The sequence below is a fragment of the Variovorax sp. J2P1-31 genome, from assembly GCF_030317215.1.
Taxonomy (GTDB): domain Bacteria; phylum Pseudomonadota; class Gammaproteobacteria; order Burkholderiales; family Burkholderiaceae_C; genus Variovorax.
Genome location: NZ_JASZYA010000005.1, coordinates 1 through 53,792 on the forward strand (window position 1 = coordinate 1; position 53,792 = coordinate 53,792).

General features: G+C 67.5%; 63 protein-coding genes. 54 read left to right on the plus strand and 9 right to left on the minus strand.

What is annotated here, in order from left to right; all coding sequences use genetic code 11:
* The 13 genes from QTI20_RS28530 to QTI20_RS28590 form a co-directional block, all read left to right on the plus strand.
* Positions 1-121, plus strand: a 121-nt coding sequence (locus QTI20_RS28530; protein ID WP_503011458.1) for an EF-Tu C-terminal domain-related protein, incomplete at its 5' end; no start/stop codon positions are given.
* Between the two features lie 24 nt (positions 122-145).
* Entirely contained in the window at positions 146-460 is a 315-nt protein-coding gene (rpsJ, locus tag QTI20_RS28535; protein ID WP_028250951.1) for a 30S ribosomal protein S10, read from the plus strand.
* A gap of 274 nt (positions 461-734) precedes the next feature.
* A complete protein-coding gene (gene rplC, locus QTI20_RS28540; RefSeq protein WP_183024150.1) occupies positions 735-1,415 on the plus strand; it encodes a 50S ribosomal protein L3 in 681 nt (226 codons plus the stop codon).
* Entirely contained in the window at positions 1,415-2,035 is a 621-nt protein-coding gene (rplD, locus tag QTI20_RS28545; RefSeq protein ID WP_183024151.1) for a 50S ribosomal protein L4, read from the plus strand. Before rplC ends, rplD begins: the two co-directional genes overlap by 1 nt.
* Positions 2,032-2,370, plus strand: coding sequence for a 50S ribosomal protein L23 (gene rplW / locus QTI20_RS28550; RefSeq protein ID WP_183024152.1), 339 nt, complete (start codon positions 2,032-2,034; stop codon positions 2,368-2,370). Before rplD ends, rplW begins: the two co-directional genes overlap by 4 nt.
* 2 nt (positions 2,371-2,372) lie before the next feature.
* Complete coding sequence (rplB, locus tag QTI20_RS28555; RefSeq protein ID WP_183024153.1) at positions 2,373-3,197, plus strand: 50S ribosomal protein L2; 825 nt, start codon at positions 2,373-2,375, stop codon at positions 3,195-3,197.
* Positions 3,198-3,208: 11 nt separating this feature from the next.
* Positions 3,209-3,487, plus strand: a complete 279-nt coding sequence (gene rpsS / locus QTI20_RS28560; RefSeq protein ID WP_007838132.1) for a 30S ribosomal protein S19 — start codon at positions 3,209-3,211, stop codon at positions 3,485-3,487.
* A 9-nt stretch (positions 3,488-3,496) separates the two neighbouring features.
* Positions 3,497-3,829 carry a 50S ribosomal protein L22 gene (gene rplV / locus QTI20_RS28565; RefSeq protein WP_007838134.1) on the plus strand — a complete coding sequence of 111 codons (333 nt, stop codon included), beginning with the start codon at positions 3,497-3,499 and terminating at the stop codon, positions 3,827-3,829.
* Positions 3,830-3,843: 14 nt separating this feature from the next.
* On the plus strand, positions 3,844-4,770 hold the full coding sequence (rpsC, locus tag QTI20_RS28570) for a 30S ribosomal protein S3 (RefSeq protein WP_183024154.1): 927 nt from the start codon (positions 3,844-3,846) through the stop codon (positions 4,768-4,770).
* A gap of 54 nt (positions 4,771-4,824) precedes the next feature.
* Positions 4,825-5,241, plus strand: coding sequence for a 50S ribosomal protein L16 (gene rplP, locus QTI20_RS28575; RefSeq protein WP_183024155.1), 417 nt, complete (start codon positions 4,825-4,827; stop codon positions 5,239-5,241).
* A gap of 62 nt (positions 5,242-5,303) precedes the next feature.
* Positions 5,304-5,510, plus strand: coding sequence for a 50S ribosomal protein L29 (gene rpmC, locus QTI20_RS28580; protein WP_183024449.1), 207 nt, complete (start codon positions 5,304-5,306; stop codon positions 5,508-5,510).
* Positions 5,511-5,519: 9 nt separating this feature from the next.
* Positions 5,520-5,789 (plus strand): 30S ribosomal protein S17, encoded by a 270-nt coding sequence (gene rpsQ / locus QTI20_RS28585; RefSeq protein ID WP_140844734.1) that lies wholly within the window; start codon positions 5,520-5,522, stop codon positions 5,787-5,789.
* Positions 5,790-5,862: 73 nt separating this feature from the next.
* Positions 5,863-6,369 carry a peroxiredoxin gene (locus tag QTI20_RS28590; protein ID WP_183024156.1) on the plus strand — a complete coding sequence of 169 codons (507 nt, stop codon included), beginning with the start codon at positions 5,863-5,865 and terminating at the stop codon, positions 6,367-6,369.
* 214 nt (positions 6,370-6,583) lie between these two features.
* On the opposite strand, the gene QTI20_RS28595 is transcribed toward QTI20_RS28590, so the two are convergent.
* Positions 6,584-7,114 (minus strand): GNAT family N-acetyltransferase, encoded by a 531-nt coding sequence (locus QTI20_RS28595; protein WP_503011457.1) that lies wholly within the window; start codon positions 7,112-7,114, stop codon positions 6,584-6,586.
* A 56-nt stretch (positions 7,115-7,170) separates the two neighbouring features.
* Entirely contained in the window at positions 7,171-7,875 is a 705-nt protein-coding gene (locus QTI20_RS28600) for a cytochrome b/b6 domain-containing protein (RefSeq protein WP_286555904.1), read from the minus strand.
* A 161-nt stretch (positions 7,876-8,036) separates the two neighbouring features.
* Here QTI20_RS28600 and QTI20_RS28605 point away from each other — a divergent pair, with 161 nt between their 5' ends.
* Positions 8,037-8,495 (plus strand): c-type cytochrome, encoded by a 459-nt coding sequence (locus tag QTI20_RS28605; protein ID WP_183024159.1) that lies wholly within the window; start codon positions 8,037-8,039, stop codon positions 8,493-8,495.
* A gap of 162 nt (positions 8,496-8,657) precedes the next feature.
* Here the strand turns inward: QTI20_RS28605 and QTI20_RS28610 are convergent, their stop codons facing one another.
* The gene (locus tag QTI20_RS28610; protein ID WP_286555902.1) at positions 8,658-9,155 is read right to left on the minus strand and encodes a TlpA disulfide reductase family protein; all 498 of its coding nucleotides are present in this window, start codon (positions 9,153-9,155) and stop codon (positions 8,658-8,660) included.
* A 13-nt stretch (positions 9,156-9,168) separates the two neighbouring features.
* Here QTI20_RS28610 and QTI20_RS28615 point away from each other — a divergent pair, with 13 nt between their 5' ends.
* The 16 genes from QTI20_RS28615 (at position 9,169) to QTI20_RS28690 (ending at position 25,574) form a co-directional block, all read left to right on the plus strand.
* Entirely contained in the window at positions 9,169-9,873 is a 705-nt protein-coding gene (locus tag QTI20_RS28615; RefSeq protein WP_183024161.1) for a DUF4197 domain-containing protein, read from the plus strand.
* Positions 9,874-9,913: 40 nt separating this feature from the next.
* A complete protein-coding gene (locus QTI20_RS28620; protein ID WP_286555900.1) occupies positions 9,914-10,453 on the plus strand; it encodes a hypothetical protein in 540 nt (179 codons plus the stop codon).
* A 19-nt stretch (positions 10,454-10,472) separates the two neighbouring features.
* The gene (locus tag QTI20_RS28625) at positions 10,473-11,744 is read left to right on the plus strand and encodes an MFS transporter (protein ID WP_503011455.1); all 1,272 of its coding nucleotides are present in this window, start codon (positions 10,473-10,475) and stop codon (positions 11,742-11,744) included.
* Positions 11,741-12,196: a PTS sugar transporter subunit IIA gene (locus QTI20_RS28630; RefSeq protein WP_183024164.1), complete on the plus strand. Its 456-nt coding sequence runs from the start codon at positions 11,741-11,743 to the stop codon at positions 12,194-12,196. The genes QTI20_RS28625 and QTI20_RS28630 overlap by 4 nt, the downstream gene beginning before the upstream one ends.
* Positions 12,165-12,434: an HPr family phosphocarrier protein gene (locus QTI20_RS28635; RefSeq protein WP_183024165.1), complete on the plus strand. Its 270-nt coding sequence runs from the start codon at positions 12,165-12,167 to the stop codon at positions 12,432-12,434. The genes QTI20_RS28630 and QTI20_RS28635 overlap by 32 nt, the downstream gene beginning before the upstream one ends.
* A 58-nt stretch (positions 12,435-12,492) precedes the next feature.
* Entirely contained in the window at positions 12,493-14,298 is a 1,806-nt protein-coding gene (gene ptsP, locus QTI20_RS28640; protein WP_286555897.1) for a phosphoenolpyruvate--protein phosphotransferase, read from the plus strand.
* Positions 14,299-14,429: 131 nt separating this feature from the next.
* Positions 14,430-14,807, plus strand: a complete 378-nt coding sequence (locus QTI20_RS28645) for a DUF4148 domain-containing protein (RefSeq protein ID WP_286555895.1) — start codon at positions 14,430-14,432, stop codon at positions 14,805-14,807.
* Positions 14,808-14,844: 37 nt separating this feature from the next.
* Complete coding sequence (locus QTI20_RS28650; RefSeq protein ID WP_286555894.1) at positions 14,845-15,297, plus strand: Spy/CpxP family protein refolding chaperone; 453 nt, start codon at positions 14,845-14,847, stop codon at positions 15,295-15,297.
* A gap of 147 nt (positions 15,298-15,444) precedes the next feature.
* On the plus strand, positions 15,445-16,125 hold the full coding sequence (locus QTI20_RS28655) for a response regulator transcription factor (protein ID WP_286555892.1): 681 nt from the start codon (positions 15,445-15,447) through the stop codon (positions 16,123-16,125).
* Entirely contained in the window at positions 16,122-17,444 is a 1,323-nt protein-coding gene (locus QTI20_RS28660; protein WP_286555890.1) for a sensor histidine kinase, read from the plus strand. The genes QTI20_RS28655 and QTI20_RS28660 overlap by 4 nt, the downstream gene beginning before the upstream one ends.
* A 108-nt stretch (positions 17,445-17,552) precedes the next feature.
* The gene (locus QTI20_RS28665; RefSeq protein WP_286555889.1) at positions 17,553-18,593 is read left to right on the plus strand and encodes an NADP-dependent oxidoreductase; all 1,041 of its coding nucleotides are present in this window, start codon (positions 17,553-17,555) and stop codon (positions 18,591-18,593) included.
* 638 nt (positions 18,594-19,231) lie between these two features.
* Positions 19,232-19,789: a fimbrial protein gene (locus tag QTI20_RS28670; RefSeq protein ID WP_286555888.1), complete on the plus strand. Its 558-nt coding sequence runs from the start codon at positions 19,232-19,234 to the stop codon at positions 19,787-19,789.
* A 214-nt stretch (positions 19,790-20,003) separates the two neighbouring features.
* Positions 20,004-20,780, plus strand: coding sequence for a fimbrial biogenesis chaperone (locus QTI20_RS28675; protein ID WP_286555887.1), 777 nt, complete (start codon positions 20,004-20,006; stop codon positions 20,778-20,780).
* Between the two features lie 19 nt (positions 20,781-20,799).
* Positions 20,800-23,439: a fimbria/pilus outer membrane usher protein gene (locus QTI20_RS28680; RefSeq protein WP_286555886.1), complete on the plus strand. Its 2,640-nt coding sequence runs from the start codon at positions 20,800-20,802 to the stop codon at positions 23,437-23,439.
* On the plus strand, positions 23,436-24,449 hold the full coding sequence (locus QTI20_RS28685) for a fimbrial protein (RefSeq protein ID WP_286555885.1): 1,014 nt from the start codon (positions 23,436-23,438) through the stop codon (positions 24,447-24,449). Before QTI20_RS28680 ends, QTI20_RS28685 begins: the two co-directional genes overlap by 4 nt.
* 90 nt (positions 24,450-24,539) lie before the next feature.
* Positions 24,540-25,574, plus strand: coding sequence for a fimbrial protein (locus QTI20_RS28690; RefSeq protein WP_286555884.1), 1,035 nt, complete (start codon positions 24,540-24,542; stop codon positions 25,572-25,574).
* 7 nt (positions 25,575-25,581) lie between these two features.
* Here QTI20_RS28690 and QTI20_RS28695 read toward each other — a convergent pair whose 3' ends face one another.
* Positions 25,582-27,114, minus strand: coding sequence for a class I adenylate-forming enzyme family protein (locus tag QTI20_RS28695; protein WP_286555923.1), 1,533 nt, complete (start codon positions 27,112-27,114; stop codon positions 25,582-25,584).
* A gap of 223 nt (positions 27,115-27,337) precedes the next feature.
* Between QTI20_RS28695 and QTI20_RS28700 the strand changes: the two genes are divergently transcribed.
* The gene (locus tag QTI20_RS28700) at positions 27,338-27,580 is read left to right on the plus strand and encodes a GlsB/YeaQ/YmgE family stress response membrane protein (protein WP_286555882.1); all 243 of its coding nucleotides are present in this window, start codon (positions 27,338-27,340) and stop codon (positions 27,578-27,580) included.
* A 36-nt stretch (positions 27,581-27,616) separates the two neighbouring features.
* Positions 27,617-28,108, plus strand: a complete 492-nt coding sequence (locus QTI20_RS28705; protein ID WP_183024177.1) for a hypothetical protein — start codon at positions 27,617-27,619, stop codon at positions 28,106-28,108.
* Between the two features lie 67 nt (positions 28,109-28,175).
* On the opposite strand, the gene QTI20_RS28710 is transcribed toward QTI20_RS28705, so the two are convergent.
* Positions 28,176-29,120: a LysR substrate-binding domain-containing protein gene (locus tag QTI20_RS28710; RefSeq protein WP_286555881.1), complete on the minus strand. Its 945-nt coding sequence runs from the start codon at positions 29,118-29,120 to the stop codon at positions 28,176-28,178.
* A gap of 35 nt (positions 29,121-29,155) precedes the next feature.
* Between QTI20_RS28710 and QTI20_RS28715 the strand changes: the two genes are divergently transcribed.
* The 8 genes from QTI20_RS28715 to QTI20_RS28750 all read left to right on the plus strand — a co-directional run bounded on the left by QTI20_RS28715 (position 29,156) and on the right by QTI20_RS28750 (position 35,853).
* A complete protein-coding gene (locus QTI20_RS28715; protein WP_286574311.1) occupies positions 29,156-29,668 on the plus strand; it encodes a RidA family protein in 513 nt (170 codons plus the stop codon).
* A 30-nt stretch (positions 29,669-29,698) separates the two neighbouring features.
* Complete coding sequence (locus QTI20_RS28720) at positions 29,699-30,565, plus strand: fumarylacetoacetate hydrolase family protein (RefSeq protein ID WP_286555878.1); 867 nt, start codon at positions 29,699-29,701, stop codon at positions 30,563-30,565.
* A gap of 35 nt (positions 30,566-30,600) precedes the next feature.
* Positions 30,601-31,026, plus strand: a complete 426-nt coding sequence (locus QTI20_RS28725) for a cupin domain-containing protein (RefSeq protein ID WP_286555877.1) — start codon at positions 30,601-30,603, stop codon at positions 31,024-31,026.
* A gap of 7 nt (positions 31,027-31,033) precedes the next feature.
* Complete coding sequence (locus QTI20_RS28730) at positions 31,034-32,125, plus strand: ABC transporter ATP-binding protein (protein WP_286555875.1); 1,092 nt, start codon at positions 31,034-31,036, stop codon at positions 32,123-32,125.
* Positions 32,122-32,985, plus strand: a complete 864-nt coding sequence (locus tag QTI20_RS28735; protein WP_286555873.1) for an ABC transporter permease — start codon at positions 32,122-32,124, stop codon at positions 32,983-32,985. The genes QTI20_RS28730 and QTI20_RS28735 overlap by 4 nt, the downstream gene beginning before the upstream one ends.
* Positions 32,985-33,800 carry an ABC transporter permease gene (locus tag QTI20_RS28740; protein WP_286555872.1) on the plus strand — a complete coding sequence of 272 codons (816 nt, stop codon included), beginning with the start codon at positions 32,985-32,987 and terminating at the stop codon, positions 33,798-33,800. The genes QTI20_RS28735 and QTI20_RS28740 overlap by 1 nt, the downstream gene beginning before the upstream one ends.
* A gap of 80 nt (positions 33,801-33,880) precedes the next feature.
* The gene (locus tag QTI20_RS28745) at positions 33,881-34,888 is read left to right on the plus strand and encodes an ABC transporter substrate-binding protein (protein ID WP_286555870.1); all 1,008 of its coding nucleotides are present in this window, start codon (positions 33,881-33,883) and stop codon (positions 34,886-34,888) included.
* Positions 34,885-35,853 carry a tripartite tricarboxylate transporter substrate binding protein gene (locus QTI20_RS28750; RefSeq protein WP_286555868.1) on the plus strand — a complete coding sequence of 323 codons (969 nt, stop codon included), beginning with the start codon at positions 34,885-34,887 and terminating at the stop codon, positions 35,851-35,853. Before QTI20_RS28745 ends, QTI20_RS28750 begins: the two co-directional genes overlap by 4 nt.
* A gap of 30 nt (positions 35,854-35,883) precedes the next feature.
* Here QTI20_RS28750 and lipA read toward each other — a convergent pair whose 3' ends face one another.
* The 3 genes from lipA to QTI20_RS28765 are packed head-to-tail and all read right to left on the minus strand — an operon-like array spanning position 35,884 to position 37,881.
* The gene (lipA, locus tag QTI20_RS28755) at positions 35,884-36,864 is read right to left on the minus strand and encodes a lipoyl synthase (RefSeq protein WP_219209320.1); all 981 of its coding nucleotides are present in this window, start codon (positions 36,862-36,864) and stop codon (positions 35,884-35,886) included.
* 7 nt (positions 36,865-36,871) lie between these two features.
* Positions 36,872-37,570 (minus strand): lipoyl(octanoyl) transferase LipB, encoded by a 699-nt coding sequence (gene lipB, locus QTI20_RS28760; RefSeq protein ID WP_503011454.1) that lies wholly within the window; start codon positions 37,568-37,570, stop codon positions 36,872-36,874.
* Positions 37,567-37,881 (minus strand): YbeD family protein, encoded by a 315-nt coding sequence (locus QTI20_RS28765; RefSeq protein ID WP_286555866.1) that lies wholly within the window; start codon positions 37,879-37,881, stop codon positions 37,567-37,569. The genes lipB and QTI20_RS28765 overlap by 4 nt, the downstream gene beginning before the upstream one ends.
* A 165-nt stretch (positions 37,882-38,046) precedes the next feature.
* Here QTI20_RS28765 and QTI20_RS28770 point away from each other — a divergent pair, with 165 nt between their 5' ends.
* The 14 genes from QTI20_RS28770 (at position 38,047) to QTI20_RS28835 (ending at position 51,604) form a co-directional block, all read left to right on the plus strand.
* A complete protein-coding gene (locus QTI20_RS28770) occupies positions 38,047-38,526 on the plus strand; it encodes an ATP synthase subunit I (protein WP_286555865.1) in 480 nt (159 codons plus the stop codon).
* Between the two features lie 3 nt (positions 38,527-38,529).
* A complete protein-coding gene (atpB, locus tag QTI20_RS28775) occupies positions 38,530-39,408 on the plus strand; it encodes a F0F1 ATP synthase subunit A (RefSeq protein WP_183024190.1) in 879 nt (292 codons plus the stop codon).
* Between the two features lie 64 nt (positions 39,409-39,472).
* A complete protein-coding gene (atpE, locus tag QTI20_RS28780; RefSeq protein WP_140844704.1) occupies positions 39,473-39,742 on the plus strand; it encodes a F0F1 ATP synthase subunit C in 270 nt (89 codons plus the stop codon).
* A 34-nt stretch (positions 39,743-39,776) separates the two neighbouring features.
* Positions 39,777-40,247 (plus strand): F0F1 ATP synthase subunit B, encoded by a 471-nt coding sequence (locus tag QTI20_RS28785; RefSeq protein WP_219209324.1) that lies wholly within the window; start codon positions 39,777-39,779, stop codon positions 40,245-40,247.
* 7 nt (positions 40,248-40,254) lie between these two features.
* Positions 40,255-40,785, plus strand: coding sequence for a F0F1 ATP synthase subunit delta (locus QTI20_RS28790; RefSeq protein ID WP_286555861.1), 531 nt, complete (start codon positions 40,255-40,257; stop codon positions 40,783-40,785).
* A 45-nt stretch (positions 40,786-40,830) separates the two neighbouring features.
* Positions 40,831-42,384, plus strand: coding sequence for a F0F1 ATP synthase subunit alpha (gene atpA, locus QTI20_RS28795; protein ID WP_183024193.1), 1,554 nt, complete (start codon positions 40,831-40,833; stop codon positions 42,382-42,384).
* A 32-nt stretch (positions 42,385-42,416) separates the two neighbouring features.
* Complete coding sequence (atpG, locus tag QTI20_RS28800) at positions 42,417-43,292, plus strand: F0F1 ATP synthase subunit gamma (RefSeq protein ID WP_183024194.1); 876 nt, start codon at positions 42,417-42,419, stop codon at positions 43,290-43,292.
* A gap of 46 nt (positions 43,293-43,338) precedes the next feature.
* Complete coding sequence (gene atpD / locus QTI20_RS28805) at positions 43,339-44,754, plus strand: F0F1 ATP synthase subunit beta (RefSeq protein ID WP_183024195.1); 1,416 nt, start codon at positions 43,339-43,341, stop codon at positions 44,752-44,754.
* Between the two features lie 124 nt (positions 44,755-44,878).
* The gene (locus QTI20_RS28810) at positions 44,879-45,298 is read left to right on the plus strand and encodes a F0F1 ATP synthase subunit epsilon (protein WP_183024196.1); all 420 of its coding nucleotides are present in this window, start codon (positions 44,879-44,881) and stop codon (positions 45,296-45,298) included.
* Between the two features lie 206 nt (positions 45,299-45,504).
* Positions 45,505-46,674: an ROK family protein gene (locus tag QTI20_RS28815; RefSeq protein ID WP_286555921.1), complete on the plus strand. Its 1,170-nt coding sequence runs from the start codon at positions 45,505-45,507 to the stop codon at positions 46,672-46,674.
* Complete coding sequence (locus QTI20_RS28820; RefSeq protein WP_286555857.1) at positions 46,671-48,284, plus strand: sugar ABC transporter ATP-binding protein; 1,614 nt, start codon at positions 46,671-46,673, stop codon at positions 48,282-48,284. Before QTI20_RS28815 ends, QTI20_RS28820 begins: the two co-directional genes overlap by 4 nt.
* Positions 48,241-49,272 carry an ABC transporter permease gene (locus QTI20_RS28825; RefSeq protein WP_503011453.1) on the plus strand — a complete coding sequence of 344 codons (1,032 nt, stop codon included), beginning with the start codon at positions 48,241-48,243 and terminating at the stop codon, positions 49,270-49,272. The genes QTI20_RS28820 and QTI20_RS28825 overlap by 44 nt, the downstream gene beginning before the upstream one ends.
* Before the next feature lie 118 nt (positions 49,273-49,390).
* Entirely contained in the window at positions 49,391-50,293 is a 903-nt protein-coding gene (locus QTI20_RS28830) for a substrate-binding domain-containing protein (protein WP_286555920.1), read from the plus strand.
* 144 nt (positions 50,294-50,437) lie between these two features.
* Positions 50,438-51,604 carry a Gfo/Idh/MocA family protein gene (locus tag QTI20_RS28835; RefSeq protein ID WP_286555854.1) on the plus strand — a complete coding sequence of 389 codons (1,167 nt, stop codon included), beginning with the start codon at positions 50,438-50,440 and terminating at the stop codon, positions 51,602-51,604.
* 9 nt (positions 51,605-51,613) lie between these two features.
* On the opposite strand, the gene QTI20_RS28840 is transcribed toward QTI20_RS28835, so the two are convergent.
* A complete protein-coding gene (locus QTI20_RS28840; protein ID WP_286555852.1) occupies positions 51,614-53,605 on the minus strand; it encodes a sensor domain-containing diguanylate cyclase in 1,992 nt (663 codons plus the stop codon).
* Between the last annotated feature and the right edge of the window lie 187 nt (positions 53,606-53,792).

The following is a 53,792-nucleotide window of genomic DNA, read 5'->3' on the forward strand; positions in this document are numbered from 1 at the left end:
CAACGTCAGCATCACCGTGAAGCTGATCAACCCGATCGCCATGGAAGAAGGTCTGCGTTTCGCCATCCGCGAAGGCGGCCGCACCGTGGGCTCGGGCGTCGTGGCCAAGGTCATCGCTTAATCCGCAGGCACAAGGACACACACCATGGCAACCAAGCAAAAGATCCGCATCCGCCTGAAGGCGTTCGACTACAAGCTCATCGACCAGTCGGCCGCTGAGATCGTGGACACCGCCAAGCGCACCGGCGCCATCGTCAAGGGTCCCGTGCCCCTGCCGACGCGCATGAAGCGTTTCGACATCCTGCGCTCGCCGCACGTCAACAAGACGTCGCGCGACCAGTTCGAGATCCGCACGCACCAGCGCCTGATGGACATCGTCGACCCGACCGACAAGACCGTGGACGCGCTGATGAAGCTCGACCTGCCGGCTGGCGTCGACGTCGAGATCAAGCTGCAGTAACTCCGGTTCTGCACTTCACCAAGGTCCGCCGGCAGCGATGCCGGCGGACCTTGTCCGTTGATTCGGACTGCGGCATGCCCCTCGCCGGGCAGGCGGGTTGCATGAAAAGGGTAGCGCGGGCTATAATCGCCGGCTCTGCCCGTTTTGCGCCTTCGCCGGTGCTTGCAGGCCGAGATTTATCAACCTTTTTTCGCAGGTCTTCAACGGGACCAAACGCTGTCGCCAATTGAAGTGGCAGCGGCGGAGAAAGACTTCCATTTTTTGGAGAAAACAAATGAGTCTGAGCAACTCCCTCGGGTTGCTGGGCCGCAAGGTGGGGATGATGCGTCTCTTCACCGATGACGGGGACGCAGTTCCTGTCACGGTGGTGGATGTGTCCAACAACCGTGTGACCCAGATCAAGTCCCAAGAGACCGACGGCTACGTCGCGCTTCAAGTGACTTTCGGTTCGCGCAAGGCATCGCGCGTGACCAAGCCGCAAGCCGGACATCTCGCCAAGGCGGGTGTCGAAGCTGGCGAAATCATCCAGGAATTCCGCGTGACCGCCGATACGGCCGGTCAGCACAAGGCTGGTGGCGTCATTGCCGCAGGCAGCGTGTTCGCGGTCGGCCAGAAGGTGGACGTGCAGGGCACTTCCATCGGCAAGGGCTACGCTGGCACCATCAAGCGTCACAACATGAGCTCGCAGCGCGCGTCGCACGGTAACAGCCGTTCGCACAACGTGCCGGGTTCCATCGGTATGGCGCAGGATCCGGGCCGCGTGTTCCCGGGCAAGCGCATGACGGGTCACCTCGGTGACGTCACCGTCACGACGCAGAACCTCGACGTGTTCCGTATCGACGAAGCGCGTCAGCTGCTGTTGATCAAGGGCGCGATCCCCGGTTCGAAGGGTGGCTTCGTCACCGTGCGTCCGGCCATCAAGGCCAAGCCCCAAGCTGCTGAAGGAGCGAAGTAATGCAACTCGAACTCCTGAACGAGCAAGGCCAGGCCGCGTCGAAGTACGACGCCCCCGAGACCGTGTTCGGCCGTGACTACAACGAAGACCTGGTCCACCAGATCGTCGTCGCATTCCAGGCCAACGCCCGTCAAGGGACGCGCGCCCAGAAGGACCGCGAACAGGTCCATCACTCGACCAAGAAGCCTTTCAAGCAAAAGGGAACGGGCCGCGCCCGCGCCGGTATGACGTCTTCGCCCCTGTGGCGTGGCGGCGGCCGCATCTTCCCGAACATGCCTGACGAAAACTTCACGCAGAAGATCAACAAGAAGATGTACCGCGCCGGCATGGCGTCGATCTTCTCGCAGCTCGCTCGTGAAGGCCGTCTGGCCGTGGTGGATTCGCTGACCGTGGATTCGCCCAAGACCAAGCCGCTCGCCGCCAAGTTCAAGGCCATGAATCTCGAGTCCGTGCTCGTGATCGCCGAAGAAGTCGACGAGAACCTCTACCTCGCCTCGCGCAACCTGGTGAACGTGCTCGTCGTCGAGCCGCGTTACGCCGATCCGGTGTCGCTGGTGCACTACAAGAAGGTGCTGGTCACCAAGGGTGCCGTCGACAAGCTCAAGGAGATGTTCGCATGAGCCGCATGAATCCTACGCCCGCTTTCCGGAATTCGTTCCAGGAAGGCCGTCTGATGGCCGTGCTGGTCGCCCCGATCGTGTCCGAAAAGGCCACGATGGTCGGCGAAAAGTCGAATACCGTCACTTTCAAGGTGCTGCAGGACGCCACCAAGCCCGAGATCAAGGCCGCTGTTGAACTGATGTTCAAGGTCGAAGTCCAGGGCGTGTCGGTGCTCAACACCAAGGGCAAGACCAAGCGCTTTGGCAAGTCCATCGGCCGCCGCGACAACGTTCGCAAGGCCTATGTGACGCTGAAGGCAGGTCAAGAGCTCAACCTCGTCGGGGAAGGCGCTTAATCATGGCCGTCATCAAGATGAAACCCACTTCGCCGGGCCAACGCGGCGCGGTGAAGATCTCGCGGGACCACCTGTTCAAGGGTGCTCCTCACGCGCCGCTGCTGGAACCCCAGTTCCAGAAGGCCGGCCGTAACAACAACGGTCACATCACGACCCGTCACAAGGGTGGTGGCCACAAGCACCACTACCGCGTGGTGGACTTCGTGCGCAACAAGGACGGCATCCCGGCCAAGGTCGAACGCATCGAGTACGACCCGAACCGCACCGCCCACATCGCCCTGGTGTGCTACGCCGACGGCGAGCGCCGCTACATCATCGCCCCGCGCGGTCTGGAAGCCGGTGCAACGCTGCTGAGCGGTTCGGAAGCCCCGATCCGCGCCGGCAACACGCTGCCGATCCGCAACATCCCGGTCGGTTCGACGATCCACTGCATCGAGCTGCAACCCGGCAAGGGCGCGCAGATCGCGCGTTCGGCCGGTACGTCGGCCACGCTGCTGGCGCGCGAAGGCGTCTACGCTCAAGTGCGCATGCGCTCGGGTGAAGTCCGCCGCGTGCACGTCGAGTGCCGCGCCACCATCGGCGAAGTCGCCAACGAAGAGCACAGCCTGCGCCGTCTGGGCAAGGCCGGTGTGAAGCGTCACATGGGTATCCGCCCGACCGTTCGCGGCGTGGTGATGAACCCGGTGGACCACCCGCACGGTGGTGGTGAAGGCAAGACCGGTGAAGGTCGCCATCCAGTCGATCCATGGGGCAACCTCACCAAGGGCTATCGCACCCGTAACAACAAGCGCACGCAGGTCTTCATCGTGTCGCGTCGCAAGAAATAAGGGGATAGCAAATGACACGCTCTCTCAAGAAGGGTCCTTTCGTCGACCACCATCTGGTGGCCAAGGCCGACAAGGCTGTGACGACCAAGGACAAGAAGCCGATCAAGACCTGGTCGCGTCGCTCGATGGTCCTGCCCGAATTCATCGGCCTGACCATTGCCGTGCACAACGGCAAGCAGCACGTGCCTGTGTACATCACCGATCAGATGGTCGGCCACAAGCTCGGCGAATTTGCGCTCACCCGCACGTTCAAGGGGCACCCCGCGGACAAAAAAGTCCAGAAGAAGTAAGGAACGACCATGTCTGAAACACGTGCAGTCCTCCGCGGTGTCCGCCTGTCGGTCGACAAGGGCCGTCTGGTCGCGGACCTCATCCGCGGCAAGAAGGTCGATCAAGCGCTCAACGTTCTGCAATTCACGCAGAAGAAGGCCGCTGTGATCATCAAGAAGGTGCTCGAGTCGGCCATCGCCAACGCCGAGCACAACGACGGTGCCGACATCGACGAACTGAAGGTCAAGACCATCTACGTCGAACAAGGCGCCACGCTCAAGCGCTTCACCGCGCGCGCCAAGGGCCGCGGCAACCGCATCAGCAAGCCCACGTGCCATGTGTACGTGACGGTTGGCAACTAAGAGGCCGGAAGACTATGGGACAAAAAATCCACCCTACCGGCTTCCGCCTTGCGGTCAGCCGCAACTGGTCGAGCCGCTGGTACGCCAGCAACAAAGACTTCGCCGGCATGCTGGCCGAAGACATCAAGGTGCGCGAGTACCTGAAGAAGAAGCTCAAGAACGCGTCGGTTTCGCGCGTGCTGATCGAGCGTCCCGCCAAGAACGCACGCATCACGATCTACTCGGCACGTCCGGGCGTCGTGATCGGCAAGAAGGGCGAAGACATCGAGAACCTCAAGCGCGAACTCGGCAAGCAGCTGGGTGTGCCGGTCGCAGTGAACATCGAAGAAGTGCGCAAGCCTGAAATCGATGCTCAACTGATCGCCGACAGCATCACGCAGCAGCTCGAAAAGCGGATCATGTTCCGCCGCGCCATGAAGCGTGCGATGCAGAACGCCATGCGTCTGGGTGCCCTGGGCATCAAGATCATGTCGTCGGGCCGTCTCAACGGTATCGAAATCGCACGTTGCGAGTGGTACCGCGAAGGCCGCGTGCCGCTTCACACCCTGCGCGCCGACATCGACTACGGCACCTCGGAAGCCAAGACCACCTACGGCGTCATCGGCGTCAAGGTCTGGGTCTACAAGGGCGACACGCTGGGTCGTAACGACCTGCCGGCCGTCGAAACGCCGCGTCCGGACGACGAGCGTCGCCCGCGTGGTCCCCGCCGCGATGGCCGCCCTGGTGGCGACCGTCCGGGTGGCGACCGTCGCGGTCCCGGCCCCCGTGCCGGTGGCCGTGGCCCGATCGGTGGCAACACCGCGCCGGCCGATGGCAGCGACAAGCCCGCAGAAGCGACCGGTGGTGCGCCCGCAGCACCGGGTGCAGACCCGAAACCCGCCGTTAAGCGCGTCCGCAAAGCCGCGCCAGCTGCAGCAGCTGACGGTGCCAAGACCGAGTAATCGGTCTTTCCCGGGCGCGAAAGCGCTCGGGTCAGTCTCACGGAGTAATAAAACATGCTGCAACCTGCACGCAGAAAGTTCCGCAAGGAACAAAAGGGCCGCAACACTGGCATCGCTACCCGGGGCAACTCGGTGGCATTCGGTGATTTCGGTCTGAAATGCACCGACCGCGGCCGTCTGACCGCGCGCCAACTTGAAGCCGCACGTCGCGCGATCTCGCGTCACGTGAAGCGCGGTGGCCGCATCTGGATCCGCGTGTTCCCGGACAAGCCCATCTCTACCAAGCCCGCTGAAGTGCGGATGGGTAACGGTAAGGGCAACCCCGAGTACTACGTCGCGGAAATCCAACCCGGCAAGATCGTGTTCGAGATCGTCGGCGTGCCCGAAGAACTCGCTCGCGAAGCGTTCCGCCTGGCGGCCGCCAAGCTGCCGCTGCGTACCACCTTCGTCGCGCGCCAGCTCGGCACCTGATCGAGGAGAGAACACTCATGGCAACACGTAAGAAGAAGGACGCCGCGGCCAAGCCGGTCAAGGTGTCGAAGGCTGCAGCACTGCGCGACAAGGACGTCGCCGGCCTGCAAACCGAAATCAAGGATCTGCAGAAGGCCCATTTCGGTCTGCGCATGCAGAAGGCCACGCAACAGCTGTCGAACACCTCGACGCTGCGCGTGACACGTCGCGACATCGCTCGCGCCAAGACCATTCTTGCTCAGAAGCAAGAAGCACCCGCCGCCAAGTAAGGAGCAAACATGACGGAAGCTAAAAAATCCCTCAAGCGCACCTTGATCGGCAAGGTCGTGAGCGACAAGCGTGAGAAGACCGTGACCGTGCTGGTCGAGCGCCGTGTGAAGCACGAGCTCTACGGCAAGATCGTGGCCAAGACGAGCAAGTACCACGCCCATGACGAAAAGGGCGAGTACCACCTGGGCGACACCATCGAGATCACGGAAAGCCGTCCGATCTCGAAGACCAAGAACTGGGTCGTGACCCGTCTGGTCGAGAAGGCCGTCCTGGTCTGACCCTGGGCACGCAGCCCCTCCCGAAACGGCCCACAATGTGGGCCGTTTCTTTTTTGTCTGGAGCATTCACATCATGATCAAAGTCGGCGACACCCTTCCCCCCGTCACCCTGCAGGAATACTCGGAAGTCGAGGGCGAAGGCTGCAGCATCGGCCCGAACGCCGTGGACGTCGCCAAGGCTTCGGCCGGCAAGACGATCGCGGTCTTCGCGCTGCCCGGCGCCTTCACGCCCACCTGCTCGGCCAAGCATGTGCCGGGCTATGTGCAGCACTTCGACGAGTTCAAGGCGGCCGGCGTCGACGAGATCTGGTGCCTGAGCGTCAACGACGCCTTCGTGATGGGCGCCTGGGCGCGCGACCAGAAGACCGGCACCAAGGTCCGCATGCTGGCTGACGGCAGCGCCGACTTCGCCAAGGCCACCGGCCTCACGCTCGACCTGACCGGCCGCGGCATGGGCCTGCGCAGCAACCGCTACTCGATGCTGGTGAAGGACGGCAAGGTCGCGACGCTCAACGTCGAGGCCCCGGGCAAGTTCGAGGTCAGCAACGCCGAGACGCTGCTGGCGCAAGCCAAGGGCTGAGCGCGTCCGCGCACCCCGACAAAGGCGCCGCAAGGCGCCTTTGTCTTTTCAATGCCAGTGACACCGCGGAACCGGCTTCGCCGGGCCGCAGGTGTCGCCCCCTTGAGGGGGAGGGCGAAGCGACACGCAGTGCGCGAGTCTTCGGGGGTGGGCCAGGGACTGCCCCCTTGAGGGGGAGGGTGAAGCGACACGCAGTGCGCGAGCCTTCGGGGGGTCAGAGCTCTACTTTGAGGTAGTGCGAGCCCGGAATCGGGTTGTGATAGTAGGGCGGCACCTCGATGAAGCCCAGGTCCTCGTAGAGCGTGCGCGCCGACTCCATGTCGTCGAGCGTGTCCAGCAGCACGCAGGCGTAGCCCGCGGTGCGCGCCGCGTCGAGGATGGCTTCGGCCAGCCGCCGGCCCAGCCCCAGGCCGCGGAAGCCGGGGCGCACGTAGAGCCGCTTCATCTCGGCCGCGTTGGGGTCGTCGGCGCTGTCGAGCGGCCGCAGCGCGCAGCAGCCGGCCACCACCGCCTGCCGGCCATCGGCCAGGCGCAGCATGGTTTGCCGGTGCTCGGGGGCCGCGGGAATGTCGGTGGCAGCTACCAGCGCCAGCAGCAGCGCACCGCGCGGTTCGGCGTAGTCGCCGGGCAGGGCCGCGAGTTCCTCGGCGAAATTCTGGAAGCTCAGGTCGATGCCCAGGGCGCCGGCGTACTCGGTGAACACGGCGCGCAGGGCCTCGAGTTCGTCCGGCGCGTGCGGCGTCATCAGCACGATGTCGGGCGTGCCGATCAGCGGCAGCGTGCGCGAGGCGGGAAAGGTGCTCATGGCCGCAGCGACCCGATCCAGAGCGCGAAGCCCACGCAGGCCGCGAACAGCACCAGGGCCAGCAGGCGCGAGGCGGCGTCGTCCCGGCTGGGGCGCGCCGCCGCCGTGGGGGCCGGCAGGGTCTTGTCGCCCGAGATCATCGGGCCGACCAGGCGATGCCGGCGCACCAGCACGTGATAGAGCACCGCCAGCAGGTGCAGCACCAGCAGCGCGATCACCAGCCACTTGCCGCGTTCGGCGTGCCAGCCCGTCGCCAGGCTGGCGAGGGCGCCCGACACCGTGTGCGACAACGGGCCGGCGTTGGCGATCTCGTCGTCGGCCAGCAGGCCGGTGCCGACCTGCAGCACCAGCAGCCCCAGCATCGCGAAGACCGACAGCGCGCCCAGCGGGTTGTGGCCGATCAGGTGGTCGGGATGGGCGTCGCCGCGCAGGTAGGCCACGATCGAGCGGGGCCGGTAGACGAAGGCGGCGAAACGCGACCAGCGCCCGCCCACGAAGCCCCAGCCCAGCCGGAACAGCAGCAGCGCCAGCACCAGGTAGCCCAGCCGGAAATGCCATTCCATGGCGCCGAGGAAGCCGGTCGCGAGCACGCCGCCGACGGCCAGGGCCAGCAGCCAGTGGAAGACCCGCGTCGGCAGGTCCCAGATGCGTGTGCGCGTCGGGCGGACCTCGTCGATGGTCGGGGGCGGAGAAGCAGTCATCGGGCGGGCCAGAAGGGCCGAAAAGGGAGCGGAAGGCGCAGATTAGCAAATCTCGGCGCCTCCGGCCGGAAGCCCCATGTCGCCCCTGTGCCTTCGCCGCCCTCTAAACTGTTCGCCGATGCCGCAGGCGCGGCGTCGATCCCCACGAAATAAGGAAGCCCATGATTCGTCTTGCCAGCCTTGCGCTGGCTGCGGCAGTTGTTGTCGCAGCCGTGCTGCCCGTCCATGCCCAGCCCCAGAAGTTCGACAAGCCCGAGGACGCCATCAAGTTCCGCCAGGCCACGCTCAAGGAGATGCAGCAGAACTTCAAGCGGGTCGCCGACATGGCCTCGGGCCGCGACGACTTCAATGCCAAGGTGGCCGACGAGAGCGCGCAGCGCGTGGCCGAGCTGATCAAGCAGCCCTGGGTGGCCTTCGGTCCCGGGACCGAAGGCGGCAAGGCCAAGCCGGAGGTCTGGACCGAGCAGGCGAAGTTCAAGGACCTGGCCGGCAAGGCCGAGGGCGAGATGGTCAAGCTGGCGGCCGCGGCCAAGACCGGCAACCTCGATGCCATCAAGGCCTCGATCGGCGCGGCGGGCGCCACCTGCAAGGCGTGCCACGACAGCTTCAGAGCACGCTGACCCACCCCCGAAGGCTGCGCGGCACTTCGTGTCCGCTTGCCTTCCCCCTCGAGGGGGCGACACCGGCGGCCCGGCAGAGCCGGTTCCGCGGTGTCCTTGGAACAGAAATGAAAAAGGCACCTTGCGGTGCCTTTTTCATTGCCTGGGGCCGGATTGTTTCGCTCAGGCCTCGGCCAGCAGCTTCTCGATCAGCTTGTGCAGTTCGGCGAAGTCGGGTTCGCCCACGTAGCGCTTCACGATCTCGCCGCGCTTGTTGACGATGTAGGTGGTGGGGGTGAGCGCCACGTCGCCCCAGGCCTTGGCCACGGCACCGGTGTTGTCGATCGCGACCTTGAAGGGAAGCTTGCGGGTTTCCGTGAAGTTCACCACGTAGCTGGGCGGGTCGTAGCTCATGGCGACGGCCAAGGTGTCGTAGCCTTGCGCCTTGTACTTGTCGTAGGTGGCGATCACCTTGGGCATTTCGGCCACGCAGGTCACGCAGCTGGTGGCCCAGAAGTTGACCAGCGTCACCTTGCCCTTCAAGTCTTCCGTGGTCTTCTGGCTGCCGTCGAGCAGCACGAAGGTCGATGCCGGGGCGGTCGAGACGCCGGTCTTCAGGTAGACGCCGGCGCCGGCGGCGAGGGCGATCACGAGCGCAGCGACAGGGAGGATTTTTTTCATGGAGACCGATGGAATGGACCGCCGCAATTTTAGTTCCGCCTGCCTGGCCTTGCCTGCCTCATTGGCATTGCTGGCCATGCAACAGGCGCATGCACTGTCCTTGAGCGATCTCAGCAGCGCCGACGCCTCCAGCGGCGTCAAGGCCGCGCTCGAGAAGGGCGCCACCGTGGCCGTGAGCCTGCTGGGCCGGCCCGACGGCTTCCTGGGCAATCCCAAGGTGCGCATCCCGCTGCCCGGCTACCTCGAAGACGGCTCGAAGGTGCTGCGCATGATGGGGCAGGGCGGCCGCATCGACGAACTGGTCACGGCGATGAACCGCGCGGCCGAGCAGGCCGTGCCGGCGGCCAAGGACCTGCTGGTCAACGCGGTGCGCACCATGAGCGTGACCGACGCCAAGGGCATCCTCACGGGCGGCGACAACTCGGTCACGCAGTTCTTTGCCGGCCGCACGCGCGCGCCGCTGACCGAGCGCTTCCTGCCGATCGTGAGCGCGGCCACGGTCAAGGTGAAGCTGGCCGACAAGTACAACCAGCTCGCGGGCAAGGCCGCCGGCTTCGGGCTGGTGAAGAAGGAGGACGCCAACCTCCAGGGCTACGTCACCGGCAAGTCGCTCGACGGCCTCTACCTGATGATCGGCGAGGAAGAGCGCAAGATCCGCCAGGACCCCGTGGGCAGCGGCAGCGCGATCCTGCAGAAGGTGTTCGGCGCCATCCGCTGAGCCGCGTCGGACCGGGGCGCACGCCCATAATCGCGACCCGATGCCTTCTTCGTCCCGCGCCGGTCCGGCCGCCCTCCTTTTTCTTGCCGTGGCCGCGCTGGCCGCCTGCAGCCTCACCTTCAATTGGCGCGAGGTGCCGATCGGCGACGGCGGCCTGATCGCGCTGCTGCCCTGCAAGCCCGACCGTGCGAGCCGCGCGCTGCCCCTGGGCGCCGAGTCCGTGAACGTCGAGATGGCGGGTTGCGAAGCCGGCGGCGCCACCTTCGCGGTGGCCCATGCGCGCGCCGCCGATGCGGCCCAGGCCGAGGCTTGGCTGGGCGCCTGGCGCGCGGCCACGCGCACCCAACTGGCGGGCGCCGCGGCAAAGGAGTCCGCGGGCGTGGTGCCGCGCGCCGCGCTGCAGCCGGCGCCGGTCCGGCTCGATGCCGGCGAGCGCAACGGGCCCGGCCCGGCCGCGCGGGTGCTGTGGTTCGCGCAATGGCGCGCGGGCGGCGTCTCGATCTACCAGGCCACGGTGCTGGGCACGCCGGCCAACGCCGAAGCCGTCACCACCTTCTTCGAAGGCCTGAGGCTGCCATGAACACGACGCGGTCCGCAACATGAGCGCCCTTCCCCTGGCACCGGCCCGCGGCGACATGCTGCGCAGCACGGCCCGCGCGATCGCGGTCTTTGTCGCCTTCGCCTTCGCCTACTTCCTGTCGACGCTGGTGCGCGCCATCACCGCCACGCTGTCGCCGGTGCTGACCGAGGAGTTCGACCTGCAGTCGCGCGACCTGGGCCTGCTCGCCGGCGGCTATTTCTTCGGCTTCGCGCTCACGCAGCTGCCCATGGGCGCCTGGCTCGACCGCCATGGACCCAAGCGCGTGGTGCTGTGCTTCCTGACGGCGGCCGTCGCCGGTTGCCTGCTGTTCTCGCAGGTCACCGAGTTCCCGATGCTGCTGGCCGCGCGCGTGCTCACCGGCGTGGGCGTGAGCGCCTGCCTGATGGCGCCGCTGACCGGCTACCGGCGCTGGTTCGATCCCTCGCTGCAGCTGCGCGGCAACGCCTGGATGCTGATGGTCGGCTCGCTGGGGCTGGTGGCCGCGACCCTGCCGGTGCACTGGCTGGTGCCGCTGTTCGGCTGGCGCCCGCTGTTCTGGCTGCTGGCCGCGGGCGTGCTGCTCTCGATGGTGCTGATCGCCTGCGTCGCGCCCGCTTGGCGACCACTGGCGCCGGCGCAGGGCGGCAGCGACGTGGCGCCGGGCTACGGCGCCGTGTTCCGCGACCCCTTCTTCCGCAAGCTCACGCCGATCGGCTTCTTCAACTACGGCGGCTTCGTCGCGCTGCAGACGCTGTGGGTCGTGCCCTGGCTCACGCGCGTGGCGGGCCACTCGCCGTTCGACGCCGCGAGCGCGCTGTTCCGCATCAGCATCGCGCTGCTGGCCGCCTACTGGCTCTGGGGCGCGATCAATCCCTGGCTGGTGCGGCGCAGCCTCGGCGCCACGCGCCTGCTCACCTGGGGCCTGCCGCTCAACATGGGCCTGCTGGCGCTGATGATCGTGGCCGGGCCGGCGGCCGGCAGCGCGGCCTGGATGCTGCTGTTGTGCGTCTCCACCGTCGTCACGCTGGCACAGCCGGCGGTGGCGATGGCGCTGCCCGCGGCGCTGGCCGGCCGCGCGCTGTCGGCGTACAACCTGGTGGTGTTCCTCGGCATCTTCACCGTGCAGTGGGGCCTCGGCCTGCTGATCGACCTGTTCCTCGGCCTGGGCCTGGACACGGTGGACGCCTTCCGCGCCGCCTTCGCGGTGTTTCTGGGCTGCTGCGTGCTGTCGTACCTCTACTTCCTCTGGGCGCCCCCGCATAATCGACATCCGTCCCCTCGCGTCGCATGAACAGCATCCTCCTCATCGCCCACGCTCCGCTCGCACAGGCGCTGCGGCAGTGCGCGCTGCATGTGTTTCCCGACTGCGAGCAGAACATCGCGGCACTCGACGTGCTGCCCAACGTGTCGCCCGAGGAAACGCTGGCCGCCGCGCGCATCACGCTCGAGCTGCAGCTGCGCGCGCCGCGCTCCCAGGTGCTGGTGCTGGCCGACGTGTTCGGCGCCACGCCCTGCAACGTGGCGCAGAAGCTGGTCGACGGCGCGCGCTCGCGGCTCGTGGCCGGCGTCAACCTGCCGATGCTGCTGCGCGCGGTGAGCTACCGCAACGAACCGCTCGATGCGCTGGTGCAGCGCGCGATCGCGGGCGGCACGGCGGGCGTGATGCAGGTGGCGGTGGCCGCTCCCCAGAACCAGGCGAGAAGAAAACACAGTGATCAAGACATCCGTGACCATCAGCAATAAGCTGGGCCTGCACGCCCGCGCCTCGGCCAAGCTCACCAAGCTGGCCGGCAGCTTTCCGTGCGAAGTCTGGCTCTCGCGCGGCGAGCGCCGCGTCAACGCCAAGAGCATCATGGGCGTGATGATGCTGGCCGCCGGGCTCGGCTCGACGGTGGTGCTGGAAACCATCGGCGAGCAGGAGCAGCAGGCCAGCGACGCGCTCATCGCGCTCATGAACGACAAGTTCGGCGAAGGGGAGTGACCGTGGCGCGCTTCCAGGCCTTCCCGCCGCGCTTGCGCCGCATGCCTCGGATGGCGCCATGACTTTCGCGGTCCACGGTCTTCCCGTCGCCCGCGGCATCGCCATCGGCCGTGCGGTGCTGGTGGTGTCGAGCCGCATCGACGTCGCGCATTACTTCATCCAGCCCGAGCAGATCGCCACCGAGATCGACCGCGTGCGCAGCGCGCGCAACGCGGTCGCCGACGAGCTGACCAAGCTGCAGGCCAGCGTCGCGCTGATGGGGCCCAGCGAGGCGCCGCACGAGCTCGCGGCGCTGCTCGAGGTGCACCAGATGCTGCTGCAGGACGAGGCACTGAGCGGCGGCGTCAAGCACTGGATCACCGAGCGCCTCTACAACGCCGAGTGGGCGCTGACCACGCAGCTGGAAGTGATCGCGCGCCAGTTCGACGAGATGGAGGACGCCTACCTGCGCGAGCGCAAGGCCGACCTCGAGCAGGTGGTCGAGCGCATGCTGCATCGCATGAAGGGCACGGCCGCGGTGCTCGCGCCCACGCCGCCGCGGCGCAAGCGCGCGGCCCACAGCGACGACGACGACGGGCACGACCCGACCTCGGGCGAGGGCGCCGATGCGCCGCTGGTGCTGATCGCGCACGACCTGTCGCCGGCCGACATGCTGCAGTTCAAGAAGAGCGTGTTCGCCGGCTTCGTGACCGACGTGGGCGGCCGCACCTCGCACACCGCCATCGTCGCGCGCAGCATGGACATCCCGGCGGTGGTCGGCGCGCGCACCATGAGCCAGCTGGTGCGCCAGGACGACTGGGTCATCATCGACGGCGATGCCGGCGTGGTGATCGTCGACCCCTCGCCGATCATCCTGGCCGAGTACGGCTTCAAGCAGCGCCAGGGCGAGCTCGAGCGCGGTCGCCTCACGCGGCTGCGCCACAAGCCGGCCGTGACGCTCGACGGCGAACGCGTCGAACTGCTGGCCAACATCGAGATGCCCGAGGACACGGTGGGCGCGGTCAAGGCCGGCGCCGTCGGCGTGGGCCTGTTCCGCAGCGAGTTCCTGTTCATGGGCCGCGAGGCGCAGCGCCTCACGCGCCTGCCCGACGAAGAAGAGCAGTACCTCGCCTACCGCCGCGCGGTCGAGGGCATGCAGGGCATGCCGGTCACCATCCGCACCATCGACGTCGGGGCCGACAAGCCGCTCGACGGCAAGGCGGTGCGCGACGACTACCTGAACCCGGCGCTGGGCCTGCGCGCGATCCGCTGGAGCCTGGCCGACCCGGCGATGTTCCTCACGCAGCTGCGCGCCATCCTGCGCGCCGCCTCGCACGGCGAGATCCACCTGCTGATCCCCATGCTCGCGCACGCCAGCGAGATCCGCCAGACGCTGGCGCTGATCGAGGAGGCGCGCGCGCAGCTCGACCGGCGCGGCGCGGTGCACGGCCGCGTCAAGCTGGGCGCGATGATCGAGATCCCGGCCGCGGCGCTCACGCTCAAGACCTTCCTCAAGCACTTCGATTTCCTCTCGATCGGCACCAACGACCTGATCCAGTACACGCTGGCCATCGACCGTGCCGACGAGGCCGTGGCCCACCTCTACGACCCCGCCCATCCGGCCGTGCTGCGCCTGGTGGCCGAGACCATCGCCGAGTGCCGGCGCCAGGGCAAGGGCGTGAGCGTGTGCGGCGAGATGGCGGGCGACGTGCACTTCACGCGCCTGCTGCTGGGCCTGGGCCTGCGCAGCTTCTCGATGCACCCGTCGCAGATCCTCGCGGTCAAGCAGGAGGTGCTGCGCGCCGACACCGGCAAGCTGGCGCCGTGGGCGCAGGACGTGCTCGCCTCCGACGACCCCGCGGCCGAACTCAGCGCGCCGCGCTGAGGCCCGCACACCGGCGCGGCCCCGCGGCGCCGCAATAAAACGAAACACGCCGATACGGCGGCGAGAAGACTTCAGCGCGCGCGGATCGCACCATCGAGGCTCCTTCATTCCTTCACCGAAAGGACCTCGCCATGAACATCCGCCGCACCTTCCTCGCCGTCTCCGCCATCGCCCTGCTGGGCACCGTCGCCGCGGCCCAGGCCGAGGACTATCTCGGCGTCCAGACCTCGCCCGGCTCCGCCGTGAAGCGCGCCGACGTGATGGCCGACGCGGTGCGTGCCGCCGGCGCACCCGACCAGAACGTGGCGCGCGGTTCGCGTGGCGCCGAACGGGTGGTGGTGTCGCAGGACCGCGCCATCGCGCGCGCCGAGGCCGTGCGCGCGGCCGCCGCGCCCGACCAGAACGTGAGCGCGGGCTCGCGCGTCAACAGCCGTCTGGTCTCGACGCAGCCGCATCCACTCGATGCGGCCCGCGCCGGCGCGCCCAAGCCGGCGACCAGTCGCCTCTGAGCCCCTTGGGCCCTTCATTCCATCGGAAAGCATCGTCATGAAACCCTGGTTCAAACGCAGTCTGTTCGGCCTCTTCGGCGGCGCGCTCGTGCTCGGCAGCCTCGTGGGCTGTGCCGGCCATCGCCACGGCGGCGACAGCGACTCGGTCGAGTTCCGCGCGCGCATGGTCGAGCGCGTCGGCAGCAAGCTCGACCTCGATCCCGCGCAGCAGCAGAAGCTGTCCGCGCTGGCCAACGCACTGCAGGCGCAGCGCGAAGCCCTGCGCGGCGGTGCCGATCCGCGCGCCCAGTTCAAGGCGCTGTTCGCCGGCGACAAGCTGGACCAGGCGGGCGCGGCCCGGCTGGTCGAGGAGAAGACCGCGGCCTTGCGCGCCGGCAGCCCGGAGGTCATCGCCGCCGCCGCCGACTTCTTCGACCACCTGCGGCCCGCGCAGCAGCAGAAGGTGCGCGAGTTCATGGACCGCGGCCGCCGCTGGGGCCGGCATGGTTGAGCCCCGCCACCGCGCCGCCGCCTTCACCGCACCGGCGGCTGCGATGCGACCGCCACCGGAGTGCCCGCGATGCGCCGCATCTTCCCGATGCCTTCGAGCCTGATCGTGAGTCTTCTGTGGGGCGCCGCCAGTAGGCACAATCCGACCATGTCACGCATCCTGCTGATCGATGACGACGAGCATCTCGCGGCGCCGCTGGCCACCTACTTCGCGCGCTTCGACTGCGTGCTCGACAGTGCCACGCGGCCCAGCGAGGGCCTGGCCAAGCTGCGTGCCGAACACTACGACGCGGCCATCCTCGACGTGATGCTGCCCGAGATGGACGGCTTCGCGCTGTGCCGCGCGATCCGCGCCGAGAGCGACATCCCGATCGTGATGCTCACCGCGCGCGGCGAGGTGATGGACCGCGTGGTCGGGCTCGAGCTGGGCGCCGACGACTACGTGCCCAAGCCCTTCGAGCCGCGCGAGCTGGTGGCGCGCGTGCAGACCATCCTGCGGCGCCAGCGCCAGTCGACGCCGCCGGCCGTGACGACGCAGCGCCGGGAGTTCGACGGGCTGTCGATCGACCTCGACCGGCGCGAGGTGCTGCGCCACGGCGAGCGCGTCGAGCTCACGGGCACCGAATTCGAACTGCTGGCGCTGCTGGCGCGGCAGCCGGGCAAGGTCTGGAGCCGCGACGACATCCTCAACCAACTGCGCGGCCAGGAAGCCGACTTCTACACGCGCGCGGTCGACATCGTGGTCAGCCGGCTGCGCAAGAAGCTCGAGCCGCTCGACTGCATCAAGACGCTGCGCAACGCGGGCTACGCGCTGGCCGTGGGCAAATGAGGCGGCCGCGCGCGAACGACGAGCGGCGCTGGCGGCACCGCTGGAAGCACTCGCTGCGGCTGCGGCTGATCACGGTGTTCGTGCTGCTCGCGCTGGCCATGACCACCGTCTTCCTGGGCGGCATGCAGCACGCCTTCAAGACCGGCTGGCGCGAGGCGGCCCAGCCGCTGCTGATCGACTACATCGACCGGCTGGTGCTGGAGATCGGCAGCCCGCCGGACGTGGAGCGCGCCCGGGCGCTGGTCGCGCGCCTGCCGATCTCGATCCGCATCGAGGGGCCGCAGGTCCAGTGGGACTCGCATCCCGCCAAGGACCGGCGTGGCTGGTGGGACGAGCGCCGCGAGGGCGCCGACGCGCGCGACGAGTGGTTCCGGCGCAGCACCGCCGACGGCCATGTGCTGACCTTCGGCCTGGGCGATTCGCCGGTGCGCGACCGGCCGCACGGCATCGGCTGGGTCATCCTCGCGCTGCTGCTGGGCCTGATCATGGCCGCGTATGCCTACGTGCGGAAGCTGCTGCGCCCGCTCGACGACATCCGCGTGGGCGCCGAGCGCTTCGGCCGCGGCGCCTTCGACCAGCCGATCCCGCTGCGGCGCCACGACGAACTGGGCGAGCTGGCGCAGCGCATCAACACCATGGCGCAGGACATCCGCGGCATGCTCGACGCCAAGCGCTCGCTGCTGCTGGCGCTGAGCCACGAGCTGCGTTCGCCGCTCACGCGCGCGCGGCTCAACGCCGAGCTGCTGCCCGCCACGCCCGAGGGCGAGGTCGAGCGCGAGGCGCTGCTGCGCGACCTCAACGAGATGCGCGACCTGATCAGCGACCTGCTCGAGAGCGAGCGCCTGGCCAGTCCGCACACCGGCCTGCAGCGCGAGCCCGTCGACCTGGCGGTGCTGATCCGCGAGACCGTGGCCGAGATGCCGGGCGCGCAGAACGTGCACCTGGACCTGGTGCAGGGCCTGCCGCCGCATGCCGTCGACCGCATGCGCATCCGGCTGCTGGTGCGCAACCTGCTGGACAACGCCTTGCGCTACAGCACGGGTGCGCCCCGGCCGCCCTGCGTGTCCTTGCGCGCGGTGCTGGACGGCCCGAAGCAGGGCGTGGAGATCGAGGTGCGCGACCACGGGCCCGGCGTCGACGAGGCGCAGCTCGACCGGCTGACCGAGCCCTTCTACCGCACCGACGGCGCGCGTGCGCGGGCCACCGGCGGCGTCGGGCTGGGCATGCACCTGTGCCGGCTGATCGCCGAGGCGCATGGCGGCGAGGTGGTGGTGCGCAATGCGCATCCGGGGCTGCAGATCACGATCCGGCTGCCTTAGTCCGAGGTCGCGCAGGCCGCCCGTGGCCTGTCGCCTGCGCTACCAGCGCGGCCGAAACCCAGGGCTACGATGCGCCTCCTCATCCACACCAGACAGGGAGAACGCACCATGACCAGCCCCCGCATCAACCACCAGGTCCGCCTTGCCAAGCGCCCCGAGGGCCAGGCCACGCGCGAGCATTGGCACTTCACCACCGAGCCCATCGCCGAGCCCGAGGAGGGCGGCGTGCTGGTCCAGGTGCTGTCGCTGTCGCTCGACCCGGCCATGCGCGGCTGGCTCAACGATGCCAAAAGCTACATCCCGCCCGTGGCCATCGGCGAGGTGATGCGCGCCGGCGGCGTCGGCCGCGTGATCGCGTCGAAGAACCCTGCCTTTGCGGTCGGCGACACGGTCTACGGCACGCTGGGCGTGCAGGAGTACATCCTCATCGCGCAGGACCAGGTCAAGCGCAACGGGCTGGTGAAGATCGACCTCGGCGTCGGCACCATCGGCCAGTGGCTCAACGTGCTCGGCATGCCGGGCATGACCGGCTATTTCGGCCTGATGGACGTGGGCCAGCCCCAGCCGGGCGAAACGGTGGTGGTGTCGGGCGCGGCCGGCGCGGTCGGCCAGACCGTGGGCCAGCTCGCCAAGCTCAAGGGCTGCCGCGTGATCGGCATCGCGGGCGGCGCGGCCAAGTGCGAATGGGTGGTCAAGGAGCTGGGCTTCGACGCCTGCATCGACTACAAGGCCGGCGAAGGCGCGGTGCGCGCGGGCTTGAAGGAGCACTGCCCCAAGGGCGTGGACATCTATTTCGACAACGTCGGCGGCGAGATCCTCGACCACGTGCTTGCCAAGCTGGCGCGCAAGGCCCGGATCATCATCTGCGGCGCGATCAGCCAGTACAACAACGCCAACAGCGTGCCGGCCGCAGGACCGCGCAACTACCTGAGCCTGCTGGTCAACCGGGCGCGCATGGAAGGCATCGTGGTCTTCGACTACGCCGACCGCTATCCCGTGGCCATCGCCGAACTCGCGGGCTACCTGAAGGACGGGCGCATGAAGAGCAAGGAAGACACGGTGGCGGGGCTCGACACCTTCCCGGAAGCGCTGAATCGGCTGTTCAGTGGCGAGAATTTCGGCAAGCTGGTGCTGCAGGTCGCGACCTGAGGCATCGGCCCGCGTGATCTGGCACCCTGTTGCTGACGATGGCTCAGTGGGTGCCAACATGCTTCTTCCGCCTGTGAGCGGTCATTGAACTGTGCGGGCCCAGCGGGCCCTGACACGCTGGGCCTGGGCGGCAACTCGCTCCAGTTCCAGGCGGTCTACCGTGACTCCGGGTCCGGCCAACGCAGCGGCGCATTTCACGGTCATCTATCAATAGACGGCAAGCCCACCGGACGCTGTGCTCGCAGCCGGCCGGCGTCTGCTGCCGGGCCGCGTTCATCACGCGCCCTTGGCCCACCCTCGCGGCAGAGTTGAGACAGGCGCGGGCTGCAGCGTGCGCGTCGGGCTCAACCGGCACCAGCAGCGGCCAAGGGCTGGCATGCGCGCTTCGCGTTCGGCTTCACCGACAGTGCGGAACAGGCGCACAAAATCCGTTGCGCTCAGACCACTGATTGAAAACTAAAGTTTCCTGTGATCGTTTGAAGCGGGCAAATCACACATCTGACGCGAAACATTGCTAACTACTGTTAAATAGACAGCAATGTACTTCTTCTCTCGTACTTGAGTCGCTAAACTCCGATCGCCTCGCGTCAGCGGGCAGTCAGTTATTGAGTTCAGTACATCCAATTCAGGGAATGAAAATGCAAAAGAATCGTTTGATCCAGATCGCCGCCTTGGCCGCAGTCGCCGCGCTCTCGCAGGGCGCCTCCGCCGCAGACGGCACCATCAATTTCACGGGCGACATCGTCGACGCACCGTGCTCGATCTCCGCGGGCAGCCAGAACAAATCCGTGCCGTTGGGCAAGGTGACGCGCACCGCTTTCGACGGCGCGACCGCCGGCACCGCCACGGTGGGCAAGCATTCGCCCGCCGCCGATTTCACCATCGACCTGCTCGGTTGCGGCGCCACCGCCAAGGGCGCGACCGTGACCTTCTCGGGCACGGCCGATGCCACCGACGCCACCGTGCTGCGCATTGCCAATGCCGGCCAGGTCGGCGTGACGGCGGCTTCGGGTGTGGCGATCGAGATCGGCGATTCGGCCGGCACCAAGATCGCGCTGGGTTCGGCTTCGGGCCAGTACACGCTGGGCCAGGGCGACAACTCGCTCAAGTTCAAGGCGTCCTACGTCGCGACCAAGACTGCAGTGACCACCGGCCCGGCCAACTCGACCGCGCAATTCACGGTCGACTACAAGTAACGGCGTCCCTGGTGGCCGCTGCGGCCCACGGCTGAAGCGACCACCGCTTCGGCCGCCCGCCGGGTGCGCCATCCATGTGGCACCGGCCGGACCGATTGGTCCGGCCGGTGCCGGCATCTCTTCCCAATTTCATCCCTTTGTTCGGCTGCGCCTGCGCGCTGCCGAGTGGGCGAGCGCGTGCCGCATCCGCCCACCGCATCCAGGACTTCTTTCCATGTGCAGCAACCATCGCTTTCGCTGGGCCCTCGCTTTCCTGCTGATGCTGGGCCTCCAATGGCCCGCCGGTGCCGGCGTGACGCTGGGCGGCACGCGCGTGATCCTCGGCGAGAAGGACCGCGAGGCCTCGATCCCGGTGAAGAACACCGGCACCTCGCCCTATGTGGTGCAGGCCTGGATCGACGCCGGCGAAGGCAGGAACAAGACGCCGCTGCTGGTCACGCCGCCGCTGTCGCGGCTGGACCCGGGCATGGAGAACATCCTGCGCATCCTGCGCGTGGGCGGCGAGCTGCCGGCCGACCGCGAGTCGGTGTTCTGGCTCAACGTCAAGGAGATCCCGGAGAAGCCGACCGAGGAGAACGTGCTGCAGATCGCGGTGCGCAGCCGCATCAAGCTGTTCTACCGGCCCGCGAAGCTGGCGGGCAAGCAGGAAGAGGCGCGCACCCGGCTCACCTGGGCCGTCGGTCCTGGCGCGTCAGGCCAGGGTGCCGTGCTCAAGGTCGGCAATCCCACGGCCTATCACGTGACTTTTACTGCGCTGAACGTCAACGACGGCCAGCAGCAGATCAACGCCGACATGGTGCCGCCCTTTGGCGAGATGGCCTATCCGCTGACCGCCATCAAGGCGCCGCAGCCGGTCCAGGTGCGCTTCACCACGCTCAACGACTACGGGGCGGAGACCCCCGAGGAGCGTGTGCAGGTGCCGGTGGGCGACCAGCCGGTGGCGGTGAAGGCCGAACCCGTGCCTGTGGCCGCCGATGCGGCGAAGCGCTGAGGCCGGGGCCTTGCTTGCCATGCGTGCTCTCCATGTCCCGTTCCGGCGCGCGCTGTGCGCCACCCTGCTCGGCACGTTGGGCGTGTCCGGTCATGCCCAAGCGCAGGCGATCGCCTCGAACTTCAACGAGGAGTTCCTGAGCATCGGCGGCGATCAGCCGCATGCCGACCTGTCGCTGTTCTCCTTCGGCAACCGCGTGCTCGCGGGCCAGTACCGGGTCGACGTCTCGCTCAACGAGCGCGGCGCGGGGCAGGCCGACATCCGCTTCGCCGAGAAGGAGGGCAAGACCGACGCCGTGCCCTGCCTCACACGCCGCATGCTCGACGACTGGGGCGTGAACGTGGCGGTGTTCCCCGCGCTGGTGGCCTTGGCCGACGATGCCTGCGTGGACCTGGGCGCGGCGATCCCCGATGCCAGCTTCAGCTACGACGGCGGCAAGCAGCGGCTGTTCGTGAGCATCCCGCAGGCGGCGCTCAAGCGCTCGGCGCGCGGCGCGGTCGGCCCGGAGAAGTGGCACCAGGGCATCACCGCGGGCATGCTCGACTACCAGTTCAACTTCGCGCGCTACAGCGGCGACAACTACCGCAACGACCCCAAGCCCTCGAGCACGCCGCAGAACGTGTTCGACGGCAACCCCTTCGACGACCGCACCAGGGCCCTGCAGCGCAACACGCTGTTCGCGGGACTGCGCGCGGGCTTCAACCACGGCGGCTGGCGCTTCCGGCACTTCTCGACCTACAACCGCGGCATCGACGGCCAGGGCCGCTGGCAGGCCGTCAGCAGCTACGCACAACGCGACCTGGCCTCGATCCGGGGCCAGCTGCTGATCGGCGACGGCAGCACGCCGGGCAACCTCTTCGACAGCCTGCCCTTCCGCGGCGTGCAGGTCTCCTCCGACGATGCGATGCTGCCCGACAGCCAGCAGGGCTACGCGCCCACCATCCGCGGCGTGGCGCAGACCAACGCCCGCGTCACGGTGCGCCAGAACGGCTACGTGGTCTACAGCACCTTCGTGGCGCCGGGCGCCTTCGTGATCGACGACCTGTACCCCACCGCCTCGAGCGGCGACCTCGAGGTGACCATCACCGAGGCCGACGGCCGCCAGACGAAATACATCCAGGCCTTCTCGGCCGTGCCCACGCTGCTGCGCGAAGGCACCTGGCGCTACTCGGCCACCGTCGGGCGCTACCGCAACAGCTACGACGGCAGCGTGATCGGCGGGCGGCCCTCGCTGTCGCAGCCGACCTTCCTGCAGGCCACGCTGGCGCGCGGCCTGGGCCGCGAGTTCACGCTCTACGGCGGCCTGCTGGGGGCGGACATGTACCAGTCGGTGCTCGTGGGCGTGGGCAAGAACCTGCGCGACTTCGGTGCCGTGTCGGTGGACCTCTCGAGCGCGCGCACCACCGACCGCACGCCCTTCAACGGCCAGAAGCGCTTCGACGGGCAATCGCTGCGCTTCCTCTATTCGAAGTCCTTCCTCGACTCGGGCACCAACTTCCGCGTGGCGGGCTACCGCTACTCGACCAGCGGCTTCCGCACCTTCCAGGAAGCGGTGCAGATGCAGGACCTGCAGCCCTTCGAGGCCTTCAACAGCCGGCGCAACGAACTGCGCTTCGAGCTCTCGCAGCAGATCGGCGACAAGGGCTCGGTGTTCGCCTCCGCGCGCCAGCAGAGCTACTGGGGCACCGATGCCAAGGACCGCCTCGTGCAGGTGGGCTACTCGGGCAACTACAAGCAGTTCGGCTACAGCGTCTTCTACAACCAGAGCACCAGCCTGAACCGGCCGCCGCTGCGCCAGCTGATGTTCACCTTGAGCATCCCGCTGGGCGACACGCGGGCCAGTGCGCAGTACACGGCCACGCGCGACAACAGCGGCCGCGTGAACCAGCAGGCCAGCCTCTACGGCAGTGCCTTCGACGACAGCCGCCTGACCTACAACGTGACGGCCGGCAGCACCAACCAGGGCGGCGGGAGCACGGGCAGCGGCAGCGCGAGCTACCTGTCGCCGGTGGGCCGCTTCGACCTCGGCCATTCGCAGGGCCGGGGCTACGGCCAGAGCACCCTGGGCATGGCCGGCGGCATGCTGTTCCATGGCGGCGGCCTCACGCTGTCGCAGCCGCTGGGCGAGACCATCGGGCTGGTGCAGGCGCCCAAGGCGCAGGGCGTGGGCATCGAGTCGCAGACCGGCGTGGCGACCGACGGGGCCGGCCACGCGGTGATCCCCAACCTCACGCCGTACCGGCTCAACCGCCTGGCGCTGCGCACGGCCGACCTGGGCGACACGGTGGAAGTGAAGAACGCGGTGACCGAAGTGGTGCCCACGCGCGGCGCGGTGGTGGTGGCGAGCTTCGAGACCTCGGTGGGCTACCGGCTGCTGATGACGCTGAGCGATCAGAAGGGCCGGGCCTTGCCGCTGGGCTCGAAGATCGAGAGCGAGGCGGGCCAGGAGGTGGGCATCGTCGGTCCGGAGGGCCAGGCCTTCGTCACAGGCGCGGGCCAGCGCGGGCGGCTGACGGTGCGCTGGGGGCAGGGCGCGGGCGATCAGTGTGTCGTGCCCTACAGCCTGCCCGAAGAGAAGAACCCGCCGCCGATCCGGGAGTTGACGGGGCAGTGTGCGGTCACGGTGACGGGCGACGCGCCTTCGAAGGGAACGCAATGAAACGCAGTGATTCGTGTGGTGCGTGGTGCCGGACCATCCCGGCCCTGGCCCTGCTGCTGCTGGGGACGCAGGAGGCATGGGCCGCGTGCTACATCACCCCAGGCTACGCCGAAAAGACCGTGAACATGTCGGTGGGCCGGGTGGTCATTCCTAATGACCTTCCCGTGGGTGGCGCGATCATCACGCCCAAGCTGTTCCCGCTGCCACTGACCGGGACCACCAACAAGCCGTGGACCTGTGTCGGTGGCGGTACCGTGACCGGCGAGATGCTGCAAGGTACCGAAGTGGCAGGCTATGACAAAGTGTTCACCACCGATGTGTCGGGCGTCGGCATCCGGCTGTCGCGCTACTTCAATGGCGCCGACTCCACCTACTATCCCCATACCCGCAGCACCACCTCGGACTTCGGCAACTTCGATGCACGATCGAGCTTCCAGGTCGAACTGATCAAGATCGCCAAGGTGACGGGCAACGGTCCGCTGGCGCAAGGGACCTACACCCGCTACTACAGCCCGGCCGACAACAAATCGGTGCTGACCACCATCCTCTCAGGTGTAGGCATCACCATCATCACGCCCTCGTGCACCGTCGACGCCGGCTCGCGCAACATCCCCGTGAACTTCGGCAAGGTGGCGACATCCAGGTTCAATGGCCGAACCAGCACGGCGGGCGCCCGCGACTTCAACATCCGGCTCAACTGCAGCGCCGGCCAGAACGCGCAGAACACGGTGCAGATCAAGATGGATGCAACGGCGGACCCCGCGAACGTGGATGGCGTGCTGCGCCTCACCCCGGCGGCCGCCGGCACGAACACCGCGGGCGGCATCGGCATCCAGATCGTCGACGCGAGCACCAAGGCGGCCGTCAAGTTCGGCGACACCGTGGACGTGGGCCCGTCGAAGGACGGCAGCTACGTGCTGCCCTACACCGCGCGCTATTACCAGACCGGCAACACGGTGACGCCGGGCCAGGCCAACGGCACGGCGACCTTCACGCTCGACTACAGATAGTCTGCGGTCCGCCACCGCAGGGCTCGACGCCTGAAGGGACGCGAAGCGTGCGGGCTGGCCACCGAACAACAGGCAAGCCAGGGGAGTGAAATGAAACGCAGTTTTTTTCTCTCGTTCGTGACGCCGCGCATGCATGGCGTTCTGTGCATGACCCTTCCGGCGGCGACATTGCTGCTGAGCGTGCAGGACGCTGGAGCCGCGTGCTTTCGCCAGGCGGGGGCGACCGCAAAGTCCATCACCATGAACATGGGCAAGGTGGTGATCCCGAGTGAGCTTGCCGTGAATGCAGTCATCGCCACCAGGGATTTTCCCATCACGGTTCAGGGCGCGAGAGAGCAGTTGTTCGGTTGCCCTGGTGGTGGCACGCTCAGCGGCGTGATGCTGCAGGGAACACCCATCGAGAGCGGCTCCAAGATCTACACGACGGGCGTGTCGGGCGTCGGCATTCGCCTGTCGACCGTGCTCACAGGCAGCACCACCTATCCTTTTCGGTCCGTGTTTCGCCAAAGTTCCGGTGTCTACCTCAGGGCGGGAGACAAGTTCACGGTGGAGCTGATCAAGACGGCGGCTGTCACCGGCAATGGGCCGCTGGCGACGGGAACCTATACCCAGATATCTGGCGACGGCGACGGCGACGGCGTCTCCATGTTGACCTCGGTGCTCACCGGCACTGGCACCACCATCATCACGCCCTCGTGCACCGTCGACGCCGGCTCGCGCAACATCCCCGTGAACTTCGGCAAGGTGGCGACATCCAGGTTCAATGGCCGAACCAGCACGGCGGGCGCCCGCGACTTCAACATCCGGCTCAACTGCAGCGCCGGTCAGAACGCGCAGAACACGGTGCAGATCAAGATGGATGCAACGGCGGACCCCGCGAACGTGGATGGCGTGCTGCGCCTCACCCCGGCGGCCGCCGGCACGAACACCGCGGGCGGCATCGGCATCCAGATCGTCGACGCGGGCACCAAGGCGGCCGTCAAGTTTGGTGACACCGTGGACGTGGGCCCGTCGAAGGACGGCAGCTACGTGCTGTCCTACACCGCCCGCTACTACCAGACCGGCAACACGGTGACGCCGGGCCAGGCCAACGGCACGGCGACCTTCACGCTCGACTACCGCTGAGCCTGCCTCAACGGCCCACGCGTTCGCGCAGCTCGCGCTTGAGCACCTTGCCGATCGCGCTGCGCGGCAGTTCGTCGATGAAGTGCAGCTGCGCCAGCCGCTGGGTCTTGCCGAGCTGGTCGTTGGTCCAGCGCAGCAGCGTGTCCTCGGCGGTGGCATCGTTGTCGCGGCGCACCACGAAGGCCACCGGCGTCTCTCCCCACTGTTCAGAGGGCACGCCGATCACCGCCACGTCGGCCACGGCCGCATGGCCGCGCAGCACGGCCTCGAGGTCGCTCGGGTAGATGTTGAAGCCGCCGCTGATGATCATGTCCTTCTTGCGGTCGAACAGCGTGAGGAAGCCGTCGGCGTCGAAGCGGCCCACGTCGCCGGTGCGGATGAAGCGCTTGCCGGTGGCGTCGAACCACTCGGCCTCGCGCGTCTTCTCGGGTTGGCGGTGGTAGCCGGTCATCATGCCGCCCGAATGGCCCACCACCTCGCCGGCGACTTCGATGTCGTCGCGCGAGAGTTCGCGGCCCTCCTCGTCGATCAGGCGGATGTCGCTGCCTTCGGCGGGCTGGCCCACGGTGTGCAGCTTGGTGGGATGCAGGTGCGCCTCGAGCACGCAGGTGCCGCCGCCTTCGGTCATGCCGTAGAACTCGATCAGGCCGCCGGGCCAGCGCTTGAGCACATCGGCCTTGAGCGCGGCATGGAAGGGCGCGCTGGTGCTGAACTTGAAGCGGTACGACGAGAGATCGTGCGCATCGAAGGCCGGGTGCGCCATCAGGCGCTGGTACTGCACCGGCACGAGCATGGTGTGCGTCACGCGCTGCCGCTCGGCCAGCTGCAGGTAGCCCAGCGCATCGAACTTGGGCATCAGCAGCACGCAGCCGCCCAGCGCGAGCGTGGGGAAGAACACCACCAGCGTGGTGTTGGAGTACAGCGGCGTCGACAGCAGCGTGACGGTGTCGGGGCTGTACTCGTATTTCGCGCCGCGCTGCACATGGGCCCAGCGCATGCCGTGGCCCTGCACGATGCCCTTGGGCTCGCCCGTGGTGCCCGAGGAATAGATGATGTTGAAGGGCCACGCGGGCTGCACCTCGACGGGCGCGGGCTGCGCGCCGGCCGGTGCCAGCCAGGCGTCCAGGCCGAGGCCCACGGCAGAGCCGTCGAGTGCCACACGCACGATGCCGCCGGCCTGCGCAGGACCGATCACCTCGGCCGCCGAAGCGTCGCTGAACAGGATGCGTGCATCGGCGTCCGAGATCATGCGGGCCAGGCTGGCCGGCGTGGAGCCGGGAGCCAGCGGCGCCACCGCGACGCCGGCCCGCAAGGCGCCCAGGAACACCGCGGCGTAGTGCACCGACGAGGCCGCGCAGATCGCGATCGCGTCGCCGGCCTGGAGGCCGTCGCGCTGCAGGCTGGCCGCCACGCGGTCCATGAGTGCGTCGAGCGCGCGGTAGTCCAGGGCGTGTGTCGCGTCCGCCAGCGCGGGGCGTTCGGGCGTGTGCTGCGCGTGGAGGCGAACCAGGTCGGCGATGGCGACGAAGGGGCGCGCCATGGCCGCCTGAAGGGTGGGGTGCAGTTGCAAAATCAATCCTTGCTCGAGGGCGATGCCGCAGGATAGCGAAGCGCCCGCCGGACGCCATCACGTTGGCGACCCTGGGCATGCAGGCGCGCCGTCAGCTGGCGCTCAGGATGTGCGGCCCACGATCTCCCTGCGCGCGGACATGGCGCGGCGCCGGAGAACCCTTTGGCGCGCATCCTTGACCCAGGGGGTTTTCGTGCACATCATCTGGACGATCCTGATCGGCTTCATCGCGGGGCTGCTGGCCCGGGCGATCCTGCCGGGCAACAACGCGATGGGTTTCATCCTGACCGTGGTGCTCGGCATCGCCGGCTCGCTGGCGGCGACCTATGCGGGGCAGGCCCTGGGGCTCTATGCCGTGGGCGGCGGTGCGGGCTTCATCGCCTCCGTGCTGGGCGCGGTCGTGCTGCTCGGGGTCTGGCATCTTCTTTCGAAATAACCCGGGCCACTTCGTCCCTCACGCAAGGAGCTTCTCATGGGTCTACTCGACATCCTCCAGCAGGCCATCGGCGGCAACAACGCCGATGCCCACATCGACCAGGTCACGCAGCACGCCTCGACCGACGAGATCGGCGCCGGGCTGGCCGCGGCCATGCGCTCCGACCAGACGCCGCCCTTCGGCGACATGGTGGGCCAGCTGTTCGGCAACTCGTCACCGCAGCAGCAGGCCGGCCTGCTCAACCAGATCCTGGCCACGCTCGGTCCGGCCGCCGCCTCGGCGCTGGCGGGTGGTGCGTTGGGGCGGGTGCTGCAGCCCGGCCAGACGCAGCTCACGCCCGACCAGGCCTCGCAGCTGTCGCCCGACCAGGTGACCCAGATCGCCGAGCATGCGCAGCAGCAGCATGCGGGCGTGATCGACGAGGTGAGCCAGTTCTACGCGCAGCACGCGGGGCTGATCAAGACGCTGGGTGGCGCGGCGCTGGCCATCGCGCTGGCCAAGATGAAGCAGAACGCCACCCGCGGGTAGCGTTGGCAAGGGTCCGGCGCGGACCCGGCTTGCACGGAGCACGCCGGGAGTGGCGGGGCGGTGCTGCTCAGCCCTCGAGATCCTTCGCTTGCTGCACGAGCAGGTCCATGACCTTGCGCGTTGCCGCCGGAAGCTGCCTGTCGGCCATCCAGACCAGACCGACATTCATCGACACGGAGGGGAGCTCCAGGGAGAGGATCGAAAGCTCTCCGCGGCGCACGAAGTACCGCGCCAGATGCGCCTGCATGAAGCCGACCGAATCCGTCAACTGCAGCACACCCAGGTTCGCCAGCGTGGACACCGACTCCAGGTGCCGACGGGCGACATGGACCTGGTGCTCGGCCATGAAGTTGTCGATGGCCGAGCGAACCAATGAGCCCTTGCTGGGCAGGATCATCGGATAGTCCGAAAGGTGCTTCCAGGCCGGTTTGCGCACCTTGGTCAATGGATGCCCGGGTCGTACCACCACGACGGTGGGGTCTTCGTAGAGCTTCTCCGTGCGGTACTCGGAGCCGATGCGCTTGGCCGGCAGGAAGCCGATCACCAGATCGATCTGCGCGCTGCGCAGCAGGGGCAGCAGGGACTCCATCGTGCCTTCCCGAACCGCGATCGTGACGCCCGTCACATCCGTTTCCTCCTCGAGGGTCGCGACCAGGCGAGGGACGAGAAAGACGGCGGTGGAGGGCAGGGCGCCCAAGGCCACGCGCGTGAGACGTCCGCCACCGATGTCCTCGAACTCGGCATGCGCATTGCCCAGGCTTTCCATGATCTCGCGTGCATGGCGTACCAGCACCGTGCCGTACTCCGTGGGTTCCAACCCGCGGGCCGTTCGTTCGAAGAGCGGCGCTTCCACGCCTTTCTCGATGGCCGCCAGCATTTTGGAGATCGCCGGCTGGGTGACGTGCAGGTGCGCGGCCACCCGTGCGGCACTCCGGTAGTCGTCCAGCGCGACGAGCAATTGCAGGTGCCGCAGTTTCAGTTGCGCGCGGATGTACCAGTCGAGGTGAGGCATGGCTTGACGCGTCCCGGAGTCATTACCTCATGGTAATGGCAGAGGCCAAACAACTCAATTTACCTCATGTCTTCGATCGCCCAAACTGCGGCCAGGCATTCGAGAACGCCGCCTCTTCTTCCTCATCTCTCTTCGCCATGAGCACCAGCAAGCAACGCATCATTTCTCCGCACGTGGCCGAATATCCGCCAGGGTATTGGTCGAATTGCATTCGTGCAGGCAACACCCTCTGGCTGTCCGGTTTCACCGCGCGGGCAGACGACAGGACGACGATCCTGGGCGTCGGCGATGCCTATGAACAAAGCCGCGTGATCTTCGAGAAGGTCAGGAACTGCGTCGAAGCCGCCGGCGCCGGCATGGCCGATGTCGTGAACATGACCATCTACGTGACCGACATGGCCGACAACAAGCAGGTCTGGAAGGCCCGTCAGGAGTTCTTCGAAGGGGACTTCCCCGCTTCGACGCTGGTGCAGGTGGTCGCGCTCGGCACGCCAGAGATCCTGGTAGAGATCGCCTGCCAGGCCATCGCCCCGCCGCAGGCGGACTAGGCCGACGCGGTCGAGACGGAAGCGGCAGCCATGAAACTCATGTCCTATCTTTCCCCCGAGGGTGCCGGCTTCGGCGTCGTGCGCGCCGATCGCTCCGTGGTCGATGTCTCGCGCCGTCTGGGGCCGGCGTGTTCCACGCTCAAGGATGCCCTCGCGCAGGCGCGTCTTCCGGAGATCGCACAATGGGCCGACGCGGCGATACCCGACTACGCGCTGTCGCAACTCACGCCGATGCCCGTCATCGAGCGGCCCGGCAAGATCGTCTGCGTCGGTCTGAACTATCTCGCGCATCGCCTCGAGGGACCGCATTCGCCCGAAGCGAAGGCACCGGCCATCTTCCTGCGGCTCCCCGAGTCGCAGGTGGGGCATGACGGCGACATGGTCTGCCCACTGGAATCCGACGCCTTCGATTTCGAAGCCGAGGTGGCCGTGGTCATCGGCCGGCGCGGACGTCGCATCGCCGTGGAGGATGCCGCTGCGCACGTGGCCGGTCTCTCGGCCTACAACGACGGATCCGTGCGCGATTGGCAGAGCGCTGCCGGTCAATGGGCGCCCGGCAAGAACTTCCCGTCCACCGGCGCCTTCGGGCCATGGCTGGTGACCACGGACGAGTTGCCGCTGGAGCGGCCGCTGTCCCTGGTGTGCCGCGTCAACGGGCGGGAGATGCAACGCAGCAGCACCGACCTGATGATCTTTTCGATCGGGCAGCTCATCGCGCACATCTCCACCTTTTGCACCCTGGAGCCGGGCGACGTGATCGTGACCGGCACCCCCGGCGGTGTCGGCATGCGCCGTTCGCCACCGGTATGGCTGCGCGACGGCGACAGCGTGGAAGTGGAGGTCGAGGGCGTCGGCGTGTTGCGCAACACCGTGCGAAAGGAGCGCCTTCCGAATTGAAGCGTCTGGCGTCTTTCTCCCCCAGTGAACTCCATATGACCGACAACAACCCACCCGACCTGAAAACGCTGGAAGTCCTGGTCCGCACCACGGCACTCGATGCCGCGGACTGGATCGACTTCCCCGCCTATGGCTTTCGCCAGTACTTCCTGTGGAAGAACACGCTGACCGGCGCCAGCATTGCCTTGCTCGAATACCGCAAGGGCGGGTGCATTCCGACGAAACACACCCATGCGTCCAACCAGTTCATGTACTGCCTGGAGGGCGACTACGAATACACGGACACGGGCCTGCGCCTGACCGCCGGCTCGTTCTACATGAACCCGAAGGACCACCCGCACGGCCCCACCCTCGCGCACGAGCGCAGCCTGCTCCTCGAGATCTATGACGGTCCGCACTACCACGAGAAGCCGGTGTTCCACACCGACGAGACCATCGGCGGCTTCCTGAGCAAGGGTTGATCCATCCATGCCACAAGATCTCGTTGCTTCGGCATCGCCGGCAGCGCACACCGATGCCGCCGTCAAGGTGTCCGTGCGTGATGTGACCAAGCGCTTCGGCGCCACGCTCGCCGCCGACCATATCCATCTCGACATCCGCGATGGCGAGTTCCTGACACTGCTGGGCGCCAGCGGCTGCGGCAAGACGACGCTCATGCGCATGATCGCCGGCTTCGAGCGGCCCGACGGCGGCCGCATCCATATCGACGGGCGCGACGTGACCGACCTGCCGCCGCGCGCAAGGCACCTGGGCATGGTGTTCCAGCAGTACTCGCTCTTTCCGCACATGACGGTCGCCGAGAACATCGCGTACGGCCTGAAGGCGCAGCGCATCGATGCGCATCGGATGGCACAGCGGGTCCAGGAGATGCTCGAACTGGTGCAACTGCCCCAGGTGAGCGAGCGCCGACCCGGGCAGCTCTCCGGCGGCCAGCAGCAACGCGTGGCACTTGCGCGGGCGCTGGCCACGCGTCCGTCGGTGCTGATGCTCGACGAGCCGCTGGGGGCGCTGGACCTCAAGCTGCGCCGGCAGCTGCAGACGGAGCTCAAGCGCATCCACCGCGAGACCCGCACCACCTTCCTGTTCGTCACGCATGACCAGGAGGAAGCGCTTCATCTCTCGGACCGCATCGCCGTCATGCGCGGTGGGCAGATCGAGCAGCTGGCGGATCCCGCCACCCTCTACACGCGTCCGGTCAGCGAATTCGTGGCGGATTTCATCGGTGACATCAGCTTTCTGGCGGGGCACCACGAGCCATCGACCCGGACCTTCCATCTCGGCGATTCGCTGAGCGTGCCGGTGCACCTCGCGCGGCCCGCGGGGCCGGCACGCCTTGCAGTGCGGCCGGAGCAGGTGCAGCTGAGCGAGCGCGCCGGTGCGCTACCGGCGACGGTCTGCGAAGTGGTCCCCGAAACCGGCAGCACGCTGCTGCATCTGGAACTCGGTGACCGGCAACCGTTGCTGGCGCGGGTGCTGGGCCTGCCGGAGGGGCAGTCGCTTCTCGGGCAGCAAGTGCGCGTGACGCTCGACGATTGCAGCCTGGCTTTCGACGCGCCATGAAGCGAGCCGCAACCCCTCGCCGCTGGGGCGTGGTGGCCGCCCTGGCGCCCGCGCTGCTGATGCTGGTGCTGCTGCTCGTCCTGCCCCTGGTGGACATGACCGCCATCAGTTTTCGCCTCGAGAGTTTTGGCCAGATCCTGCCGGGCTTCACCGCGCAGAACTATCGGTCCTTGCTGGGCGATCCGGACAATCTGGCGCTGCTGGCCAAGACCCTCGGCATCGCCGCAGGGGTGACGCTGCTGTGCGCGATCCTGGCCTTTCCGCTTGCGGCCGCGGTCGCCTCCGCCCCTGAACGCTGGCGCGGGTTGCTGTACTTCGTGGTGGCCGCGCCGCTGCTGGTCAACACCGTCGTGCGCAGCTATGGCTGGCTGCTGATCCTGGGGCGGCAGGGCCTGGCCAACTCGCTGCTCATGTGGACCGGCCTGATCCGGGAGCCGCTCTCGCTCAGCGGAAACATGTGGGGCGTGGTCATCGGCGGCACGCAGGTGTTCCTGCCTTTCATGGTCCTGTCGCTGACCACGTCGCTGCAGGCCATCGACCGGCGGTTGCGCGAATCCGCCGACATCCTCGGTGCCGGCCCGGCTCGTTCGTTCATCACCGTGACCCTGCCGCTGTCGACGCCCGGTCTCATCGCCGGATCGGTGCTGGTGTTCAGCATGATGCTCGGCGCCTTCGTGACGCCCCTCATGCTCGGCGGCAGCGCCGTCAAGTATGTGTCGGTGCAGGTCTACACCGATGCGCTGGTGCTGTTCAATCTGCCGCGCGCCACGGCGCTTTCGCTGATCCTTACCGTCGTCGTGCTGGCGGCCTACGCCGTGCACAAGCGCGCCATCCGCCGGGTCGAGGAGGCCCTTTCCTGATGACGAACGTCTCGACCGACGCCCTGTGGCGCCTGGCGGCCCGGTTCTGTGCCGGCGTGGTGGCCCTGTTCCTGATGCTGCCGCTCCTCGTCGTGGTGCTGTTCAGCTTCAGCGAGCGCTCGTACTTCAGCTTTCCGCCCACGGGCTTCTCGCTCAAGTGGTACGGCGCGGCCTGGCAGTCGGGCCTGTTCCTCGCACCGGCGGCGCGCAGCCTGGCGCTGGCCGTGCTGGCCACGGCGCTCGCAGCCGCGTTCGCCCTGCCCGCCGCGTTGGGCGTGCGGCGCATGCGCCCGGGCGTGCTGCGCGGCGTGATCGAGTTCGCCTGCCTGTCGCCCCTGATCGTGCCCGCGCTGATCATCGGCATCGCGTTGCTGTATTCGCTCACGCGCCTGCGCCTGATCGACACCTTCACCGGCTTGCTGGCCTCGCACCTGCTGCTGGTCTTCCCGTTCATGTTCCGGGCCCTGCTCACCAGCGCCGTCGCATTGCGACCTTCGCTGCTGGAGGCCTCGGAGATCCTCGGTGCCAGCCCCGCCACCACGCTGCGCCGGGTCGTGCTGCCCGCGCTCGTGCCCGGACTGGTGGCCGGCGGCATCTTCTCGGTGATCGTCTCGCTCGACCAGTTCACGGTCAGCCTGTTCGTGACCCAGTCCGAGCAGGTCGTGCTGCCGGTGGCGCTCTACAAGTATCTGTTCGATGTCAACGATCCCGTGGCGGCCGCCGTGTCCACCGTGCTGGTGGTCTTCGGCCTGCTCGCGGCGGTCGTCATCGACCGGCTGGGCTGGTTGCGACACCTGGCCGGAAGCGGCGCCTGACATCCCTCGATCACCCCCTTGCCAACCCCGGAGCCACCATGCCTCAATCGCTCGACCGACGCCGATTCCTCGGCGCTGCCATGTCCCTGCCCGCCGCGGGCCTCCTCTCGACGCTGCCCGACCTGGCCCTCGCACAGGCGGCGGCGTTGAGCATCGGCTGGTACCCGGGCCTGCTGGGCGGCAACTTCCGCCGCAGCTTCCTCGACACCTTTGCTGGCGGGAAGGAGGCCAGGGTCATCGAGTCCTTCGACAATGCCCGCTTCACGCAGATGCAGGCCAACCGCGCACAGCCGAGCTTGCATGTGGGCGTGTTCACCGACGTGCTGCTGCCGCTGATCGCCAAGTCCGGCCTGGTGTCGGAGATGGACCCGCGCCGGATCCCCAACATGGCACAGATGGACGAGCGGGTCCGCCTGCCCGTGGGTCACTTCGCCATGCCGGTGACCTATGGCACCTGGGGCATCGCCTACAACGCGAAGAAGCTCGGCAAGCCCATCATGGGGTGGGCCGACCTGCTGCGCGACGATCTCAAGGGCCGGGTCTCGGCCCCCAACATCACCTACAACTCGTCCGTCTACACGCTCGATGCGCTCGCCGCGCTCAAAGGCGGCAGCATCCGCTCGCCGGAGGCCGGCCTGGAGGGCATGTACCAGGTCCGCACGCGCGGCCCCGGCCTCTGGGACCAGGAAAGCATCGCGGTGGGGTGGCTCAAAAGCGGCGAGATCTGGGCCACGCCCTACTTCAGCGGCAACGTGCTGGCCATGATGCGCGACCCGGACCTGGCGGACCTCCGTTTCTGCGTGCCCAGCGAAGGCGGCTACGCGTTGCCCATGAGCGTGGTGCGGGTGCTCAACCCGAGCGCGGGCGAGCAACCGGAGCGGTTCATCGACCACATGCTGGGCGTCGAGGCGCAGGAGGCCTGGGCTCGAATCGGCAACGCCAGGCCGGTCAACAAGAATGCCAAGGTCCCGGCCGAGGTCGCCGCCTCCGTGCCGACCGCGGACAAGCTGCGCAATGTGGACTGGGGCTTTTTCGCCGAGCGTCGTTCGGCGATCGTCGACCAGTGGAACAAGGTGGTGAATCGATGAACACCGCGAGGCGGCAACTGCTGGCGCTGGGCGCCCTCCTTCCGCTGGCCGCCACCCTGCGGGCACAGGCCAGGCCCGAACAGCTTCGGATGCTGGTGCCCTACGCGCCCGGCGGCGCGGCCGACACATTGGCGCGCGCCCTGGCCGAGCGGCTCGGTGCCGCCGACGGCGGCGTGCCGGTCGTCGTGGACAACCGTCCCGGCGGCGGCACCGTCATCGCCAGCCAGGCCGCGGTCACGGCGCCGGCGGATGGAAGGACCCTGTTGCTGGTGGGCGCCAGCTTCCTGGTCCAGCCGCACCTGCTGATCAAGCCGCCCTACGATGCACGCAGGGATTTCGAGCCGGTGCTGCTCTGCGCGTCCAATCCGCATCTGCTGGCGGTGCATCCCAGTGTGCCGGCCGCCAACCTGCGCGAGTTCATCGCCTGGGCTAAGGCCCATGCCGACAAGGCCGCCTATGCGTCCTTCGGCCGTGGCTCCTCGGGGCATCTGGGTTTCGAGTTGCTGAAGAAGCAGGCCGGCTTCGACATGCTCCACGTGCCCTACAAAGGGGGCGCGCCGGCGCTGCAGGCGCTGCTGAGCGGTGACGTGTCCGCCATGCTCACCGATCTGCCGCAAGCCTTGCCCTTCGTCCGCAGCGGCAAGCTCAAGGCCATCGCGGTGGGCTCCGCGCAACGCGATGCATCGCTGCCGGAGGTGCGGACCGTGTCCGAGTCGGGCGTGGCCGGCTTCGTCTCGGAGTCGTGGTTCGGATTCGTCGTGCGCAAGGGGACGCCGAAAGGACGTCTTGACCCGCTCCACACGGCGCTGGCCGCTGCCTTGGACGCGCCGGCGGTAAAGGCGGGCATGGACGCCATCGGGCTTCGCCGGATGGGCGGGACGGCCGAGCGGTTCGCAGCGTACCTGGAGCGCGAGGAGTCTCGCCTCGTCGAGGCGCTGCGCTTTGCCCGGGTCGAGCCCGAGTAGGGGCCGCGTTCAGCGACCTGTGCCCATGGCTCAGACGCCGGCCGCGTGCGCCTGCTCGTCCGCGTGGTAGCTCGAGCGCACCATCGCACCCACGGCCGCGTGGCTGAAGCCCATCTTGTAGGCCTCTTCCTCGAACATCTTGAAGGTGTCGGGGTGCACGTAGCGGCGCACCGGCAGGTGCGAGTTCGACGGCGACAGGTACTGGCCGATGGTCAGCATGTCGATGTCGTGCGCGCGCATGTCGCGCATGACCTGCAGGATCTCTTCGTCGGTCTCGCCCAGGCCGACCATGATGCCGCTCTTGGTCGGCACGTCGGGGTGCAGTGCCTTGAACTTCTTCAGCAGGTTCAGGCTGAACTGGTAGTCGCTGCCGGGGCGCGCTTCCTTGTAGAGGCGCGGTGCGGTTTCCAGGTTGTGGTTCATCACGTCCGGCGGCGCGGCCTTGAGGATCTCGAGCGCGCGGTCGTCGCGGCCGCGGAAGTCGGGCACCAGGATCTCGATCTGCGTCATCGGCGAGAGCTCGCGGATGTTCTGGATGCACTCGACGAAGTGGCCGCTGCCGCCGTCGCGCAGGTCGTCGCGGTCCACGCTGGTGATCACCACGTACTTGAGGCGCAGCTTGGCGATGGTGCGCGCCAGGTTCAGCGGCTCGTCCTTGTCGAGCGGGTCGGGGCGGCCGTGGCCCACGTCGCAGAAGGGGCAGCGCCGCGTGCACTTGTCGCCCATGATCATGAAGGTGGCCGTGCCCTTGCCGAAGCATTCGCCGATGTTCGGGCAGGAGGCTTCCTCGCACACCGTGTGCAGGTTGTTCTCGCGCAGGATCTGCTTGATCTCGTAGAAGCGCGTGGTCGGCGAGCCGGCCTTGACGCGGATCCATTCGGGCTTCTTGAGCACCTCGCCCTGGATCACCTTGACCGGGATGCGCGACAGCTTGGCCGCGGCCTTCTGCTTGGCCAGGGGGTTGTAGGTTTCGGCGCTCTGGGCGTCGCGAACGACTTCGGTGGTGCTCATGGCGAGATCAGGGGGCCAGGCCGGTGGCGAGCTTCTGGCTCAGCACGTGCGCGGCTTCTTCCCAGGTGGTGTGGACACCGATTGTAGAAAGATCGACGGTGCGCAGCCCGGCATAGCCGCAAGGGTTGATGCGCGAGAAGGGTTCCAGGTCCATCGCGACGTTGAAGGACACGCCGTGGTAGGTGCCGTGGCGCGCCACCTTGATGCCCAGCGCCGCGATCTTGCCCAGGCCGCGGAACGGGTCGCTGGCGGGGAAGGGGCCGGTCAATGCGGCGTGCGAGAACGGGTCGTCGAGCCGCACGTAGATGCCGGGCGAGCCGGGCACGCGGTGGCCGGTCACGCCGAAGTGGGCCAGCGTGCGCAGCACCGATTCCTCGATGCGGTAGACGTATTCCTTGACGAAGTAGCCCGCGCGCCGCAGGTCGATCAGCGGATAGGCCACCACCTGGCCCGGGCCGTGGTAGGTGACCTGGCCGCCGCGGTCGGTCTGCACCACCGGGATGTCGCCGGGGTTCAGCAGGTGGTCGGCCTTGCCGGCCAGGCCCTGGGTGTAGACGCCCGGGTGTTCGCAGACCCACAGCGCGTCGGGCGTGTCGGCGTCGCGCTCGGCGGCGTAGGCGCGCATCGCCTCGTAGCTCTGGAGGTAGTCGACGGGGCCCAGCAGCGTGACCGCCAGCGGCGGGCGCGCGAGCGCCTCGAGGCTCACAGCACCACCTTGACCATCGGGTGCGTGGACAGCGTGCGGTAGATCTCGTCGAGCTGCTCGCGGCTGGTCGCCGTCACGTTGAGCGTCACGCCCAGGTAGTTGCCGGCCTTGCTGGTGCGCAGCTCGATGGTGCTGGCGTCGAAGCTGGGATCGAAGCGCTCCGCCACCTGTGTGAGCGCGTGCACGAAGCCGTCGACCTTGGGGCCCATCACCTTGATGGGGAAGATCGAGGGGTAGACGATCAGCGACTCCGTCGGGGCGGCGGAAGGGGTGGTCGTCGGGGCGGCGGCAGAGGGCGGTGGGGTCGTCATGGAGGGAAGGCGAGTGTGTCAAGCACGTGAAGTTCCCCGCTGACCTGCTTGGTCATGGCGGAACGGGAGGGGTTTTTACTTATAATCAATGGCTTTGTAAAATTCAGCAGCCTTCGGTGACTGGCGGTGCACATTCCAATGACGACAAGCACTCCTGAATCCGAGATGGATGCCGAAGACTCCGATTTCAAGCCGCTCACCGCCGAACAGGCGCAGCAGCTGCGAGAAGCCAATCCCGAACCTTCGCCCTGGTGGGTGATCGTGGCCCAGGTGGTCGCAGGATTGGTCGTGGCGGGCATCGGCTGGGGTTGGACGGGTCGGCCGGCGGTCGGCATGTCCGCACTTTACGGGGCATTGGCAGTGGCCATCCCGGCGGCGTTGTTTGTCCGGGGTGTCTTCGCGGGTACGAGGAGGGGTGCATCACAGGATGCGCCGGCATCGGCCGCGATGCTGAGGTTTTTTGTCTGGGAGTTGATCAAGCTGGCGCTGACCATTGCCTTTCTGGCGGCGGCGCCCTGGGTGATCGGCAACCTGAGCTGGCTGGCGATGCTCCTGGGCGTCGTGGCGGCATTGAAGATGTACTGGGTGGCCCTTGTGGTGCGGCCCAGATTGTTGAACCGGATTGATTCTTTAAAGAGACGCTGAAAGATGGCCGCAGAAGGACACGCACCGACCGCGAGTGAATACATCGTTCACCATTTGCAGCATTGGCAGGTGAACTGGAATCTCGAACCGGTCACGCAAAAGGCGATCGTTGACTTCAACGTCATCAACCTCGACTCGGTGCTCTACGCACTGGTGATCGGCGCCATCGGCTGCTTCGTGCTGTGGCTCGCCGCGCGCAAGGCCACCGCCGGCGTGCCCGGCCGCTTCCAGGCGGCCGTCGAGATCCTGGTCGAGATGGTCGACAGCCAGGCCAAGGCCAACGTGCGCAACGCGCAGAGCCGCAAGTTCATCGCGCCGCTGGCGCTGACCGTGTTCGTCTGGATTTTCCTGCTGAACGCCATGGACATGCTGCCGGTCGACCTGCTGCCGGCGCTGTGGGCCAAGTTCCACGAAGCCTCGGGCGGCGACCCGCACCATGCGTTCATGCGCGTCGTGCCGACCGCCGACCTCTCGACCACGCTGGGTCTGTCGACCTCCGTGCTGCTGCTTTGCTTGTTCTACAGCATCAAGGTCAAGGGCCTGGGCGGCTGGGGCCACGAACTGATCACGGCACCTTTCGGCGCGCACCCCGTGCTGTGGCCCATCAACCTGCTGATGCAGGTCATCGAATACCTCGCCAAGACCGTCTCGCACGGCATGCGGCTGTTCGGCAACATGTATGCCGGCGAACTCGTCTTCATGCTGATCGCACTCATGGGTGGCGCGATGGCAGCTTCGTTCTCGGGAGTGCTGCTGCCTATCGGGCACATCATTGCCGGAACCGTCTGGGCGATCTTCCACATCCTGGTGATCACGCTGCAGGCATTCATTTTCATGATGCTCACACTCATCTACTTGGGTCAGGCGCATGAGGGCCACTAGGCCTGGTTACCGCTTCGCTTTCCGTTTTTCTTTTCGCTTTCAATCTGTAATCTAAGGAGTCATCATGGCAAACATTCTCGGTCTCGTCGCTCTGGCATGTGGTTTGATCGTCGGTCTCGGCGCGATCGGTGCTTCCATCGGTATCGCACTGATGGGCGGCAAGTTCCTCGAATCGTCGGCACGTCAACCCGAGCTCATGAACGACCTGCAAACCAAGATGTTCATCTTGGCCGGTCTGATCGACGCTGCCTTCCTGATCGGTGTGGCCATCGCCCTGCTGTTCGCCTTCGCCAACCCGTTTGCCGCGACCTTCCTGGCCAACCTGCCCAAGTAAGTCCCGTTCAACGCCACTCTAGAAAGGTGTTGCCGTGAGTATCAACGCGACCCTGTTCGTTCAGGCCATCGTCTTCCTGCTGCTGGTGCTGTTCACGATGAAGTTCGTGTGGCCGCCCATCGCGAAGGCGCTGGATGACCGTGCACAAAAGATCGCCGCGGGCCTGGCGGCCGCCGAGAAGGCCAAGGCGGAACTCGCTTCGGCCAACCAGCGCGTCGAGCAGGAACTGGTGAAGTCTCGTCACGAGACGACCAACCTGTTGGCCGACGCTGAGCGCCGCGCCCAGCAAATCGTCGAAGAGGCCAAGGGCCGTGCCACCGTGGAGGCCAACAAGATCGTGGCCGCCGCGCAGGCCGAAGCCGAACAGCAATCGGTGCGTGCCCGTGAAGTCCTGCGCGAGCAAGTCGCCGCGCTGGCCGTCAAGGGTGCCGAGCAGATTCTCCGCAAGGAAGTCAACGCCGGCGTCCACGCCGACCTGCTCGACCGCCTGAAGACCGAGCTCTGAGGACGACATGGCCGAACTCGCCACCATCGCCCGTCCGTACGCCGAAGCGCTGTTCAAGGCTTCGGCAGGTGACCTCGAAGGCACGGCCGGCTGGATCGACCAGCTCGCCGCCGTCGCCGGGAATCCGCAACTGCTGCAGTTCGCCGCCGACCCGAAGGTCGCGCCCGAACAGGTGTTCGACCTGGTGTCCGGTTTCGTATCGAATGGCTTGCCGGAGAACGGCAAGAACTTCCTGCGCACCGTGATCGACAACGGTCGACTCGCCGCATTGCCCGAAGTCGCTGTGCAGTTCCGTCTGCTGAAGAACGCCCAGAGCGGCGCTTCGGACGCCGTGGTCTACAGTGCCTTTCCCATCGACGAAGCTGGTCTGCGGACCGTGGCCGAGTCGCTGGAGCGCCGCTTCGGCCGCAAGCTGAACACGCGGGTCGAACTGGATCCGTCGCTGATCGGCGGCATCCGCGCCGTGGTGGGTGATGAAGTCCTCGACACGTCCGTCAAGGCGCGTCTCGAGCAAATGAAAGCAGCGCTCACCGCTTGATGCGGCGAGGCGGTTGGCCCCATTTATTGAAAGAAGGAAAGAGTCATGCAACTCAATCCCGCAGAAATTTCCGAACTGATCAAGAGCCGTATCGAGGGTCTTGGTGTCAGCGCTGACATTCGCAACCAGGGCACCGTGGTGTCGGTGACCGACGGCATCGTGCGTGTGCACGGCCTGTCGGACGCGATGCAGGGCGAAATGCTGGAGTTCACCGCCACCGCCGACGGCACGCCGTCGTACGGCCTGGCACTGAACCTCGAGCGCGACTCGGTCGGCGCCGTGATTCTGGGCGAGTACGAGCACATCTCCGAAGGCGACACCGTGAAGTGCACGGGCCGCATCCTGGAAGTGCCGGTCGGCCCCGAGCTGATCGGCCGCGTGGTGAACGCACTGGGCCAGCCGATCGACGGCAAGGGTCCCATCAACGCCAAGCTCACCGACGTGATCGAAAAGGTCGCACCGGGCGTGATCGCACGGAAGTCCGTCGACCAGCCCCTGCAGACCGGCCTGAAGTCGATCGACTCCATGGTGCCGATCGGCCGCGGCCAGCGCGAGCTGATCATCGGCGACCGCCAGACCGGCAAGACCGCCGTGGCGATCGACGCGATCATCAACCAGAAGGGCCAGGGCGTGACCTGCGTCTACGTCGCGATCGGCCAGAAGGCTTCGTCGATCAAGAACGTGGTGCGCGCACTGGAACAAGCCGGCGCGATGGAATACACCATCGTGGTGGCGGCTTCGGCCTCCGAATCGGCGGCCATGCAGTACGTGTCGGCCTACTCGGGCTGCACCATGGGCGAGTACTTCCGCGACCGCGGCGAAGACGCCCTGATCGTGTACGACGACCTGTCCAAGCAGGCCGTGGCCTACCGCCAGGTCTCGCTGCTGCTGCGCCGCCCGCCAGGCCGCGAAGCCTACCCCGGCGACGTGTTCTATCTCCACTCGCGTCTGCTCGAGCGCGCCGCACGCGTGAACGCCGACTACGTCGAAGCCTTCACCAAGGGTGAAGTCAAGGGCAAGACCGGTTCGCTGACCGCACTGCCGATCATCGAAACGCAGGCCGGCGACGTGTCCGCCTTCGTGCCGACCAACGTGATCTCGATCACCGACGGCCAGATCTTCCTGGAAACCTCGCTGTTCAACGCCGGCATCCGCCCCGCCATCAACGCCGGTATCTCGGTGTCGCGCGTGGGTTCGTCGGCCCAGACGAAGATCATCAAGAGCCTGTCCGGCGGTATCCGTACCGACCTGGCCCAGTACCGTGAACTGGCTGCGTTCGCGCAGTTCGCTTCCGACCTGGACGAAGCCACCCGCAAGCAGCTCGACCGCGGTGCCCGCGTGACCGAACTGCTCAAGCAGGCCCAGTACAGCCCGCTGCCCATCTCGCTGATGGGTGCCACGCTGTTCGCGGTGAACAAGGGCTTCATGGACGATCTGGACATCAAGAAGGTTCTGCCCTTCGAGCATGGCCTGCATCAGTTCCTGAAGACCAGCCACGCTGCGCTGCTCGACAAGGTCGAGAAGGCCAAGGCGCTCGACAAGGACGCCGAGGCTGAACTGACCGCTGCCATCACGACGTTCAAGAAGTCGTTCGCCTGATGGCGCTCGACACCAAGGCTTAAGGAGCATCTATGGCAGCCGGTAAGGAAATCCGCGGCAAGATCAAATCGGTGGAGAACACCAAGAAGATCACCAAGGCCATGGAAATGGTCTCGGTGTCCAAGATGCGCAAGGCGCAGGAGCGCATGCGCGCCGCGCGCCCGTACAGCGAGAAGATCCGCACCATCGCGGCGAACCTGGGTCAGGCGAACCCCGAGTACGTGCACCCGTTCATGAAGACGAACGACGCGAAGGCGATCGGCTTCATCGTGGTGACCAGCGACAAGGGCCTGTGCGGCGGGTTGAACACCAACCTGCTGCGCGCGGTCACGGCGCGCCTGCGCGAAGCGCAGTCCGCCGGCCAGGCCATCGAGACGGTGGCGATCGGCGGACGCGGTCTGGGTTTTCTCAACCGCATCGGCGCCCGCGTGGTCGCGCATGTCACCCACCTGGGCGACACGCCGCACCTCGACAAGCTGATCGGCCCGGTCAAGACCCTGCTCGACGCCTACGCGGAAGGCAAGCTCTCGGCGGTGTATCTCTGCTACACGAAGTTCATCAACACGATCAAGCAGGAACCGGTGGTGGAGCAGCTGCTCCCGCTGGCCGCTGAATCGCTGAAGGTCGAGCCGGGTCAGCATTCGTGGGACTACATCTACGAGCCGAACGCGGAAAGCGTGATCGACGAACTTCTGGTGCGCTATGTGGAGTCGCTGGCCTACCAGGCCGTGGCCGAGAACATGGCGTCCGAGCACTCGGCGCGCATGGTGGCCATGAAGGCCGCGACCGACAACGCAGGCAACGTGATCGCCGAACTCAAGCTGGTCTACAACAAGACCCGCCAGGCCGGCATCACCAAAGAGCTGTCGGAAATCGTGTCGGGCGCTGCGGCGGCCGCCGGCGTCTGAGGCTTCCTCGACGTCACCCAGATTCAAAAATTAATTGGAGCAGATGATGGCTCAAGCCAATGCAGTGCAAGGCAAGATCGTTCAATGTATCGGTGCCGTGGTCGACGTGGAATTCCCGCGCAACCAGATGCCGAAGATCTATGACGCCCTGAAGATGGAAGGTTCGGCGCTGACGCTGGAAGTCCAGCAGCAGCTCGGCGACGGCGTGGTGCGTACCATTGCCCTCGGTTCGTCCGACGGCCTGCGTCGCGGCCTGATCGTCACGAACACCCAGGCCCCGATCACCGTGCCCGTGGGCAAGGCCACGCTGGGCCGGATCATGGACGTGCTGGGCGCGCCCATCGACGAACGCGGCCCGGTCGGCCAGGAAGTCACGGCGTCGATCCACCGCAAGGCCCCCGCGTACGACGAACTGTCGCCCTCGCAGGACCTGCTGGAAACCGGCATCAAGGTGATCGACCTGGTGTGCCCGTTCGCCAAGGGCGGCAAGGTGGGTCTGTTCGGTGGTGCCGGCGTGGGCAAGACCGTGAACATGATGGAACTCATCAACAACATCGCCAAGGCTCACTCGGGTCTGTCGGTGTTCGCCGGTGTGGGCGAACGGACCCGCGAAGGCAACGACTTCTATCACGAGATGGCCGACTCCGGCGTCGTGAACCTCGAGAAGCTCGAGGACTCGAAGGTGGCCATGGTCTACGGCCAGATGAACGAACCCCCGGGCAACCGTCTGCGCGTGGCGCTGACCGGCCTGACCATCGCCGAGTCGTTCCGCGACGAAGGCCGTGACGTGCTGTTCTTCGTGGACAACATCTACCGCTACACGCTGGCCGGTACCGAAGTGTCGGCACTGCTGGGCCGTATGCCTTCCGCCGTGGGCTACCAGCCCACGCTGGCCGAGGAAATGGGCCGCCTGCAAGAGCGGATCACCTCGACCAAGGTCGGCTCGATCACCTCGATCCAGGCCGTGTACGTCCCTGCGGACGACTTGACCGACCCGTCGCCCGCCACCACCTTCGCCCACTTGGACTCGACCGTGGTGCTGTCGCGTGACATCGCTTCGCTGGGTATCTACCCCGCCGTGGACCCGCTGGACTCGACCTCGCGCCAGCTCGACCCGAACGTGGTCGGTGAAGAGCACTACAACGTGGCCCGCGCCGTGCAAGGCACGCTGCAGCGCTACAAGGAACTGCGCGACATCATCGCGATCCTGGGCATGGACGAACTGGCTCCGGACGACAAGCTGGCCGTGGCCCGCGCCCGGAAGATCCAGCGTTTCCTGTCGCAGCCCTTCCACGTGGCCGAAGTGTTCACCGGCTCGCCGGGCAAGTACGTTCCGCTGTCGGAAACCATCCGTGGTTTCAAGATGATCGTGAACGGCGAAGCCGATCACCTGCCGGAACAGGCTTTCTACATGGTCGGCACGATCGACGAAGCCTTCGAGAAGGCGAAGAAGATGGCCTGAGGCTTCGCAGCCGACCGCCGGGCTTCGTGGCCGTGCTCACCGTACTCCGGTACGGTTTCGCGCGGCGCCACTCCCGACGGCCGACTGCCTGCTTTGCTCCACTTCTTCAACCTAAGGAAATCAGATGGCCAACACCATTCACGTCGACGTGGTCAGCGCGGAAGAGTCGATCTTCTCGGGCGAAGCACGCTTCGTCGCGCTGCCCGGTGAAGCCGGCGAACTCGGCATCTACCCGCGCCACACGCCCCTGATCACGCGCATCCGTCCGGGCGCCGTGCGCATCGAGACGGCCGATGGCAACGAGGAATTCGTCTTCGTGGCCGGCGGCATCCTGGAAGTGCAACCGAACAGCGTCACCGTGCTGTCCGACACCGCGATCCGCGGCAAGGACCTCGACGACGAGAAGGCCAACGCCGCCAAGGCCGCCGCCGAGGAAGCGCTGAAGAACGCCAAGAGCGACATCGACATCGCGATGGCGCAGTCGGAACTGGCCGTGATGGCCGCGCAGATCGCTGCGCTGCGCAAGTACCGCCAGAAGAAGTAAGGCGCCCTCCGGGTCGCCCCGCGCCAAAGCCGCCTTCGGGCGGCTTTTTCTTTGCCTGTCCATCTTCGACCTGAATATGTCCTAAGTTGGACCTTGTCCGGCTGAAGCCGCCCCACTAGTATTCGCCATCTTCTGGCCACCGATGCCGGAAGCGACAAGACGGAGACAAAGACTTGGAACGCTGGAGCGGGCTCACGGCCGATGAGATGCAGGTGCTGGAGACGACCTTCTGGTCCTCCGGCGGCTCGCGCCATGGCGTGGCCGAACGGCTGGGCTTTTCCAAGAGCAAGGCCAACGGCCTGATCGCCGGCCTGGTCGAGCAGGGGCTCCTGGCCGAGGCCGGCCTGCAGCGCTCCTCGGGCGGCCGCCGCGCTGAAAACCTCCAACTCAACGGCGCGCTCGGCGTGCTGATCGGCATCGACATCGGCGCCACCAGCCTCGACATCGCGGTGCTGGGCCCGGACCTGCAGCCGCTGGCGCAGCACACCGAGGCGGCCGACGTGCGCCAGGGCCCGGGCGTGGTGCTGGCCCGTGTGCGCGTGCTGATGCGCGAACTGCTGGCGCGCAGCGGCCACGGTGCGAAGCAGGTGCTGGGCATCGGCATCGGCGTGCCCGGGCCGGTCAACTTCCAGATCGGCCAGTTGGTGAACCCGCCGCTGATGCCGGCCTGGGACGGCTTCTCGATCCGCGACGCGCTGCGCGAGGACTACACGGCGCCGGTCTTCGTCGACAACGACGTCAACCTGATGGCGCTGGGCGAGCTCTGGCGCCTCAAGCGCTCGCTGCAGAACTTCCTCGTGATCAAGGTCGGCACCGGCATCGGCTGCGGCATCGTGGTCCACGGCGAGGTCTACCGCGGCGCGGCCGGCTCGGCCGGCGACGTGGGCCACATCTGCGTCGACCAGGAAGGCCCGCGCTGCCATTGCGGCAACCTGGGCTGCGTCGAGGTGATGGCCGCGGGCCCGGCGATCACGCGCATGGCGGTTCAGGCCGCCGAGGCCGGCGAGAGCGAGCTGCTGGCCGAGCGCCTGCGCGCCCAGGGCCGGCTCGACGCCGTCGACGTGGGCCATGCGGGCCGGGCCGGCGACGCCGCGGCCAACGGCATCATCCAGCGCGCGGGCAACCTGCTGGGCCAGATGCTCGCGTCGGTGGTCAATTTCTTCAACCCGTCACATGTGTTCATCGGCGGCGGCATCACGCACATCGGCCCGCTGTTCCTCGCGGCCGTGCGCCAGAGCGTCTACCAGCGCTCGCTGGCGCTGTCGACGCGGCACCTGGAGATCCAGTACACGCCGCTGGGCCCGCAGGCCGGGCTGATCGGCGCGGGCGCGCTCGCGATGCAGGAAACACTGAAGGTCAGGGGGATCGCACCATGAGCGTTGAAAGCACGGGCAAGGCCGGCGTGGCCGTCGCCTTCGACCAGATCGTCAAGGCCTTCGGCCCGGTGCAGGTGCTGCATGGCGTGAGCTTCGCGCTCGAGCCGGGCCGGGTCTACGGCCTGCTGGGCGAGAACGGCGCGGGCAAGTCGACGCTGATGAAGATCCTCGCGGGCTACGAGCAGCCCACGGGTGGCGTGCTGCGCATCAACGGCCAGCCGCAGCAGTTCGCGAGCTCGCGCGATGCCGAGGCGCTGGGCATCGTGCTGATCCACCAGGAGTTCAATCTCGCCGAAGACCTGAGCGTCGCGCAAAACATCTTCCTCGGCCATGAAAAGAAAATGTCGCCCCTTGGCCGCTTTTTCAAGGCGGCCGTCCCCCGAGGGGAGCAAGGAAGCTTGGGGCGGCCCGGCGCTTCCTTGAAAGGCTGGCTGCTCGACGACGCGTCGATGGAGCGCGACGCCGCCGCCGCGCTCGCCGCTGTCGGCCTGCAGGTCGATCCGCGCACCAAGGTGCGCCGGCTGATCGTGGCCGAGAAGCAGCTGGTCGAGATCGCCAAGGCCATCGCGCGCCGCGCGCGGCTGCTGATCATGGACGAGCCCACCGCCACGCTCACGCCCGGCGAGACCGAGCGGCTGTTCAAGCTGATCGCGCAGCTGCGCGCCGACGGCGTGACCATCGTCTACATCTCGCACAAGCTCGACGAGGTGGAGCAGGTGACCGACGACGTGATCGTGATGCGCGACGGCCGCTTCGTCACGCGCTCGCTGACGTCCGAGGTCACACGCCACCAGATGGCCAACCTGATGGTGGGCCGCGAGCTGGCCGACCTCTACCCGCCGCGCGATGCCGTGGTGCGCGAGGTCGCGCCCGCGATGCAGGTGCGCCACTTCAGCGTGCCGGGCTGGGCGCAGGACGCGAGCTTCGAGGTGCGCCCCGGCGAGATCCTCGGCTTCGCCGGCCTGGTCGGCGCGGGCCGCACCGAACTGTTCGAAGGCCTGATGGGCCTGCGCCCGGGCAGCGGCACGGTCGAGATGCTGGGCCGGCCGGTGGTGCTGCGCAACCCGCGCGACGCGGCGCGGCACGGTTTCACCTACCTGAGCGAAGACCGCAAGGGCAAGGGCCTGCACGTGCACTTCGGCCTGCGCCAGAACCTCACGCTGATGGCGCTGGAACGCTATGCGCAGCCCTGGCTCAAGCCCGAGGCCGAGCGCGCCGCGCTGGCCGAGGCGGTGAAGGACTACGGCATCCGCACCGGCGACCTCGATGCGCGCGCGTCGTCGCTGTCGGGCGGCAACCAGCAGAAGCTGGCGCTGGCCAAGGTGCTGCAGCCGCGACCCAAGGTGGTGGTGCTCGACGAGCCGACGCGCGGCGTCGACGTGGGCGCCAAGCGCGACATCTATTTCCTGATCCAGCGACTGGCCCGCGAGGGGCTGGCCGTGATCGTCGTCTCGTCCGAGCTCATGGAGCTGATCGGCCTGTGCCACCGCGTCGCGGTGATGCGCGCGGGCCGGCTCGTGACCACGCTCGATGCCGAACATCTCACCGAAGAAGAGCTCATCGCCCATGCCACCGGAACAGCCGCCAATGAACAACACGCCCACGCCTGAGGTCGCCGCGCACCGCGCCGAATCCAAACCCGGCTGGGCCGCGCGCCTGCACGGGCTCGGTCCGATCATCGGCCTGGTGCTGCTGTGCATCGCGGGCACCTTGCTCAACGGCGACTTCGCCACCGTCGACAACGCGATGAACGTGCTCACGCGCACCGCCTTCATCGGCATCATCGCGGTCGGCATGTGCTTCGTGATCATCTCGGGCGGCATCGACCTGTCGGTGGGCTCGATGGCCGCATTGATCGCGGGCAGCGTGATCATGTTCATCAACTGGGCCGGGCCGGCCACGGGTTCGCCATTGATGGCGGTGATGCTGGGTGCCGGGCTGGCGGTGGTGCTGGGCGCGATGTTCGGGCTCGCGCACGGCCTCCTGATCACCAAGGGCCGCATCGAGCCCTTCATCGTCACGCTGGGCACGCTGGGCATCTTCCGCGCCTACCTGACCTACTTCGCCGACGGCGGCGCGCTCACGCTGGACAACGAGCTGTCGGACCTCTACGCGCCGGTCTACTACGCGAGCCTCGCGGGCATCCCGGTGCCGGTCTGGGTCTTCTTCATCGTGGCGGTGATCGGCGGCGTGATCCTCAACCGCACGGCCTACGGCCGCTACGTGCAGGCCATCGGCTCGAACGAACAGGTGGCGCGCTATGCGGCCGTCGATGTCGACCGCGTGAAGATCCTGACCTACGTGCTGCTGGGCGTGTGCGTGGGCATCGCCACGCTGCTCTACGTGCCGCGCCTGGGCTCGGCCTCGCCGACCACCGGTCTGCTGTGGGAGCTGGAGGCCATCGCCGCAGTGATCGTCGGCGGCACCGCGCTCAAGGGCGGCGCGGGCAGCATCACCGGCACCGTGATCGGCGCGATCCTGCTCTCGGTCATCAGCAACATCCTGAACCTCACCAGCATCATCAGCGTGTACCTCAACGCCGCGGTGCAGGGCTTCGTGATCATCATCGTCGCCTTCCTGCAGCGCGGCCGGCGTTGACCGGCTCCATTTCCCGTCCGTTCCATCCGTTTTCATCACAGGAGACAAAAGCATGAGCTTCCAACACACGAAACGCATCGCCCTCGGCGCCATCGCGGCGGCCGCCGCACTGGCGCTGATGCCCGCCATGGCCGCGGAGAAGGTCAACCTCGGCGTGTCGATCCCGGCCGCCACGCACAGCTTCATGGGCGGCATCAACTACTGGGCCAACCAGGCGAAGAAGGACCTGGAGAAGGAACACAAGGACCTGAAGATCACGATCAAGACCGCCAGCGGCGCGCCCGAACAGGCCAACCAGCTGCAGGACTTCACGACCGTGACCAAGATCAACGCGCTGGTGATCTTCCCCTTCGAATCGGCCGCGCTGACCAAGCCGGTGGCCCAGGTGAAGGCCAAGGGCGCCTACGTGACCGTGGTCGACCGCGGCCTGACCGACACCAGCGCGCAGGACGCCTACGTGGCCGGCGACAACACCGCCTTCGGCCGCATCCCGGCCGAGTACATCGTCAAGCAGCTGGGCGGCAAGGGCAACGTGGTGGCGCTGCGCGGCATCGCGACCACGCTGGACAACGAGCGCATGGACGCCTTCAACGCGGTGCTCAAGGCCAACCCCGACGTCAAGCTGCTCGACGCCAAGTACGCCAACTGGAACCGCGACGATGCCTTCAAGGTCACGCAGGACTACCTGACGCGCTTCAAGAACATCGACGCCATCTGGGCCGCCGACGACGACATGGCCGTGGGCGTGCTGAAAGCCATCGAGCAGGCCAAGCGCGAGGACATCAAGATCGTGTTCGGCGGCGCGGGCGCCAAGGCCATGGTCAAGACCATCCTCGACGGCAAGGACAAGCGCATCGGCGCCGACGTGAGCTACTCGCCCAAGTTCATCTACGACGCGATCAAGCTCACGGCCGAAGCGCGCCTGAAGGGCGAGAAGCTGCCGGCCACGACGATCATTCCTTCGGTGCTGATCACCAAGGACAACGCGAAAGACTTCTACCACCCCGACTCGCCGTTCTAAAAAGCTCGCCCCCAGGCTCCGCGCACTTCGTGTCGCTCCTCCCACCCCCTGCCGGGGGCAACACCAGCGGCCCGGCAAAGCCGGTTCCGCGGTGTTCCACGAAGGAGACAGAGAAGGGCGGGGCCACTGAACCCTGATGGATCGATGAGTACTCCCAATTCCTCGCGCAAGCTGCGCTACGCCATGGTCGGCGGCGGCCGCGATGCCTTCATCGGCGCGGTGCACCGCCACGCCATCGCGCTCGACGGCCAGTGCGAGCTGGTGGCCGGCGCGCTGTCGTCCAACGCCGAGAAGGCGCGCGCTTCGGGCCGCGACCTGTTCCTGGCCGAGGCGCGCAACCATGGCGACTGGCAGGCGCTGCTGGCCGACGAGCTGCGGCGGCCCGCGCACGAGCGCATCGATTTCGTCGTCATCGTGACGCCCAACCATGTGCACTTCCCGGTGGCGCAGGCCTTCGTGGAAGCCGGCTTCCATGTCGTGTGCGACAAGCCTTTGGTGCACACCCAGGCCGAGGCCGATGCATTGGTGCGCGCGGTCGCGCGCCAGGGCACGGTGTTCGGCGTGACCTACAACTACAGCGGCTATCCGATGGTGCGCCAGGCGCGCGCCATGGTGCGCGCCGGCGAGATCGGCGAGATCCGCAAGGTGATCGTCGAGTACAGCCAGGGCTGGCTCGCGACGGCGCTCGAGGCCGGTGGCAACAAGCAGGCCGGCTGGCGCACCGACCCCGCGAAGAGCGGGGCGGCGGGCGCCATCGGCGACATCGGCTCGCATGCCGAGAACCTGGTCGCCACCGTCACCGGCCTGGAGATCGCGCAGCTGTGCGCCGACCTGGGCGCGCTGGTGCCGGGCCGCGCGCTCGACGACGACGCCAACCTGCTGCTGCGCTTCTCGAACGGCGCGCGCGGCGTGCTGGTGGCCTCGCAGATCAACACCGGGCTGGAGAACGACCTGCGCCTGCGCGTGTCGGGCACGCTGGGCACGCTCGATTGGCGGCAGGAGCAGCCCAGCGAACTGGTGCACCACCCGGTCGACGGCCCCAAGCGCATCCTCACGCGCGGTTCGCCCTGGCTGCATGCGGCGGCGCAGCGCGCGAGCCGGCTGCCCAGCGGCCACCCCGAAGGCTTCATCGAGGCCTTCGCGAATGTCTATGCGGGCGTGGTTGCGGACATCCGCGCGCGCCTCGAGGGCGTGGCGGCCGATCCGCTCGCGGCAGACTATCCGCGCGTGGAAGACGGCGCGCGCGGCGTGCGTTTCATCGAACGCACGGTGGCCTCGGCGGCCAGCGCGGCCAAATGGACCGCCTGGTGACGCACTGACTCAGGCCGTCTCGCCCGGCGCCGCGCGCACCGTGTCGCGGCCCGCGGCCTTGGCCGCATAGCAGGCCGCATCGGCGGCCTCGATCCACGCATCGACCGATGCCGTGTCCTCCTGCAGGCTGGCCACGCCGGCACTTGCGCCGACCCGGAGCATGCCCTGCTCCCAGGGCAGGGCGACCGCGTTGATGGCGCGCCGCACGTCGTCGGCGATGCGCATCGCCGTCGCATGCGGGCAGCGCTCCAGCAGCAGCGCGAACTCGTCGCCGCCCATGCGCACCGCGAGGTCGCCCGCGCGCACGCAGGAGGCGATGGCGGTGGCCACGGTCAACAGCATCAGGTCGCCGGCCAGGTGGCCCGCGGTGTCGTTGACGGGCTTGAAGCGGTCGAGGTCGATGAACACCAGCGCGGCCGGCAGCGAGCGCGGCAGGGCATCGACCAGGCGCTGCGCCTGCAGCGCGAAGGCCTTGCGGTTGGCCAGGCCGGTGAGCGGGTCGTGCGTGGCCGACCATTCGAGCTGTTCGCGCGCGGCCTTCTGGGCCTCGATGTCGTTGAGCGTCCAGATGGTGCCCTGCGCGCGGTCCACGTCGTCGACCGGCTTGCTGCGCAGGGCGGCCCAGAAGCGCGTGCCGTCGCAGCGCAGCAGTTGCCATTCGCCCGCGTACGCGAGGCCGGCGCGGAAGGCGGCCTGCTCGTGCGCGCTGAAGGCCGCGAAGTCCTCGTCGGAGCCGAACAGCGCACGCACCGGGCGCACGAGATGCGCCTCCTGGGTGCCGGCCATCAGCCGGCAGAACTCCGCGTTGACCAGTTCGAATTTCGCGCCGTGCACGAAGGCGATGCCCATCGGCGCCGCGCCCATGACCGAGCCCAGCCGGCCCAGCACCTCGGCGTTCTGCTGCTCCAGCGTGACCCGCTCCATGCCCACGCGGCGCAGCACCCGGCTCAGGCTGCCGATCTCGCCCGAGGCCACCGGCCAGCCGGCGTGCGGCTGCAGCAGGCCGTCGAACAGATGCTGGGCGCGGTGCTCGAGCAGCGTCAGCGGCCGCAGCAGCCGCCAGAGAAAGAGCAGCATGGCGCCCGACAGCAGCACGACCAGCGCCGCCGCGCCGATCAGTGCGTTCCTGCGCGCGTCGCGCAGGGGCGCGAGCAGCTCGGCTTCGGCGCGGGTGCGCCAGATCATCCAGTCGGGTCCGGGCACGCCCGCGGCGCTGACCACCTCGCCCGGTTGCGGCAGCACCAGCCCCTGGGGTTCGACGGGCGAACCATGGGCCACCCAGGCGGCGAAGGCCTGGTTCAGCCGCGCATCGTCCGACAGCAGCGTCATGATCCGGCGGCGGTCGGGGTGGGCCAGCACGCGGCCCTGCCCATCGGTCACCACCACGATCGCCGAGGCCTCGTTGCCTTGCGCGTCGACCAGGCCGTCGAGCAGGTCGCGGCCGCTCAGGCGCAGGGAGCCGCCGAGCACCGCGTAGATGCCGTCGGCGTTGCGCGCCGGTTGCGTCAGCACGATCACCGGCTCGCCGCTGACCTTGCTGGGCAGCGGCTCCGACACCAGGGAGCGGCCTTCGCTCAGGGTGCGGCGGAAGTAGTCGCGGTCGTTCAGGTCGATGCGCGGGCGGCTGCTGCCGGTCTCGTCCACGAAGATCCGGACCTCGCCCGCGGCCGTGGCCGCGAAGAGATTGCTGTAGAGGTTGCGCAGCACCGGCTGGCCTTCGAAGAAGCGGGCGATGCCCGCGTCGTCGGCCAGCGTGGCGGCATCGAGCCGGAAAGCCACCGCCTGCAGCGCGCGCTGCAGACCGACCACGCGGCGCGACAGCAGGGCCGCGGTGCGCGCGGCCTCGCTGACTTCGCGCTGGTGCTCGGCCCGCAGCGTGTCCTGCTCGGCACGGCTGATCAGCAGCACCGCGGTCAATCCGATGCCCAGCACCAGGGCCGCGATGCCGCCGACGGTGATGCGCGCCTTGAGCGATCCCATCGCACGGCGCAGGCTCCTCATTCGGGTGTTCGTCGCAGTGTGTGGCATGGCAAGGACGAGGATTCGTTGGAGGGAGGACCACCGCCCGGCTTCGGCAGGCGACGTCGGCCATTGTGGCCGGTCATCGGCGGATCGGGTGATCCGGGCCGGGCCGGATGCGCGTAGGCACCTGCCCACAGCACTTCGCGGCACAGCGTGCGCCGCGCCA

Excerpts from the sequence above, each read along its gene's own strand:
- rpsJ (WP_028250951.1), top strand. The coding sequence starts at position 146 with ATGGCAACCAAGCAAAAGATCCGCATCCGCCTGAAGGCGTTCGACTAC.
- rplC (WP_183024150.1), top strand. The coding sequence starts at position 735 with ATGAGTCTGAGCAACTCCCTCGGGTTGCTGGGCCGCAAGGTGGGGATG.
- rplD (WP_183024151.1), top strand. The coding sequence starts at position 1,415 with ATGCAACTCGAACTCCTGAACGAGCAAGGCCAGGCCGCGTCGAAGTAC.
- rplW (WP_183024152.1), top strand. The coding sequence starts at position 2,032 with ATGAGCCGCATGAATCCTACGCCCGCTTTCCGGAATTCGTTCCAGGAA.
- rplB (WP_183024153.1), top strand. The coding sequence starts at position 2,373 with ATGGCCGTCATCAAGATGAAACCCACTTCGCCGGGCCAACGCGGCGCG.
- rpsS (WP_007838132.1), top strand. The coding sequence starts at position 3,209 with ATGACACGCTCTCTCAAGAAGGGTCCTTTCGTCGACCACCATCTGGTG.
- rplV (WP_007838134.1), top strand. The coding sequence starts at position 3,497 with ATGTCTGAAACACGTGCAGTCCTCCGCGGTGTCCGCCTGTCGGTCGAC.
- rpsC (WP_183024154.1), top strand. The coding sequence starts at position 3,844 with ATGGGACAAAAAATCCACCCTACCGGCTTCCGCCTTGCGGTCAGCCGC.
- rplP (WP_183024155.1), top strand. The coding sequence starts at position 4,825 with ATGCTGCAACCTGCACGCAGAAAGTTCCGCAAGGAACAAAAGGGCCGC.
- rpsQ (WP_140844734.1), top strand. The coding sequence starts at position 5,520 with ATGACGGAAGCTAAAAAATCCCTCAAGCGCACCTTGATCGGCAAGGTC.
- QTI20_RS28590 (WP_183024156.1), top strand. The coding sequence starts at position 5,863 with ATGATCAAAGTCGGCGACACCCTTCCCCCCGTCACCCTGCAGGAATAC.
- QTI20_RS28595 (WP_503011457.1), bottom strand. The coding sequence starts at position 7,114 with ATGACGCCGCACGCGCCGGACGAACTCGAGGCCCTGCGCGCCGTGTTC.
- QTI20_RS28600 (WP_286555904.1), bottom strand. The coding sequence starts at position 7,875 with ATGACTGCTTCTCCGCCCCCGACCATCGACGAGGTCCGCCCGACGCGC.
- QTI20_RS28605 (WP_183024159.1), top strand. The coding sequence starts at position 8,037 with ATGATTCGTCTTGCCAGCCTTGCGCTGGCTGCGGCAGTTGTTGTCGCA.
- QTI20_RS28610 (WP_286555902.1), bottom strand. The coding sequence starts at position 9,155 with ATGAAAAAAATCCTCCCTGTCGCTGCGCTCGTGATCGCCCTCGCCGCC.
- QTI20_RS28615 (WP_183024161.1), top strand. The coding sequence starts at position 9,169 with ATGGACCGCCGCAATTTTAGTTCCGCCTGCCTGGCCTTGCCTGCCTCA.
- QTI20_RS28620 (WP_286555900.1), top strand. The coding sequence starts at position 9,914 with ATGCCTTCTTCGTCCCGCGCCGGTCCGGCCGCCCTCCTTTTTCTTGCC.
- QTI20_RS28625 (WP_503011455.1), top strand. The coding sequence starts at position 10,473 with ATGAGCGCCCTTCCCCTGGCACCGGCCCGCGGCGACATGCTGCGCAGC.
- QTI20_RS28630 (WP_183024164.1), top strand. The coding sequence starts at position 11,741 with ATGAACAGCATCCTCCTCATCGCCCACGCTCCGCTCGCACAGGCGCTG.
- ptsP (WP_286555897.1), top strand. The coding sequence starts at position 12,493 with ATGACTTTCGCGGTCCACGGTCTTCCCGTCGCCCGCGGCATCGCCATC.
- QTI20_RS28645 (WP_286555895.1), top strand. The coding sequence starts at position 14,430 with ATGAACATCCGCCGCACCTTCCTCGCCGTCTCCGCCATCGCCCTGCTG.
- QTI20_RS28650 (WP_286555894.1), top strand. The coding sequence starts at position 14,845 with ATGAAACCCTGGTTCAAACGCAGTCTGTTCGGCCTCTTCGGCGGCGCG.
- QTI20_RS28655 (WP_286555892.1), top strand. The coding sequence starts at position 15,445 with ATGTCACGCATCCTGCTGATCGATGACGACGAGCATCTCGCGGCGCCG.
- QTI20_RS28660 (WP_286555890.1), top strand. The coding sequence starts at position 16,122 with ATGAGGCGGCCGCGCGCGAACGACGAGCGGCGCTGGCGGCACCGCTGG.
- QTI20_RS28665 (WP_286555889.1), top strand. The coding sequence starts at position 17,553 with ATGACCAGCCCCCGCATCAACCACCAGGTCCGCCTTGCCAAGCGCCCC.
- QTI20_RS28670 (WP_286555888.1), top strand. The coding sequence starts at position 19,232 with ATGCAAAAGAATCGTTTGATCCAGATCGCCGCCTTGGCCGCAGTCGCC.
- QTI20_RS28675 (WP_286555887.1), top strand. The coding sequence starts at position 20,004 with ATGTGCAGCAACCATCGCTTTCGCTGGGCCCTCGCTTTCCTGCTGATG.
- QTI20_RS28680 (WP_286555886.1), top strand. The coding sequence starts at position 20,800 with ATGCGTGCTCTCCATGTCCCGTTCCGGCGCGCGCTGTGCGCCACCCTG.
- QTI20_RS28685 (WP_286555885.1), top strand. The coding sequence starts at position 23,436 with ATGAAACGCAGTGATTCGTGTGGTGCGTGGTGCCGGACCATCCCGGCC.
- QTI20_RS28690 (WP_286555884.1), top strand. The coding sequence starts at position 24,540 with ATGAAACGCAGTTTTTTTCTCTCGTTCGTGACGCCGCGCATGCATGGC.
- QTI20_RS28695 (WP_286555923.1), bottom strand. The coding sequence starts at position 27,114 with ATGGCGCGCCCCTTCGTCGCCATCGCCGACCTGGTTCGCCTCCACGCG.
- QTI20_RS28705 (WP_183024177.1), top strand. The coding sequence starts at position 27,617 with ATGGGTCTACTCGACATCCTCCAGCAGGCCATCGGCGGCAACAACGCC.
- QTI20_RS28710 (WP_286555881.1), bottom strand. The coding sequence starts at position 29,120 with ATGCCTCACCTCGACTGGTACATCCGCGCGCAACTGAAACTGCGGCAC.
- QTI20_RS28715 (WP_286574311.1), top strand. The coding sequence starts at position 29,156 with ATGGCAGAGGCCAAACAACTCAATTTACCTCATGTCTTCGATCGCCCA.
- QTI20_RS28720 (WP_286555878.1), top strand. The coding sequence starts at position 29,699 with ATGAAACTCATGTCCTATCTTTCCCCCGAGGGTGCCGGCTTCGGCGTC.
- QTI20_RS28725 (WP_286555877.1), top strand. The coding sequence starts at position 30,601 with ATGACCGACAACAACCCACCCGACCTGAAAACGCTGGAAGTCCTGGTC.
- QTI20_RS28730 (WP_286555875.1), top strand. The coding sequence starts at position 31,034 with ATGCCACAAGATCTCGTTGCTTCGGCATCGCCGGCAGCGCACACCGAT.
- QTI20_RS28735 (WP_286555873.1), top strand. The coding sequence starts at position 32,122 with ATGAAGCGAGCCGCAACCCCTCGCCGCTGGGGCGTGGTGGCCGCCCTG.
- QTI20_RS28740 (WP_286555872.1), top strand. The coding sequence starts at position 32,985 with ATGACGAACGTCTCGACCGACGCCCTGTGGCGCCTGGCGGCCCGGTTC.
- QTI20_RS28745 (WP_286555870.1), top strand. The coding sequence starts at position 33,881 with ATGTCCCTGCCCGCCGCGGGCCTCCTCTCGACGCTGCCCGACCTGGCC.
- QTI20_RS28750 (WP_286555868.1), top strand. The coding sequence starts at position 34,885 with ATGAACACCGCGAGGCGGCAACTGCTGGCGCTGGGCGCCCTCCTTCCG.
- lipA (WP_219209320.1), bottom strand. The coding sequence starts at position 36,864 with ATGAGCACCACCGAAGTCGTTCGCGACGCCCAGAGCGCCGAAACCTAC.
- QTI20_RS28765 (WP_286555866.1), bottom strand. The coding sequence starts at position 37,881 with ATGACGACCCCACCGCCCTCTGCCGCCGCCCCGACGACCACCCCTTCC.
- QTI20_RS28770 (WP_286555865.1), top strand. The coding sequence starts at position 38,047 with ATGGATGCCGAAGACTCCGATTTCAAGCCGCTCACCGCCGAACAGGCG.
- atpB (WP_183024190.1), top strand. The coding sequence starts at position 38,530 with ATGGCCGCAGAAGGACACGCACCGACCGCGAGTGAATACATCGTTCAC.
- atpE (WP_140844704.1), top strand. The coding sequence starts at position 39,473 with ATGGCAAACATTCTCGGTCTCGTCGCTCTGGCATGTGGTTTGATCGTC.
- QTI20_RS28790 (WP_286555861.1), top strand. The coding sequence starts at position 40,255 with ATGGCCGAACTCGCCACCATCGCCCGTCCGTACGCCGAAGCGCTGTTC.
- atpA (WP_183024193.1), top strand. The coding sequence starts at position 40,831 with ATGCAACTCAATCCCGCAGAAATTTCCGAACTGATCAAGAGCCGTATC.
- atpG (WP_183024194.1), top strand. The coding sequence starts at position 42,417 with ATGGCAGCCGGTAAGGAAATCCGCGGCAAGATCAAATCGGTGGAGAAC.
- atpD (WP_183024195.1), top strand. The coding sequence starts at position 43,339 with ATGGCTCAAGCCAATGCAGTGCAAGGCAAGATCGTTCAATGTATCGGT.
- QTI20_RS28810 (WP_183024196.1), top strand. The coding sequence starts at position 44,879 with ATGGCCAACACCATTCACGTCGACGTGGTCAGCGCGGAAGAGTCGATC.
- QTI20_RS28815 (WP_286555921.1), top strand. The coding sequence starts at position 45,505 with ATGCAGGTGCTGGAGACGACCTTCTGGTCCTCCGGCGGCTCGCGCCAT.
- QTI20_RS28820 (WP_286555857.1), top strand. The coding sequence starts at position 46,671 with ATGAGCGTTGAAAGCACGGGCAAGGCCGGCGTGGCCGTCGCCTTCGAC.
- QTI20_RS28825 (WP_503011453.1), top strand. The coding sequence starts at position 48,241 with ATGCCACCGGAACAGCCGCCAATGAACAACACGCCCACGCCTGAGGTC.
- QTI20_RS28830 (WP_286555920.1), top strand. The coding sequence starts at position 49,391 with ATGCCCGCCATGGCCGCGGAGAAGGTCAACCTCGGCGTGTCGATCCCG.
- QTI20_RS28835 (WP_286555854.1), top strand. The coding sequence starts at position 50,438 with ATGAGTACTCCCAATTCCTCGCGCAAGCTGCGCTACGCCATGGTCGGC.
- QTI20_RS28840 (WP_286555852.1), bottom strand. The coding sequence starts at position 53,605 with ATGAGGAGCCTGCGCCGTGCGATGGGATCGCTCAAGGCGCGCATCACC.